General features: G+C 69.4%; 56 protein-coding genes, 3 tRNA genes and 2 pseudogenes (2 of these 61 running past the window's edge). 23 read left to right on the top strand and 38 right to left on the bottom strand.

The window, feature by feature from the left end:
- From ACFUN8_RS02695 to ACFUN8_RS02705, 3 genes are all read left to right on the top strand, one after another.
- A protein-coding gene (locus ACFUN8_RS02695) for an MFS transporter (protein WP_383630400.1) crosses the window boundary here: on the top strand, positions 1-509 show its 3' portion. The gene continues 2026 nt to the left of window position 1, outside the view; 509 of the gene's 2535 nt are visible here — the last part of the coding sequence; its start codon lies off the left edge, out of view; the stop codon is at positions 507-509.
- Between the two features lie 256 nt (positions 510-765).
- Positions 766-1593, top strand: coding sequence for a YceI family protein (locus ACFUN8_RS02700; protein ID WP_383630402.1), 828 nt, complete (start codon positions 766-768; stop codon positions 1591-1593).
- Between the two features lie 10 nt (positions 1594-1603).
- The gene (locus ACFUN8_RS02705) at positions 1604-2074 is read left to right on the top strand and encodes a PPOX class F420-dependent oxidoreductase (protein ID WP_383630404.1); all 471 of its coding nucleotides are present in this window, start codon (positions 1604-1606) and stop codon (positions 2072-2074) included.
- Positions 2075-2107: 33 nt separating this feature from the next.
- On the opposite strand, the gene ACFUN8_RS02710 is transcribed toward ACFUN8_RS02705, so the two are convergent.
- From ACFUN8_RS02710 to ACFUN8_RS02765, 12 genes are all read right to left on the bottom strand, one after another.
- Positions 2108-2995 (bottom strand): TetR/AcrR family transcriptional regulator, encoded by an 888-nt coding sequence (locus ACFUN8_RS02710; protein ID WP_383630406.1) that lies wholly within the window; start codon positions 2993-2995, stop codon positions 2108-2110.
- 203 nt (positions 2996-3198) lie between these two features.
- On the bottom strand, positions 3199-5379 hold the full coding sequence (locus tag ACFUN8_RS02715) for a glycosyltransferase family 39 protein (RefSeq protein ID WP_383630408.1): 2181 nt from the start codon (positions 5377-5379) through the stop codon (positions 3199-3201).
- Positions 5376-6743, bottom strand: coding sequence for a glycosyltransferase (locus ACFUN8_RS02720; protein WP_383630410.1), 1368 nt, complete (start codon positions 6741-6743; stop codon positions 5376-5378). Before ACFUN8_RS02720 ends, ACFUN8_RS02715 begins: the two co-directional genes overlap by 4 nt.
- 26 nt (positions 6744-6769) lie before the next feature.
- Positions 6770-8329: a sensor histidine kinase gene (locus ACFUN8_RS02725; RefSeq protein ID WP_383630412.1), complete on the bottom strand. Its 1560-nt coding sequence runs from the start codon at positions 8327-8329 to the stop codon at positions 6770-6772.
- A 239-nt stretch (positions 8330-8568) separates the two neighbouring features.
- Positions 8569-9306 (bottom strand): response regulator transcription factor, encoded by a 738-nt coding sequence (locus ACFUN8_RS02730; RefSeq protein WP_383630414.1) that lies wholly within the window; start codon positions 9304-9306, stop codon positions 8569-8571.
- A 108-nt stretch (positions 9307-9414) separates the two neighbouring features.
- Positions 9415-9792, bottom strand: coding sequence for a hypothetical protein (locus tag ACFUN8_RS02735; RefSeq protein ID WP_383630416.1), 378 nt, complete (start codon positions 9790-9792; stop codon positions 9415-9417).
- A gap of 79 nt (positions 9793-9871) precedes the next feature.
- A complete protein-coding gene (locus tag ACFUN8_RS02740; RefSeq protein ID WP_383630418.1) occupies positions 9872-10789 on the bottom strand; it encodes an amidohydrolase family protein in 918 nt (305 codons plus the stop codon).
- A gap of 85 nt (positions 10790-10874) precedes the next feature.
- A complete protein-coding gene (locus ACFUN8_RS02745; RefSeq protein WP_383630420.1) occupies positions 10875-11789 on the bottom strand; it encodes a DUF2797 domain-containing protein in 915 nt (304 codons plus the stop codon).
- Positions 11790-11915: 126 nt separating this feature from the next.
- Positions 11916-12488: an isochorismatase family protein gene (locus tag ACFUN8_RS02750; protein WP_383630422.1), complete on the bottom strand. Its 573-nt coding sequence runs from the start codon at positions 12486-12488 to the stop codon at positions 11916-11918.
- 58 nt (positions 12489-12546) lie between these two features.
- Positions 12547-13143 carry a DUF6461 domain-containing protein gene (locus ACFUN8_RS02755; RefSeq protein WP_383630424.1) on the bottom strand — a complete coding sequence of 199 codons (597 nt, stop codon included), beginning with the start codon at positions 13141-13143 and terminating at the stop codon, positions 12547-12549.
- A gap of 80 nt (positions 13144-13223) precedes the next feature.
- Complete coding sequence (locus ACFUN8_RS02760; protein WP_383630426.1) at positions 13224-13805, bottom strand: dihydrofolate reductase family protein; 582 nt, start codon at positions 13803-13805, stop codon at positions 13224-13226.
- A gap of 69 nt (positions 13806-13874) precedes the next feature.
- Positions 13875-14333 (bottom strand): hypothetical protein, encoded by a 459-nt coding sequence (locus ACFUN8_RS02765; protein WP_383630428.1) that lies wholly within the window; start codon positions 14331-14333, stop codon positions 13875-13877.
- A gap of 236 nt (positions 14334-14569) precedes the next feature.
- Between ACFUN8_RS02765 and ACFUN8_RS02770 the strand changes: the two genes are divergently transcribed.
- Positions 14570-15007, top strand: coding sequence for a VOC family protein (locus ACFUN8_RS02770; RefSeq protein WP_383630430.1), 438 nt, complete (start codon positions 14570-14572; stop codon positions 15005-15007).
- Positions 15008-15055: 48 nt separating this feature from the next.
- Positions 15056-15412: a hypothetical protein gene (locus ACFUN8_RS02775; protein WP_383630432.1), complete on the top strand. Its 357-nt coding sequence runs from the start codon at positions 15056-15058 to the stop codon at positions 15410-15412.
- 311 nt (positions 15413-15723) lie between these two features.
- On the opposite strand, the gene ACFUN8_RS02780 is transcribed toward ACFUN8_RS02775, so the two are convergent.
- Positions 15724-16257 (bottom strand): hypothetical protein, encoded by a 534-nt coding sequence (locus ACFUN8_RS02780; protein ID WP_383630434.1) that lies wholly within the window; start codon positions 16255-16257, stop codon positions 15724-15726.
- Positions 16258-16951: 694 nt separating this feature from the next.
- On the opposite strand from ACFUN8_RS02780, the gene ACFUN8_RS02785 reads away from it, so the two are divergent.
- From ACFUN8_RS02785 to ACFUN8_RS02800, 4 genes are all read left to right on the top strand, one after another.
- Positions 16952-18172: a helix-turn-helix domain-containing protein gene (locus ACFUN8_RS02785; RefSeq protein ID WP_383630436.1), complete on the top strand. Its 1221-nt coding sequence runs from the start codon at positions 16952-16954 to the stop codon at positions 18170-18172.
- Positions 18173-18301: 129 nt separating this feature from the next.
- Positions 18302-18631 (top strand): hypothetical protein, encoded by a 330-nt coding sequence (locus ACFUN8_RS02790; protein WP_383630438.1) that lies wholly within the window; start codon positions 18302-18304, stop codon positions 18629-18631.
- Positions 18628-18816 (top strand): hypothetical protein, encoded by a 189-nt coding sequence (locus ACFUN8_RS02795; RefSeq protein ID WP_383630440.1) that lies wholly within the window; start codon positions 18628-18630, stop codon positions 18814-18816. The genes ACFUN8_RS02790 and ACFUN8_RS02795 overlap by 4 nt, the downstream gene beginning before the upstream one ends.
- A gap of 1592 nt (positions 18817-20408) precedes the next feature.
- Complete coding sequence (locus ACFUN8_RS02800) at positions 20409-20786, top strand: hypothetical protein (RefSeq protein WP_383630442.1); 378 nt, start codon at positions 20409-20411, stop codon at positions 20784-20786.
- A gap of 123 nt (positions 20787-20909) precedes the next feature.
- On the opposite strand, the gene ACFUN8_RS02805 is transcribed toward ACFUN8_RS02800, so the two are convergent.
- The 6 genes from ACFUN8_RS02805 to ACFUN8_RS02830 all read right to left on the bottom strand — a co-directional run bounded on the left by ACFUN8_RS02805 (position 20910) and on the right by ACFUN8_RS02830 (position 24536).
- Positions 20910-21398 carry a hypothetical protein gene (locus ACFUN8_RS02805; RefSeq protein ID WP_383630444.1) on the bottom strand — a complete coding sequence of 163 codons (489 nt, stop codon included), beginning with the start codon at positions 21396-21398 and terminating at the stop codon, positions 20910-20912.
- A gap of 237 nt (positions 21399-21635) precedes the next feature.
- Positions 21636-22265, bottom strand: coding sequence for a hypothetical protein (locus tag ACFUN8_RS02810; protein ID WP_383630446.1), 630 nt, complete (start codon positions 22263-22265; stop codon positions 21636-21638).
- Positions 22266-22945: 680 nt separating this feature from the next.
- Positions 22946-23278, bottom strand: coding sequence for a hypothetical protein (locus ACFUN8_RS02815; protein ID WP_383630448.1), 333 nt, complete (start codon positions 23276-23278; stop codon positions 22946-22948).
- Between the two features lie 59 nt (positions 23279-23337).
- Positions 23338-23541: a hypothetical protein gene (locus ACFUN8_RS02820; RefSeq protein ID WP_383630450.1), complete on the bottom strand. Its 204-nt coding sequence runs from the start codon at positions 23539-23541 to the stop codon at positions 23338-23340.
- 112 nt (positions 23542-23653) lie between these two features.
- On the bottom strand, positions 23654-24082 hold the full coding sequence (locus tag ACFUN8_RS02825) for an ATP-binding protein (RefSeq protein ID WP_383630452.1): 429 nt from the start codon (positions 24080-24082) through the stop codon (positions 23654-23656).
- 46 nt (positions 24083-24128) lie between these two features.
- Positions 24129-24536, bottom strand: coding sequence for an NUDIX hydrolase (locus ACFUN8_RS02830; protein WP_383630560.1), 408 nt, complete (start codon positions 24534-24536; stop codon positions 24129-24131).
- A 115-nt stretch (positions 24537-24651) separates the two neighbouring features.
- Between ACFUN8_RS02830 and ACFUN8_RS02835 the strand changes: the two genes are divergently transcribed.
- Positions 24652-25440: a GntR family transcriptional regulator gene (locus tag ACFUN8_RS02835; RefSeq protein ID WP_383630455.1), complete on the top strand. Its 789-nt coding sequence runs from the start codon at positions 24652-24654 to the stop codon at positions 25438-25440.
- A 227-nt stretch (positions 25441-25667) separates the two neighbouring features.
- On the opposite strand, the gene ACFUN8_RS02840 is transcribed toward ACFUN8_RS02835, so the two are convergent.
- Positions 25668-25740, bottom strand: a tRNA-Arg gene (locus ACFUN8_RS02840).
- A gap of 175 nt (positions 25741-25915) precedes the next feature.
- Positions 25916-26006 (bottom strand) — tRNA-Ser (locus tag ACFUN8_RS02845).
- A 216-nt stretch (positions 26007-26222) separates the two neighbouring features.
- On the opposite strand from ACFUN8_RS02845, the gene ACFUN8_RS02850 reads away from it, so the two are divergent.
- Complete coding sequence (locus ACFUN8_RS02850; RefSeq protein WP_383630457.1) at positions 26223-26693, top strand: SSI family serine proteinase inhibitor; 471 nt, start codon at positions 26223-26225, stop codon at positions 26691-26693.
- 195 nt (positions 26694-26888) lie between these two features.
- Positions 26889-30980: a PAS domain-containing protein gene (locus ACFUN8_RS02855; RefSeq protein WP_383630459.1), complete on the top strand. Its 4092-nt coding sequence runs from the start codon at positions 26889-26891 to the stop codon at positions 30978-30980.
- A 48-nt stretch (positions 30981-31028) separates the two neighbouring features.
- Here ACFUN8_RS02855 and ACFUN8_RS02860 read toward each other — a convergent pair whose 3' ends face one another.
- The 3 genes from ACFUN8_RS02860 to ACFUN8_RS02870 form a co-directional block, all read right to left on the bottom strand.
- Positions 31029-32693, bottom strand: coding sequence for a long-chain fatty acid--CoA ligase (locus ACFUN8_RS02860; RefSeq protein ID WP_383630562.1), 1665 nt, complete (start codon positions 32691-32693; stop codon positions 31029-31031).
- A gap of 256 nt (positions 32694-32949) precedes the next feature.
- Positions 32950-33561 (bottom strand): SigE family RNA polymerase sigma factor, encoded by a 612-nt coding sequence (locus tag ACFUN8_RS02865; protein ID WP_383630461.1) that lies wholly within the window; start codon positions 33559-33561, stop codon positions 32950-32952.
- A 508-nt stretch (positions 33562-34069) separates the two neighbouring features.
- Positions 34070-34375, bottom strand: a complete 306-nt coding sequence (locus ACFUN8_RS02870; protein ID WP_382563553.1) for a hypothetical protein — start codon at positions 34373-34375, stop codon at positions 34070-34072.
- 329 nt (positions 34376-34704) lie between these two features.
- Between ACFUN8_RS02870 and ACFUN8_RS02875 the strand changes: the two genes are divergently transcribed.
- Positions 34705-35715 (top strand): bifunctional DNA primase/polymerase, encoded by a 1011-nt coding sequence (locus ACFUN8_RS02875; RefSeq protein WP_383630463.1) that lies wholly within the window; start codon positions 34705-34707, stop codon positions 35713-35715.
- 67 nt (positions 35716-35782) lie between these two features.
- Here ACFUN8_RS02875 and ACFUN8_RS02880 read toward each other — a convergent pair whose 3' ends face one another.
- Both ACFUN8_RS02880 and ACFUN8_RS02885 read right to left on the bottom strand, forming a co-directional pair.
- Positions 35783-36709: a hypothetical protein gene (locus ACFUN8_RS02880; protein ID WP_383630465.1), complete on the bottom strand. Its 927-nt coding sequence runs from the start codon at positions 36707-36709 to the stop codon at positions 35783-35785.
- 263 nt (positions 36710-36972) lie between these two features.
- On the bottom strand, positions 36973-37428 hold the full coding sequence (locus ACFUN8_RS02885; RefSeq protein WP_383630467.1) for a lamin tail domain-containing protein: 456 nt from the start codon (positions 37426-37428) through the stop codon (positions 36973-36975).
- 361 nt (positions 37429-37789) lie between these two features.
- Between ACFUN8_RS02885 and ACFUN8_RS02890 the strand changes: the two are divergent.
- Positions 37790-38089 (top strand): annotated as a pseudogene (locus ACFUN8_RS02890) (putative quinol monooxygenase); the annotation flags it as partial.
- A 1051-nt stretch (positions 38090-39140) separates the two neighbouring features.
- Positions 39141-39479, top strand: a complete 339-nt coding sequence (locus ACFUN8_RS02895; protein ID WP_383630469.1) for a helix-turn-helix domain-containing protein — start codon at positions 39141-39143, stop codon at positions 39477-39479.
- Between the two features lie 292 nt (positions 39480-39771).
- Here the strand turns inward: ACFUN8_RS02895 and ACFUN8_RS02900 are convergent, their stop codons facing one another.
- The 6 genes from ACFUN8_RS02900 to ACFUN8_RS02925 all read right to left on the bottom strand — a co-directional run bounded on the left by ACFUN8_RS02900 (position 39772) and on the right by ACFUN8_RS02925 (position 43776).
- Positions 39772-40068 (bottom strand): DUF4235 domain-containing protein, encoded by a 297-nt coding sequence (locus ACFUN8_RS02900; protein ID WP_383630471.1) that lies wholly within the window; start codon positions 40066-40068, stop codon positions 39772-39774.
- A 200-nt stretch (positions 40069-40268) separates the two neighbouring features.
- Positions 40269-41588 carry a PP2C family protein-serine/threonine phosphatase gene (locus tag ACFUN8_RS02905; RefSeq protein ID WP_383630473.1) on the bottom strand — a complete coding sequence of 440 codons (1320 nt, stop codon included), beginning with the start codon at positions 41586-41588 and terminating at the stop codon, positions 40269-40271.
- Positions 41588-42391 (bottom strand): alpha/beta fold hydrolase, encoded by an 804-nt coding sequence (locus tag ACFUN8_RS02910; RefSeq protein WP_383630475.1) that lies wholly within the window; start codon positions 42389-42391, stop codon positions 41588-41590. The genes ACFUN8_RS02905 and ACFUN8_RS02910 overlap by 1 nt, the downstream gene beginning before the upstream one ends.
- A 93-nt stretch (positions 42392-42484) precedes the next feature.
- The gene (locus tag ACFUN8_RS02915) at positions 42485-42688 is read right to left on the bottom strand and encodes a cold-shock protein (protein WP_383630477.1); all 204 of its coding nucleotides are present in this window, start codon (positions 42686-42688) and stop codon (positions 42485-42487) included.
- 169 nt (positions 42689-42857) lie between these two features.
- Positions 42858-43061: a cold-shock protein gene (locus tag ACFUN8_RS02920; protein ID WP_330176942.1), complete on the bottom strand. Its 204-nt coding sequence runs from the start codon at positions 43059-43061 to the stop codon at positions 42858-42860.
- A gap of 376 nt (positions 43062-43437) precedes the next feature.
- Entirely contained in the window at positions 43438-43776 is a 339-nt protein-coding gene (locus ACFUN8_RS02925) for a MerR family transcriptional regulator (protein ID WP_383630480.1), read from the bottom strand.
- A gap of 497 nt (positions 43777-44273) precedes the next feature.
- On the opposite strand from ACFUN8_RS02925, the gene ACFUN8_RS02930 reads away from it, so the two are divergent.
- The 6 genes from ACFUN8_RS02930 (at position 44274) to ACFUN8_RS02955 (ending at position 49244) form a co-directional block, all read left to right on the top strand.
- Positions 44274-44801 carry an ATP-binding protein gene (locus ACFUN8_RS02930; RefSeq protein WP_383630482.1) on the top strand — a complete coding sequence of 176 codons (528 nt, stop codon included), beginning with the start codon at positions 44274-44276 and terminating at the stop codon, positions 44799-44801.
- Positions 44801-45256, top strand: coding sequence for an SRPBCC family protein (locus ACFUN8_RS02935; protein WP_383630483.1), 456 nt, complete (start codon positions 44801-44803; stop codon positions 45254-45256). The genes ACFUN8_RS02930 and ACFUN8_RS02935 overlap by 1 nt, the downstream gene beginning before the upstream one ends.
- 142 nt (positions 45257-45398) lie before the next feature.
- The gene (locus tag ACFUN8_RS02940) at positions 45399-47060 is read left to right on the top strand and encodes a phytoene desaturase family protein (protein WP_383630485.1); all 1662 of its coding nucleotides are present in this window, start codon (positions 45399-45401) and stop codon (positions 47058-47060) included.
- Between the two features lie 228 nt (positions 47061-47288).
- Positions 47289-47975: a HemK2/MTQ2 family protein methyltransferase gene (locus ACFUN8_RS02945; protein WP_383630488.1), complete on the top strand. Its 687-nt coding sequence runs from the start codon at positions 47289-47291 to the stop codon at positions 47973-47975.
- On the top strand, positions 47956-48225 hold the full coding sequence (locus ACFUN8_RS02950) for a CDGSH iron-sulfur domain-containing protein (protein ID WP_383630490.1): 270 nt from the start codon (positions 47956-47958) through the stop codon (positions 48223-48225). Before ACFUN8_RS02945 ends, ACFUN8_RS02950 begins: the two co-directional genes overlap by 20 nt.
- Positions 48222-49244 carry an iron-containing redox enzyme family protein gene (locus ACFUN8_RS02955; RefSeq protein WP_383630492.1) on the top strand — a complete coding sequence of 341 codons (1023 nt, stop codon included), beginning with the start codon at positions 48222-48224 and terminating at the stop codon, positions 49242-49244. The genes ACFUN8_RS02950 and ACFUN8_RS02955 overlap by 4 nt, the downstream gene beginning before the upstream one ends.
- A gap of 290 nt (positions 49245-49534) precedes the next feature.
- Here ACFUN8_RS02955 and ACFUN8_RS02960 read toward each other — a convergent pair.
- Positions 49535-49753 (bottom strand): annotated as a pseudogene (locus ACFUN8_RS02960) (leucine zipper domain-containing protein); the annotation flags it as partial.
- Positions 49754-50051: 298 nt separating this feature from the next.
- Here ACFUN8_RS02960 and ACFUN8_RS02965 point away from each other — a divergent pair.
- Complete coding sequence (locus ACFUN8_RS02965) at positions 50052-50516, top strand: PH domain-containing protein (RefSeq protein WP_383630494.1); 465 nt, start codon at positions 50052-50054, stop codon at positions 50514-50516.
- Here ACFUN8_RS02965 and ACFUN8_RS02970 read toward each other — a convergent pair.
- Both ACFUN8_RS02970 and ACFUN8_RS02975 read right to left on the bottom strand, forming a co-directional pair.
- Positions 50399-51172, bottom strand: a complete 774-nt coding sequence (locus ACFUN8_RS02970; protein ID WP_383630564.1) for a DUF2945 domain-containing protein — start codon at positions 51170-51172, stop codon at positions 50399-50401. The two genes, ACFUN8_RS02965 and ACFUN8_RS02970, sit on opposite strands and share 118 nt — an antisense overlap.
- Positions 51140-51226 (bottom strand) — tRNA-Ser (locus ACFUN8_RS02975). The genes ACFUN8_RS02970 and ACFUN8_RS02975 overlap by 33 nt, the downstream gene beginning before the upstream one ends.
- A gap of 512 nt (positions 51227-51738) precedes the next feature.
- On the opposite strand from ACFUN8_RS02975, the gene ACFUN8_RS02980 reads away from it, so the two are divergent.
- Positions 51739-53184 (top strand): FG-GAP and VCBS repeat-containing protein, encoded by a 1446-nt coding sequence (locus ACFUN8_RS02980; RefSeq protein WP_383630496.1) that lies wholly within the window; start codon positions 51739-51741, stop codon positions 53182-53184.
- 244 nt (positions 53185-53428) lie between these two features.
- Here ACFUN8_RS02980 and ACFUN8_RS02985 read toward each other — a convergent pair whose 3' ends face one another.
- The 3 genes from ACFUN8_RS02985 to ACFUN8_RS02995 form a co-directional block, all read right to left on the bottom strand.
- Positions 53429-54979: a pentapeptide repeat-containing protein gene (locus tag ACFUN8_RS02985; RefSeq protein ID WP_383630498.1), complete on the bottom strand. Its 1551-nt coding sequence runs from the start codon at positions 54977-54979 to the stop codon at positions 53429-53431.
- 280 nt (positions 54980-55259) lie between these two features.
- On the bottom strand, positions 55260-55793 hold the full coding sequence (locus ACFUN8_RS02990; RefSeq protein WP_383630566.1) for a TetR/AcrR family transcriptional regulator: 534 nt from the start codon (positions 55791-55793) through the stop codon (positions 55260-55262).
- A 22-nt stretch (positions 55794-55815) separates the two neighbouring features.
- Positions 55816-55895, bottom strand: partial view of an alpha/beta fold hydrolase gene (locus ACFUN8_RS02995; RefSeq protein ID WP_383630500.1) — the 3' end only. 757 nt of this gene lie beyond the right edge of the window; the window shows 80 of its 837 coding nt (coding positions 758-837); its start codon lies beyond the right edge, outside the window — the gene reads right to left on this strand; it ends in the stop codon at positions 55816-55818.

Genomic DNA, 55895 nt, shown 5'->3' on the forward strand with positions numbered 1-55895 from the left:
GCTCCGTACGGAGCGCGGAGGGCGACACACCCGTCGAGGGCGCGATGGTCATCGTGGCCGACGCGCGCGGCGACGTGCTGGCGACCGGCAAGTCCGCCGAGGGCGGCGAGTTCGTCTTCACGGAGCTGCTGCCCGGCGCGGTGACCGTCGCCGTGAACGCCGCCGGCTTTCGGCCGCTGGCCCTGCCGGTGGACATCGGCGCCCAGGGCGTGACCCGCGTCGAGGCCGTGCTGCGGTCGGGCGCGCTCGTCCAGGGCACGGTCCGGGCGGGTGCCGACCGGCGTCCGCTGCCGGACGCGCGCGTCACGCTGATCGACGCGGCCGGGAACGTGGTAGCCACGGCGACGACCGGGGACGACGGGGCGTACGGCTTCGCGGACCTGGACGCGGGCGAGTACACGGTGATGGCGACCGGCTACCCGCCGGTGGCCGGCGCCCTGACGGTGGCCGGGCACGGCGTCGACGGCCATGACATCGAGCTCACGCACGCGGACGAGCAGCCCGCGTAGTCCACGCGCGAGCGAGCCGAAGCCCCCGGACGGGGCGCGTCCCCCAGCGGAGGCGCGCCCGGTCCGGTGGAAAGGGGTCCCGGTGATGGTGGCGGCAGCCTGGGGACGGTGCGCCGCCACCGCGCCGGGGCCCACCCCTTGGCCCGTGGGGCGGCCGGACCTGACGGGCCGCACGGGTCTGACGGGCCGCACGAGCCTGAGGGGCCGCACGAGTCTGACGGGCCGCACGGGAACTGCGAACGAGGAGAGAAACGGGATGGGACTTCGCGCACAGGTACGGACACCGGACGGCTGGGCCGTCCAGCACGCCGCCGTGACCCTGACCGACAGAACCGGCGCCCAGGTGGTGCGCGCCGACGCGGACGCCGACGGGGCGGTGGCCACCGACGTGACGCTGGCGCCGGGGCCGTACACCGTGATCGTGACGGCCGTCGGCTACGCGCCCGCCGCCTCGACCGCGTTCGTCACCTCCAGCGGTGTCGCCGACGCCGGGACGGTCGTCCTGACCCGGCAGGGCGGCGTCCGGCTCCCGCCGCCCGGTGTGTGGAACCTCGACCCCGCGCACTCGTCGGTGGCCACCGTCGCCCAGCACCTCGGGATCTCCAGCGTGCGGGGGCGCTTCACCGAGTTCGGCGGCCGGATCGAGATCGCGGCGGTCCCGGAGCACTCGCGCGTGGACGCCGTCATCGACGCGACGAGCATCGACACCGGCAACGGCATGCGGGACAAGCACCTTCGGTCGCCGGACTTCCTGGACGTGGAGCGATTCCCGGAGATCACGTACCACAGCACGGGGATCAGCCAGTCGGGGCCGGACCGCTGGTCGGTACGGGGTGAGCTGTCGCTGCACGGAGTCGTACGGAAGGTGGCGCTGGACCTGTCGTACCTCGGGACCGGACCCGACCCGTGGGGCGGTGTGCGGGCGGCCTTCCGGGCGACGACGGAGCTGCGGCGCGACGACTTCGCCATGAACTACAACCAGGTGGTGCAGGCGGGGATGTCCGCGATCGGCACGACGCTGCGGGTGGAACTCGACATCCAGGCGGTGCTGGAGGCCGCTCCGCGGGACACGGCCGGGTCGTAGGCTGCGCGTCATGGCACCCAACATCGCGACCAACATCACCGTGGCGCTCGAAGAGTTGCTGGAGTTCGTCCGGCCCAGGCACCACGCGATCCTGCTGACCACCCGTTCCGACGGCCGCCCCCAGGGCTCGCCGCTGACCTGCGGTGTCGACGACTCGGGGCGGATCGTCGTCTCCACCTACCCGGAGCGCGCCAAGACGCGGAACGCGAAGCGTGACCCGCGCGCGAGCGTGATCGTCCTGTCGGACAGCTGGGACGGGCCGTGGGTGCAGGTCGACGGTACGGCGGAGGTGCTGGACGTCCCGGAGTCGGTGGAGCCGCTGGTCGAGTACTTCCGCAACATCTCGGGGGAGCACCCGGACTGGGACGAGTACCGCGAGGCGATGGTGCGGCAGGGCAAGTCGATCATCCGCATCACGCCGGAGCGCTGGAGCCCGATCGCGACGGGCGGCTTCCCGGCACGGCTGGCTCCGCCGGAGTAGCCGGGCGGCCGTCGGGGGTTCGGCCGGAGGGAGTCAACCGCGTGCGCGCATCTCCTCGATGCCCGCGATGAGGACTTCGAGCGCGAACGTGAAGTCCCGTTCGCGCATCTCCTCGACCGTCTGACCGCCGCGCGCCGCCATCAGCTCCGCGGCCTGGTCGAAGCGGCCCCGGTACTCCGGCTGTTCGTGGATCGTCCCCATGGCGTGCCGGTAGTACTGATCCTGGGTCATTCCCGCCTCGTCGCACCGCTGGACGAAGTGGCCCTCGATCGTGCCGAAGCCGTACACGAACTGGAAGACGGCCGACAGCGCGCCCATCTGGCCGTGCGCGAGCAGGCCCGTGCGGCGCATGACCCGCTGTACGGCGGCGGAGAACTCCATCGAGTTCGGACCGATGTTGAGGAACTTGCCGACGAGCGGCGAGACCCAGGGGTGACGCACGAGCAGGGCGCGGTAGCTGACGGCGAGCGCGCGCAGCTCGTCGCGCCAGTCGGCCTCCGGGGCCGGAGCCGGAGCCGACACCGGCTCCGAGTCGGTGCCGGTGTCGATGTCCGCGTCGGCGTCGGCGTCGGCGTCGGCGTCGGTGTCCGCGTCGGTGTCCGCGTCGGTGTCCGCCGATTCGAGGGCGCCGATCTCCGGGTAGACGGAGTCCAGGGCGAGTTCGAGGAGGTCGTCCTTGGTGTCCACGTACCAGTAGAGGGACATCGCCGTGACGCCCAGTTCGGTGGCCAGCCGCCGCATCGAGAACTTGGCCGGGCCCTCCGCGTCGAGCAGCCGTACCGAGACCGCGATGATCCGCTCCCGGTCGAGCCCGGTGGGATGGTCGGAACGCTCGCTCTTACGGCCGCGGGCGGCGGGCTTCCCCTCCAGCCACACACTGGTCCGCAGGGGCTGCTTGGCCTTGTCGGCTGTCGACTCCATGGTTGAGCCTCCTCGGTTCCTCGCCCCGTTCGTGGCGGTCTGATGCTATGCCGCGGGCAACTCCGGACGGTCCGTCCGTGACGGCCGCGAGCGCGGCGGGCAGCGAGGAGGCGCCGGCGAGCCTTCGTACGGAAACGCCTGTACGGTGCACCGGACCCGGCAGGCCCCGTGCACCGTACAAGAAACTCCCTTGTGCCATATGCCTACTTGGTGGCGGTCAGGTCGTACAGGGTCGTGTCACCCACGGTCACCTCCTTGAAAGTGGCCTGCACCCAGGTGGAGATGGACGAGGCCGTACCGTTCTGGCCGCCGCCTCCGCCTCCGCCTCCGAACCCGCCGCCTCCGAAGAAGTAGTGGATCTCGCCGTCGGCGACGTACTTCTTGAACTGGTCGAGCGTCGGGGACGGGTCGCTGCCGTTGAAGCCGCCGATCGCCATCACCGGTTCCCCGGTGGCGAGTTGGTTGGTCGCGGCGTTCTGGGAGCCGGTCGTCGCTGCGGCCCAGGTGTAGTCGCCGGCGTCCTTCCGCAGCGCCTCGACGACCTCGGAGCTGACGGCCTGGCCGTCGAGCAGACCAGCCATACCGCCGCCACCGCCACCACCTCGGCCACCGCCTCCACCTGCGCCGCCTTGCTGCGCCGGGTTCTCCTGTGCGGCGCCACCGGGCTGCCGCGCCTGACCGGGCGGCTGCTGGCCCCCGCCCTGGGGAGCCCCACCGCCCTGCGGAGCCTGGCCGCCACCGGGACGCTGACCTCGTGCGCCGTCGTCTCCGGCGCCGCCGGCGCCACCGGCCGCAGCGCCGCCACCGCCGCCGGGACCGCCCGGGCCGCCACCGCCGCCGAATCCGCCGCGCGCCGCCGCCGGACCCGCCGTCACGATCGACCCCGCGTGCGGGGTGTTGACCGTGGACAGCGTGTACGCGAGCGGCGCCGCCAGTGACGCGGCGATCGCCAGGACGACGGCACCGACGGCCAGCCGGGGCGCGAGGGTACGGAACCGCCCGTCCCGTCCCATCCGGCCCACGACCGCCAGCGCCACGGCAGCGATCAGCCCGCCGACCAGTACGGCCCAGCGCAGCCACGGCACATAGTCCGGCGTCCGGCCGAGCAGCACGAACGCCCAGACCGCCGTCCCGGCCACCGTCACACCGAGCGCGGCCGACGCGACGGCCCTGGCGCGCTCCTCCCACAGCAGCGTCACACCCATGCCGACCAGGGCGGCGATGTACGGCGCGAGCGCCACCGTGTAGTACTCGTGGAAGATCCCCGCCATGAAGGTGAAGACCCCCGCCGTCATCAGCAGCGCGCCGCCCCAGACCAGGAACGCGGCCCGCGCGGTGTCCGTGCGCCTGGCCCGCCAGGTCAGCACCAGGCCGACGACGAGCAGGAACAGCGCGGCGGGCAGCAGCCAGGAGATCTGACCGCCGATGCTGTCGCTGAACATCCGGCCGATACCGGTCTCGCCGCCACGGCGACCGCCTCCCCCGCCACCGCCACCACCGACGCTGCCGACCTCGTCACCGCTGATGCGGCCAAGTCCGTTGTAGCCAAAGGTGAGTTCGAGGAAGGAGTTGTTCTGCGAGCCGCCGATGTACGGGCGGGACGCGGCCGGCCACAGTTCGACGATCGCCACCCACCAACCGCCGCTGACGATCAACGCCAGCCCGGCGGCGGCCAGTTGGCCGAACCTGCGCCGTACGGTCGTGGGCGCGCACACCGCGTACACGAGCGCGAGCGGCGGCAGGATCAGGAACGCCTGGAGCGTCTTCGTCAGGAACGCGAACCCCAGCGCGACACCCGCCCACACCAGCCAGCGCGTCCGCGCGCCTTCCAGCGCGCGCAGCACGCAGTAGACGGAGACGGTCATCAGCAACGCGAGCAGCGCGTCGGGGTTGTTGAAGCGGAACATCAGCGCGGCGACGGGCGTGAGCGCCAGCACCCCGGCGGCGATGAGCCCGGCCGACGCGCTGAAGCGACGGCGTACGGCCGCGTACAGCACGGCGATCGTGCCGACGCCCATCAACGCCTCGGGCACCAGGATCTGCCACGAGCCGAGGCCGAAGAGGCGCACGGACAGGGCCATCGGCCACAGCGCGGCCGGGGGCTTGTCGACGGTGATGGAGTTCCCCGCGTCGGACGAGCCGAAGAAGAGGGCCTTCCAGCTCTCGCCGCCGGCCTGAACGGCCGCGGAGTAGAAGGAGTTGGCGTAGCCGGAGTCGCCGAGACTCCAGAGGTTGACGACCAGGGCCGCGAGCAGGAGGGCGAGGAAGGCGGGGCGTACCCAGGGCGCGTCCTCCGGCCTGCCGCGGCGCAGCCGTGTGAGAAGGGGTACGGCGGGGTGGACAGGTCCGGCGGTCGGTGCGCCGGTGGCGAGGGCGTGGGTCATCGGGCGCTCCGTTCCTGGGCGTTCTCGGTGTTCTGCGCGTCGCTCCGGGTGTTCCGGCTGTTCTGGATGGCTCCCTGCGCCGTGGGCTGTTCGTCGCCGCCGCGCCGGTCGGGGAAGACCCACGCGCGGAAGAGGAGGAATCGCAGCACCGTCGCCGCGAGGTTGGCGGAGATCAGTACGGCCAGTTCCGTGGCATGGGCCGGGCTTCCCGAGGCGGCGTCGAGCGCGGCCAGCGAGCCGCTGGTCAGCGCGAGGCCGATGCCGAAGACGACAAGACCCTGTGCCTGGTGGCGTACGGCGCGTTCCCGGCCCCGTACGCCGAACGTCAGCCGGCGATTGGCCGCGGTGTTCGCGACCGCCGAGACCAGCAGCGCGGCAGCGTTGGCCGCCTGAGGCCCGGAGGCCGTACGGAAAAGGGAGTAGAGCAGCAGATAGAAGAGGGTCGACAGCGCGCCGACGACGCAGAAGCCGACGAGTTGACGGGCGAGTCCGCGGGGGACGCCGCTGATCGCGCGGTCGCGCGGGTCGTCGCCGAACGGGCGGGCGAGCCGGTCCAGCGGCAGCGCGCCGACGGCGAGCGCGCGGCCCACCCGCCAGACGCCCTTGAGGTCGTCGACCGCCGTACTGACGATGTGCACACGGCTGTCCGGGTCGTCGACCCAGTCGACCGGCACCTCGTGGATGCGCAGCCCGGCCCGTTCGGCGAGCACCAGCATCTCGGTGTCGAAGAACCAACCGGTGTCCTCGACCATCGGCAGCAGGCGCTCGGCGACCTCGCGCCGTATCGCCTTGAAGCCGCACTGCGCGTCGCTGAAGCGCGCGGAGAGCGAGGACCTGAGAATCAGGTTGTACGCGCGCGAGATGAACTCCCGCTTGGGGCCGCGTACGACGCGCGACGAGCGCGCGAGGCGCGAGCCGATCGCCAGGTCCGAGTGGCCCGAGATCAGCGGCGCGACGAGCGGCAGCAGCGCGTTGAGGTCGGTGGACAGGTCGACGTCCATGTAGGCGAGGACGGGCGAGTCGGAGTGCGACCAGACGGTACGCAGCGCCCGCCCGCGCCCCTTCTCCTCCAGCCGGTACGCGGTGACCTCGGGGATCGTCGCCGCGAGACGCGCCGCCACGGCGGGCGTGCGGTCGGTGCTGGCGTTGTCGGCGACGGTGATGCGGAAGCCGTACGGGAAGGTGCGGGCGAGGTGGTGGTGGAGTCGGTGTACGCACGACTCCAGGTCTCGCTCCTCGTTGTGGACGGGGATCGTGACGTCGAGCACGGGGACGCCGGTGGGGGCCCTGGCGTCGAGCGCTTCGACCGGGAGATGTTCCCTGGCCGGGAGGCTGCCCCACGGGGTGTCGGTGTCGGTTCTCATGCGACCGACACTCGGCGGTCAGGCTGTCACGGCAGTGTGGTGAGCCTGTGCCGCGGCTGTGAGTCCGGGCCGGGGGCGTCGGGGGCGTTGACGTCGTCGCGGATCGCGGGTAGGCGCACCGTAAAGACGGTGCGGCGACCGGGCTCGCTCCGTACGCCGACGTCGCCGCCGTGCGCGGTGACGACGGCCTGCACGATGGCGAGGCCGAGACCGGTGGAGTCGCCCGCCGGGCCCGGTGCGCGGGTGCGGGACGCGTCGCCGCGCGCGAAGCGCTCGAAGACGTGCGGGAGGAGGTCGGGCGGGATGCCGGGCCCGTCGTCCGCGATGTCGACGAGGACGCACGGGTCGGGGGCGCCCGTGGTGCGCACGGTCGCCGTGACGGTCGTCCCCGGTGGGGTGTGTTCGCGGGCGTTGGCGAGGAGGTTGACGAGCACCTGGTGGAGCCGGGGGCCGTCGCCGTACACGTATCCGGGCTCGTCCGGCAGCTCCAGCCGCCAGTGGTGGTCCTGCCCGGCGGCCCGCGCGTCGCTGAGCGCGTCCACGACGAGCGGGGAGAGGTCGGTCGTCTCGTACGCGAGCGGCCGTCCCGCGTCGAGCCGCGCCAGCAGCAGCAGATCGTCGACCAGCCCGCTCATCCGCTCCGCCTCGGCCTCGATCCGGCCGAGCGCGTGCCGGGTGTCGGGGCCGATGTCCTCCCGGCCGCGCCGGGTGAGTTCGGCGTAACCGCGGATGGAGGCGAGCGGTGTCCGCAGTTCGTGGCTCGCGTCGGCGACGAAACGGCGTACGCGCGTCTCGCTCTCCTGCCGGGCGGCCAGTGCCGAACCGACGTGCCCCAGCATCCGGTTGAGCGCGGCGCCGACCTGGCCGACCTCGGTACGCGGATCGGCCTCGGTGTCCGGCAGCCGCGTCAGAGGTGCCACCTCGCCGCTGTGCAGGGGGAGTTCGGAGACAACGGTGGCGGTCGTGGCGACGCGGCGCAGCGGCCGCAGGGCCACGCCGACGAGCACCCCGCCCGCGATGCCGGCGGCGACGAGACCGGCGACCGTGACGAAGACCTCGACCATGATCAGGGTGGCGAGGGTCTCCTGGACGTCACTGAGCGGGACGCCGACGAGGAAGGAGCCATTGACGCCGTCGACGTACTCGACGCGGTAGTCGCCCAGGTCCGCGAGGGTCACGGTGTGCGAATCGCCGTCGCGCGGGACCGAGGCCAGGGCGGCCGTCTCGGAGTCGGTGAGCGCGTGCCCGGTGACCTGCTGGCCCGGGTCGTCGCCGCTGGTCTGGGCGCTGATCATGCCGGTGCCGACGTCGCTCGGGCCGGTGCCGGTCAGCTCGACGCCGACCGTGCCGATCGGGGCGCCGCCGCCGGTGATGGTCCTGAGCGGCTCCGGTTTCTTCTCCCCCGACATCCGGGGCGGCGGGACGGAGTCCGGCGGCCGGTCGGCGCGCTGGTGCGGCCCGGCGGCCCGCTGGGCGACCGCGTGGACCTGGGCGTCGAGCTGGTCGTACTGGTACGAGCGGAACGCGATCGTCGTCACGGCGCCGATGACCGCCGCGACGACCGCGATCAGCGAGACCGCGGACACGACGAGGCGGGTGCGCAGCGACCAGCGCTTCGGGGGCCGCTTGGAGGCGCGTTTCGGGGGGCGTTTCGGGGATCGCTTCGAGGCCGGGGCTCGGTCCGAGGTCCGCTCCGGGTCGGGGGCGCGGTCCGAGGTCCGCTCGGAGTCCTGCCGCAAGGTCTCCGGGGCCGGGGCTCCGTCCGGGGCCCGCTCCGGTCCTGTCCGTGCGCCCCGTCGCCGTACTCGCTCCCATACCGTCACGGCTACTCTCCCGGCTTGATCAGATACCCCGCTCCACGCCGCGTGTGGATCATCGGCGGCCGGCCGGCGTCGATCTTCCGTCGCAGATACGAGATGTACAGCTCCACGACGTTCGCCTGGCCGCCGAAGTCGTACGACCACACGCGGTCGAGGATCTGGGCCTTGCTCAGCACACGACGCGGGTTGCGCATCAGGAAGCGCAGCAGCTCGAACTCCGTCGCCGTGAGGTGGATGGACCGCCCCGCCCGGGTGACGTCGTGGCTGTCCTCGTCGAGGGTCAGGTCGCCGACGACCAGCACCGATTCGCTGCGTACGGAGGCGGTGCCGGAGCGTCGTATGAGCCCGCGGAGCCGTGCCACGACCTCCTCCAGGCTGAAGGGCTTGGTGACGTAGTCGTCGCCGCCCGCGGTGAGCCCGGCGATCCGGTCCTCCACAGCGTCCTTCGCGGTGAGGAAGAGGACGGGCACCTGCGGCAGCTCCTGGCGGAGCCGCCCGAGAACGGCGATGCCGTCCATGTCGGGCAGCATCACGTCCAGCACCACCGCGTCGGGCCGGAACTCCCGCGCCGAGCGCACGGCCCCCGCGCCGTCACCGGCGCTGCGGACCTCCCACCCCTCGTAGCGCAGGGTCATGGACATCAGCTCGGCGAGCGAGGCTTCGTCGTCCACGACAAGGACCCGGACGGGGCTGCCGTCCGGCTTGATCATCTCGGTGCGCCCCCGGGGCGAGGTGACGGTCATGGTGCCCACACTGGGGAGCCCGCGTGAGAACGACCTTGCCGCTTCCTGTGAATTCCCTGAGAACGCGGCCGACTCGGCCAAATCGGCAGAAAGGGTTCATACGGCCGTTCATTCGGCGTCCTCCCCGACGATGACGGTGAGGCGGCGCGTTTCGCGTCGGCCCGCGTAACGCTCCTTGCGGTTGCCGGTCCTGGCCCACTCCTGGCGCTCCTTGATGTGGGAGCGCACCTTGCAGCCGGCGCAGCAGGGCCGGCCGATGAGCGACGCGAGGGTCCGGACCCACCGGCAGCGGGTGTCCGTGTCCTCCCGCGTGGGGCGGGGCGGCAGGTCGCAGGGGCCGTGACGGTGGTCGTGGACGGGCAGGGGGTCGTGCTCCGCGTGGCGGACCCACGGCGGCTTCGTCTTGTCCGTACGGGACATCTCGTTCCTCTCGGAACCCGCCGCCCGTGCTCCCGGGGTTTCCGGGCGGGCGGCTAGCTCGTCCACGTCACGGCGTCACGCTCCTTCACTGTCTTGCGGGGGCCTGCCCACATAGGTGAACAGCCTTTCAATCTAGGGGGAACGGTCACCCCTGTGCCACACCTTTGGGATCCAGCCCGAAGAGGCGGACCCCGTTCCCGTAACAGACCGCGCGCGTCCAGGTGTCGCCCAGTCCGAGCCCTTCGAGGACCTCCAGTTGGTGGAGGTACGGGTACGGGATGTTGGGAAAGTCCGACCCGAGCAGAATCCGGTCCCCCAGGTCCGCGAGCCGGGCCTTGGCGTCCGCGCCCGCCGGGAAGGGCGCGAAGCCCTCGCTGAAGTCGGTGAACGCCATCGTCGTGTCGAGCAGCACCCCGTCGTACCGGTCGGCCAGGTCCAGGAAGTCCGTGTACTCCGGCATCCCCATGTGCGCGACGACGAGCCGAAGCCGCGGATGGCGCGCGAGCAGCCGCCCGACGGGCTCGGGCCCGGTGAACTTGCCGGGCTGCGGCCCCGATCCGCAGTGCATGACGACCGGCACGCCGGCGTCGGAGAGCAACCCCCAGACCCGGTCGAGGAGTTCGTCGTTGGGGTCGTAACCCCCCACCTGCAGATGCGACTTGAAGATCCGCGCGCCGGACTCGACGGCCTCGCGTACGTACGTCTCCACGCCCTCCTCCGGGAAGAGGGTCGCGGTCTGGAGGCAGTCGGGCGTCCGCGCGGCGAATCCGGCGGCCCAGCCGTTGAGCCAGTCGGCCATGCCGGGCTTGTGGGGGTAGAGCATCGAGGTGTACGCGCGGACGCCGAACGCGCGCAGCAGCGCCACGCGTTGGTCCTCCTCGTGCCGGTAGGCGATGGGCCACTCCATGCCGGTGAGGGGGCCGGCGCTGTCGAAGTACGCCCACACCTTCCGCAGGACGCGATCGGGCATGAAGTGCGTGTGTACGTCGATGAGTCCGGGCAGCGAGAGCCGTTCCCGGAACTCCCTCACGGCCTGGATCTCCGCGGCTGCTTGATCATCCATCCCTCTACCCTCCGATCCGGGGGCCGTGCTGTCCAGGGGCCGTGCTGTCCAGGGGCACCCGGAGGTGCGGCCGGTCCGGTCCCGGTCAGAACAGCCCGTCCTGTACGGAAGCGCTCGCGCTCGTACTCGTGCTCGTACCCGCGCTCGTACTCGCCAGGTCGCGCACGGGCACGGTCACGCCACTTCCGGTGGTCGGCGTGACTCCGGTGAGTTCCCACCCCCGCACGAGCCGGGTGTCGAGCACGAGCACCCCGCTGTCCCCGCACTCCAGGTGCAGATCGGGCCCGGCGGCGGCCACCAGCCGCCCGGCGACGTGCCCTCCGTCGACCAGTTCGCCGATCACGCCGGTCGCGGGCGGGGTCCCGGCCAGCCCGAACACGTCCAGATGATCGACCGGTTCGAGATCGGCCCGCTCCAACGACTCGGGCCACCCGGCGAGCGCGACGGCCCGCCCGTACAACTCCCGTACCTCCTCAGCCCGTTCGGACTCGTCGGTCGGCAACGTGGCGCGTACGGCGCGCTTCGCGGCGTACGGGACGCGGTCCGGCACACCCAGCGCCGTACGCAGCAACTCCTCGGTCCGCCGCGCCGCCATCAGCGGCCCGCGCCCGAGCCGGGTGAAGACCACGGCCCCCTGTTCGAGCAGCCGGGCGGGCCCGCGCGCCTCGGCGGTGATCCCGACCTTGACCATGCCGGGCCCGAACCACGCCAGATAGACGGTGTACGGCTGGGGGTCGTCGGCGACGGTGTCGGCGGCCACCGACCGCGACCGGTCGAGCCGCGCGCAGTCCGGGCACTGCCCACCGGTACTCCGCCCGCCCACGACGGCGCCGAGGGGACACGGCTGCCCCCGGACCCCGGCGCAGTGCCGCTCCCCGACGGCCCGGAACCCGAGTTCCCGCCCGTACACGAGCGCGCTGCGCCGCTCGCGCCCGCCGTCCCGCCAGACCAGCTCGCCCCTGTCGGGACTCCAGCGAAGCCCGCCGCACCGCCACCCCATACGTACTCCCGCCGATCTGCCGGAACCGTCCCGGTGCCTCCGCCTACTCCCCGCTCCCCCCACCTTCCACCCCCACCTTCCACTACGTCCGCTTCCCGATCGTGGTGGTCCTCCCGACCTGATCGCTCACTCGTCGCCCGCCTCGAAGCGCACGTCGGCGGCCCGTGCGACGACCTCGACCTCGTCCCCGAGTGCCCACTCGGCGACGCGCGACACGGTCGCGGCCGGGACGGTGCCGGCGATGCCCTCGGCGGCGGGAGCGTCGTACGTGGCGTGGGCGTCGTGCGGCAGTACGACGCGGTACCCGCGTGCCAGCGCGGTCCGCGCGGTGGCCGACACGCACATCTCGGACATCACCCCGCACACGGCGATCCCCCGCACCCCGGCGCCCACCAGCAGCCGGCCGAGGGACGTCCCCGCGAACCCGTCGTCGTGCTTCTTCCGTACGACCACCTCGCGGTCGCCCTCCACGACGGGCAGGGCAAGCTCCCACCCGGCGGTCCCGACCTCGTCGTCGGCCCCTTCGGGCCCGTCGTTCTGCAGATGCACGACGAGCACCCCACTCTCCCGCGCCCGCCGCAGCATCCCCTCGACGGCCTCCCGCACCGGCCCGGCTCCGGGCACGGCGCCGTCCCCGGTGAAGAAGGCGGTCTGCACATCGACGACAACCAGTGCCTGCACGTCAGCAACGTCACTCATCCCGCGATGATCGCCGCCTGCCGCCCGCCCCGACAAACGCTTAAGCTCCCGACCAGGTTCACTGGAGCCACGTGCTCTCCGGCCCGCCGAAGAGTGCGCCGGGCGCGGCGAGCAGCACCGTACGGAGCGGGGTGTCGATCCAGGCAGGATCGACGGCGACGCCCATCGTGCGTTCCATGAGCGCGAAGGATTCCGCGCAGAGGGTGTCCGTGGCGAAGACGACGCCTTCCGCCCAGGTGGGCACCTCGTCCTCGGGGTCCTCCAACTCGCAGGGGTCGAAGGCCCCGTCGACCCGACCGTCCACGGCGCGCATGACCTGCTGCCGGCCGTTTACGTCCCGATGGACGCTGAAGAACTCACCGCCGCCCGCCGAAGCCCGCCGCCCGATCTCGGGAAGGCTGCCGTGGTACCCCCACTCGATGGCGACGACATGCTCCTTGGTGGTGACCACCCGCAGCAGCTCGTAGTCCTCGTACAGATGATCCGCCTGCTCGTCGGCGGCTTCGGAGAACGTCATGAGCCGCGACTCCCCGGGATCACCGCCGAACGCCCGGATCACGTCGTCCTCGGACCTCCCGGCGACCACGGAGAAGGTGTACGCCTCCGGCGCGTCCGCATCGGCCCACGCGTACCGAGCAACGAGGTCGTCCCACACCGTGGCGTCTCCCTGGGTTCAAGCGCTCTCGCCAAGGTGACGGCGCGTGGCGGCGCACTCTACAGACCGCCCGGGCGTGCTCAGGCCCGCGGAATGTCCCGCGGAATGTCCCGCCCGGTCGGCCGGTACTCGATCAACAGCACCCGCCCATCCAGGGCTCGCTGATCGACCAGCTCCAGATCGGCGGCCGCCACACCCGCGAAGAACGGTTCACGGCCCGACGCCCCCACGAGCAGCGGAAACGTCATCAGCCGCAGCCGGTCGACAAGCCCCGCGTCGAGAAGCTGCCTGGCCACGGAGAGACTGCCCATGGTCCGCAGCGGAACATCACTCACGCCCTTGAGCCGCGCGACCTCGCCAACGAGGTCGTCACGGCAGACGCGGGTGTTCGGCCACGAGACCGTCTCCAACGTCGTCGAGAACACGACCGCGTCCAACTCACTCATCCGCCGCCACGCGTCGTCCCGCGCCTCGTCGGGCAGCCCCGCCAGCGCCTCGTAGGTCCGCCGCCCGAGCACGACAAGCTGCGGCCGGGCTGACTCGACGGCGATCCACTCCTCCAACTCGGGCCCGAAGTACCCGAAATATCCCGGCGAGTTCTCCCCGCCGGCCCACCCGTCGGCCGAGATGAACACATCGACGGTCAATGTCTGCGCCTGCATGGCTACCCCTTCCTATCCACAGGAGACGTCGAAGCCACGCGGTCTTTCTCGACATCGCCCTGAGAGCCGTCAGTGCGGTGGGTAGGGGCTGTAGATCGTCCGGGGCCTGTCGGGACGGGGCGAGTCCATGTCGAGCTGCGGCAGTTGATACTCCGGAACAAGAAAACTGCGGTAACTCTCCGCAGCCGAGGACTCCCCCCAGTACACGGCGCCGGCGACAACAAACCCACCCAGCAACCGCTCCCCCAGCGCAAAGGCGCGATCCCCACGCCAAGGCCCCGGGACGGCCTCGCGCAGTTCCCGCTCCTCCTCATCGGACGCCAGGCGGATGGTCAACGCCGGGTAGCCGTCCAACACGGACAGGGCACGGACGTCCTTGAAGACCACTTCCAGCGTTGTCGGGTACCCCTGCCCACTGTCCTGCCGCCCTCTGAGCAGCAACTGACTGTGCCCGATGATGTACGCGAACAACTCGACCGGCCGCGCGAAGCTCACCGGCAGATCGACCAGGCGGTGCTGCGAGGCCACGACATCACTCCATCAACACGTTCAGGACCGGACTCGCCGCCGGGCTCACTATGGTCACGCGCGTGAAGATACGGCACCGCTTCCGCGCCGACGTACCGACCATGATTCCAACCTGACGGGCATCGCCAGATTCTTCGAAGTTCGGAGTCTGCGGATGTCGAGAACGTGTCACCGGCTCCGTCCCAGGGACAACAGCGGCCACCACCGGCCGGGACGAAGAAGAAGGAGAAACCACCATGGCGATTCAGCGGATGGACAACGTCGGCATCGTCGTCGAGGACCTGGACGCCGCCATCGCGTTCTTCGTGGAACTCGGTATGGAGCTGGAGGGCAGGGCGGAGGTCAAGGGCCCCGTCGCCGACCAGTGCACCGGGCTCGACGGCGTCCACTGCGACATCGCGATGGTCCGGACCCCGGACGGCCACAGCCGGCTCGAACTGGCGAAGTACCGCAGCCCCACCCCGACCAGCGGCCCGCACAACCCGCCGCACAACATCCTGGGCACACACCGCGTCATGTTCGCCGTCGACGACATCAAGGACACGGTGGCCCGCCTGCGCCCTCTCGGCGCCGAACTCCTCGGCGAGATCGCCCGTTTCGAGGACAGCTACCTGCTCTGCTACGTCCGCGGCCCGGAGGGCATCATCGTCGGCCTGGCCGAACAACTGCACTGATTCAACCGGCCGCGGGCGCCGCACCGCGGGATCCGAACGGGGATGACCATGGAACGGCACGAGCTGGAATCGCTGCTGACCGGTGACGACGAGGCGTCCGTAACAGCTCTGGCCACCCTCCGCAGCGGCGCCACCTACTGGGTGGGAGACCGGGCACAACCCGCGGGCCAGCATGCCGGAGTCTTCAACCACCGACTCCAGCGCATGCGGATGCACGGACTCGAACCTCTTGGCCTGGACCGAGCCGTACAGCTCCTCCGCGACCATGACGGCCTCATCCGCACAGGCCTGATCGATTCCCCCGACCGGACATGGACCACCCTCCTCTTCCTCACCGAGGACACCAACACACTGCTGGCCTGCGCCGGCTGGCCACTACCGCTGATCGCCAAACCCCCGCTCTAGAGGCTCGGCAGCGTGGCCCTCGCTGAGCCTGACTGCATCTGGACGGGTACAACCCCTGCCATCTGCCGCCGCCGACGCGCCCGCTGGGCAGTGCACGACACGAGGGCCAAGGCGGCAGCCGGATATCAATGCCTCTGGCGGGGGGCGCTCAGACTCCCGGATGAGGTTCGGGCGCCGTTCGCGAGTGCCGGCCGGAGCGTGGCGCGCATCTCAGGCTCCCATCCCGACCACCTTCGCCCCAGGCAAAGCCGAGCAGTCGCAGCCCAGGGTGGACGGAATAGGATGGGAGCTGAGGTAAGAGGTGGGCAGGATCAACGACGGTCGCTAGCATGCGGTGAGGTTGTGGTAGTTACGTGCTGTACCGCACTGCCGTCGACGGCTGCATCCGGAGTTCCTTCAGCCAGAGCGGTCTCATCGCCGCTCGTCGCAGACCTCTCCCCCGCCAACGAGGCGAAGAAGCCTGGAACCCCGACCACAATCGCGGGCAAGGCCAGCACCCACCACCACAGATAGGCACCACCTTGAAGTGCGGCCCCCGTACCAAGGGCGATGCCGCCACCGCCCAGGACGATGCCTAGTCCGATCCCCAATCCATCCCGTTTGAACGAATCCTCACGTGCGCACGTTTCCTTGTACTTACGCGCTGTTGCCTCAACCTGAGAAATAAGTAGAGATCTGACATCCAGCTCCTCGGGCAGCGAGTCGAGCGCTGCGATCTCTGAGCTCAAGCGGATCATGATCTTTTCCGAACTCGACTGACGGCGCTCCCGAGCCGCGAAGAAGCCTGCGAGTAGGGCAATGGCCAACGGCGAGAACGCCGTGATTCCTTCCGTGACAGCGCTCATCTGGCGATGCTCCGATCCGTGGCAGGCAGCATGAACCAAGCTACAGAGTGGAGTCGGGACATGTCAGCCGTTGATATCACGTCGCCATCGCGGCTCAGCATCCCCGAAATCATCCGGCTCGCGCGACTCCCCCCGCCGGGGATCAGACTCTCGGGCCTCTTCGACGGCTGCGACTGCATCGGGGCTGACGCAAACGGCGACGTGCGCGGGTCGGACCAACTCGCCCGGCAGTGGATGTGTCTCAGCGATCCGGACGGCGATGTGCGAGTACAGGCGGCATCCGTACTGGTAGCCGTGCATAAGCATGGCCTTGGCCCGTTCATCGCGTCCGTCCTGCGTGTAGCACGTCGTAGACCTCTGAAGGTGGGCAACTCGCCCTGGTCAGGCGTGGATTGGGGCTGTCTACGACCCAGTGACGTCCGGTAGCTGCGTATCCCGGTCCCATTGGACAGTGAGCCGTGGACCGCTCCGTCCGACGGCCGCCAAGATGGAGGACGGGACAGTCGGCGGTTGCGTGCGCGACGGTGCCGCATCAGCAACCGGTCTTACGAAGCCGTTCATCGCCACGGATGGCTGACGGCTCTCGGTTGGGCCAGCGGCCATGATGGCAATTCGCTTCTGGACAGTGCCGCGCCTCCTTCCTCCCTACGGGAGAAGGAGGATTTCCCTCACCATCGCGGCGTAGCGTGGCCGCGTGGTAGCGAGCGAGCAGAACCTTGGGAAGACACTTCGGCGACTGCGCCGGCTGGCCGATCTCACGCAGGAAGATCTCGCGGAGCGTTCCGGTGTCTCCGTGGACGTGGTCCGGCAGCTCGAACAGGGGCGGAAGCACTCAGCCCGCCTCCCCACGCTGCATGCCCTCGCGAACGGGCTTGGGGTGGAGCTGACCACGCTCCTGGGAGACCCGCCCGCGGTCGCCACGACCGGTGAGGCCAACGGTCCCCGTCTTGTCGCGGTACGCCGCGCGATCATGCCCCCGCTGTGGGGGCCGCCGCCGTCACCGGTAGGCCCGGACTTCTCCCTGGAACGCCTGCGCGAGCAGATCGCGGACGGCTGGTCGCAGTACCACGCGGCGGAGTTCGACGTCGTGATGAAGGCGCTTCCCGACCTGATCCAAGAAGCACGTTCCGCTTCGGTCTCCGGCACCGACGACGACCGCGCGGCCGGGTTCGCGGCCTTGGGCAAGGTGCTCCAGCTCGGTGGTCACGTCGCTATCCGCATGGGAACGACCGACCTCGCCCTCACGAGCCTGGAGCGGGCGATAGACGCGGCGGGCCAGTCCTCCGACCCGCTGCTCCTACCGATGATCGTCAACTCCACCGCGTGGGCGTACCAGCGCCAAGGGCGGCTGGACGACGCCCTGTACGTCGCCAACCGTGCTGCGGACGACATGAAGGCGGCCGGCCACACCGATACCGCGGACGGGCTGAAAGTATGGGGCGCCCTCACCATGAGCGCCGCCACCTCAGCGGCACGGAGCCGCGACTACGACCGCGCGGCATCGATGATGGAGACGGCGGAAAAGGAAGCCGCACGCGTCTCCAAGCTCCCCGCCGGAGACGACAACCGCATGGTCAGCGTCTTCAGTCCGTCGTCGGTCCGTATCGAGCGCGTCCGCTTGGCCGTTCAGTACGGGCACCCCGAAGACGCCCTCACGCTGGCCAAGGGCATGCGTCTGAGCAAGGACACACCACCGTCATGGCGAACGTGGCTGCTGCTCGACGTAGCACGGGCGCACACGGACATCGGGGACGCCGCCGGCGCGGTGAAGACTCTGGAGTCCTTGAAGCGCGTGGCTCCTGAGTGGGTACGCCACCACACCCTTGCGGTGGCCATCGTGCGCGACCTCTGGTCGCTGCCCAACCACCCTCCGGGACTACGGCCGTTGGCCGAATTTCTGGGAGTCACCGAATAGCGTCGTGAAAGTGGGACGTGGCGTCCCTGTCTCTGCCGTCGGCATGTTGAAAGCCTGGTCAAGCAAACCTCCCCGAACCGCGCTACACGGTCCGGGGTGTGCCTACCGCTCGACCAGGGAGCAATCGACATGCGGAGACTCAACCGCACGGGACGTGCGGAAACCGTGCTCGGCAGAAGAACGAAAGCGGAGATCGGCAGAGCGCTGGAGCGCAGCGAGGGCTTCCAGAAGCAGGGGCTGCCGGCGATGGCGCAGGGTGCGTTGGACGCCCGGATCACGGTCGTCGTGAAGATGAGCGTGGCCGACTTCCTGGAGTACGCGGCGAACGAGGCCCACGGCCGGTACACGGCGCACTTGGAGGTCTGCGGATGCCGGGCGGTCGGAGTCTTCTGCGGGCGCGGTGACGAGCTGGCCAAAGAGTGGCGCGAAGCTCGCGAGTTGGCTGGGGCGGGCGCGTGACCGCCCCAGAGATCGGGCCTGCGGAGCGGGCGGCGCTTGAGGACACCATGGAACGGTCGGCTCGCGATCTGGAGACCCACCAGATGAAGTGCGTCCCGTGCCGGACACCAGGCGTCAGCTGCGGTACGGGGGCCGTCATCGCGTGGACCCACGAGGACGCGAAGCGCGCCCTGGGGCTCGAATGACCCTCGTCCAGGAACTCGAAGTTCAGGAAGAGAAGGCGTGGAACGCCTACCTCGATCACTCCCGGAACTGCTCCTCTTGCGCGACTCTCCACGTGTACTGCGCCGTCACCGCCGGGCTTCTCAAGACCGTCCGCGACCTCCGCGACGCGATCGGATGGGTCCACGATGACCGCCATCGGCCGCACATTCGGGTCACTGTTCGTGCTCGCTGCCGTGCCTGAGGGGTGCATTGCGGTGTAAGGCCGGTCGCCTCCGTGATGCAGAGGGCTCTCAGGCCGAGCGGAATCGCCGGGGCCACGCCGGAACGGTTGCCGTCAGCTGCTGCCGTCAAGGCATACGCCAGAGGCCCCATCGATTCCTCGATGGGGCCTCTGGCCTGCTGTGCACTCGGCAGGATTCGAACCTGCAACCTTCTGATCCGTAGCTCTATGCAGAGCGGTCGGCGAGAGGCAAACAGATCAAACGGAGGTCTTACGGCGGCACCACTGGACGCTAAAGGCTGCTGCGGTTGCGGTACTTCGCTGCTGTACCGCAACCGCTCAAGCGATCAGCGAAGTGTCGAGCTGTGCGGGCGTCAGCCGAGCCACATGCGAATGCTGAACGCCCCCAAGGCGCTGCAGGCACCGGTCAAGAAGCCTGCGGCTGCGTGACGACCTACGAATTTGCCGAGTTGCTTCCGGCGCTCCCTGAGTCGCTGCCAGGCGGTCGCCGGGCTGGGCGGTACGGGAACGGGTCGCCTACTCTTACGGGTCATTCGGGTCTCCCAAGTCGAGCGATGGACGGTGACTCGTACGAGGGCTCCCAGACCGTCTGCTGTAGGAGGCGCCGGTCTAGGGAGCCCTCGGTGTTTCTGCTGCGAGTCTAGGCATCCCGAAAAGCCGCAAATCGTTCTCCCACAACCTGAGTTGGCGCCCGCTTGAGCTCCTGGTTGCGCCCGGGCGCGCACGCGCGCGTACCATATTTCCCAGTCATGAAATTGTGGCCTACATCACATGCAGTCGCCGAGCCATTGATCATCAGCGGGCAGAGTTCGCCTGCGCCATACGTCGCGAGCGCACCGGCGAATGAGACGCCGTCGCCGGGCCTCTCGGCGGGCTTCCTTTCGACTGCGCCCCTCCTCGGCTCTGCCCCACCGGGAATCGTGCGTTGCAGACGGGAGCTCGGGAGGTGGCAGCTTTTGCCAGCGGGTTACTGCCTTAATGCCGTACCCAAGTCGCGCAGCAACCAGCTCGGGAGACATGCCGAGAGCGAAAGCCTGCGAGGCAGCGGAACGTGCTCGTTCCGTCAACGCATACTCAGCTTCTCGGAGTTGCCTGCGCTGGGTCTTGATGTAGGCCATTTCTGCCGTCAGTTCATCCACTGATACACAGTAGGTTCGTCTGGCTCCTCAGCCGGAGCCACCTCAAGCATCCGCACGCCCTCGACGAGGTCGATAGCGATAGCACCGGTTGTCAGCGTTGGTCGTCGTTGAGCACCCTTCGACGGCCCAGAGACGGCCCCTGGAACTGAGCTGGAGCCGTCTGCGTCTTTCAAGCTCGGATCACGAAAGTGGGGGTGCGATGAGCGTTTGGTTGGCGCCTGTGCTTGGCCTCGTGGGATCGTTCCTGGGCGCGTCGCTGGCGCCGTGGCTGACTGCTCACCTGGGATGGCGGCGTACTCGTCGGGAGGCTTTCAACGCGGCGATTTCTGCCCTCCGCACTGCCCAGGTGGCTCGCCACTTTGCGAACGGAGTTCCTGCTCACTACGTCGGCGGCGACACAGCCACGGTTGAGGCATTCAATCAACGCATGAGGGAACGAGGCATTGACCGCTTCGTCGATTCCATGCATGAGGCAAAAGTGGCTCTGGCGGCCCTTGAGCCCTTCTACAAGGTCAGTGGTGACCTTGACAGGTGGGAGATCACGGACCCGGATGCCGACCGCATGCTGACTGAACTGTTGCGGCAACGAAGCCGTCTACGCTTGGGGTAGCGGAAGACTGCACAAGCGAGGCTCTATCAAACCAGCACTCACCCCAGGCTCAGGTCGATCATGTGACGCTTCCGGACCTGTCATAGAGTCGGTGCCGGTTTACAGACATCGCTCTTGCTTGGCCTAGTCACGCGCCCCCAAGCTTGTACTGATGGCTGGCGGTGGTGCTGTCTCCTGTGCGTCATCAGAGCTGGACACACGCCGGCGGAATGCTGACGCTCTTCGGCTCCACCAGCCTCTTGGGGGAAGTGCTGCCTCACGCATGCACTCGCTTCGCCCTTGACTCAAGAGCCGGATCGCTATGCCCACTCCCACTGGGTCCCAAAGCTTGATCAGGTCATTGTTGCTCTCAGGCACCGCCGCGATCTTCTCCAGGGTCTTAATGGCCGCCTTCACCTCATCAATCCCTTGAAAGTGCGGCAGCGCGGCAACCTCCACTCTGGCTCTCCCGATCGGGTCCAAGATACGGAACACGTGTAGCTCGCGCTGCTGGAAGTCGGTTGCGTCAATCTCGCCAAGGGAGACGATGTAGCGGTTCGCTGCGTCAGCCGCTTCGATGAGATGGTTAAGCGCGGTCTCAAAACGAGCGACGTCAAACTTGGCAACCTCCATGCGACCTTCCCAGAGGATGCGGTCTCGCGACACCCCTCGCTGAGTCCACCTGGTCACGGTGCCCACGACCAGGACTGCCCCGGCTGTGATTACGGGTCCAACTGTCACTATCGACTCAAGTTGCATGCGTGCCATAGTCGTTCACGGGGCAGGCAAGGTGTATCGAAATGATCAAAACTACGCCATTTCTAGTGCTTGACGCGATCCCTCCGAGGTCCGTGGATGAGCAGTCGGACCTCAGGAGTCGAGCGGTGGATTTACGTGGTACGTGCAAATTCGCTCATCGTCATAACTTCCCCACCGCTGAAAACCACCGTGGTGTTCGACGGAAATCCTCACCCAGCACTTCTCGCCGACGTGGGTGACTCCGACTTCCCATACGAGTTCCGCAGGAACTCCGGTCGCAGTGGCTATTTCCGTTTTGTCGATACTGGTTCCTACTTCGAGTCGCCAAGTGAGTTCGCGCCCGCGTGGATCAATTCCCACACATTGAAATGCGATCCTGTCGCCAACGTTGAGCCTGGTTGGGCGGACGTGCATGTCCGCATCATAGAAATCACCGGCAGAGTGGCCGAAGCTGTCGGTGACAGATTCGATCGAAGAGTAGTACCTGTGAGGTCCGTCGTCTCGCGAAAGGAAAAGTGAAACTTGGTTGCGCAATTGTCCCGATGCTCCGCTAAGCAGCTCCCGCTCGAAGGGAAGTAGCTCGCGGCTATGAGCGACGGGATTGCGAAAATCCGCCAGTATGCCAAGGAATACTTTAGTTCGAGCAAGATCGCCAAATGCAGGCTTGAAGATGTCCCAGTTCTTCTCAATGAGCTGGGACAACGAGTAAAGCTCGGTGTATGCCAGCAGATCATCGCTCACGATCGCTCCGTCGCGACGCTTTCGATCCTCCTCTTGTCTTTCTCTCAATCGCTCAAGGTCCGGGGCTCCGCGCTGGGTAGTCCAGCCCGGACCGAAGACTCTGCGTATGAGTTCACGGAGCGCTGACTCCACCGTTTGAACAGCAAGTGTTGGCTCGGTAATGGACACGTAGCACCTCTGCTCTCTAGGCGCCATGTACCTTACCGAGGTCTCGTGAGGATTATCCGCGATTTTCCTGTTGGAGGTGAGCGGGTTCCCGGGCGTCGAGTCGTAGGTCTCGGGTCGCCCCTCAGCCCACGTCCGTCCCTAGCTCCCATCCCGTCCGCCTTCGACCCACACACCGTGGAGCGGGCGTGGTTCAGGGCGTCAAGGTGGAGCGCGCCACTGTCGAACGACCTTGACGCCCTGGGCCGCGACTGCTCGGCTCTGCCTGGGTCGGAGGCGGTCGGGATGGGAGCCCCCGCAACGCTCACCGCGTTCCGGCCAGCAGTCGCGTATGACGCCCCGACCATCTCGGAGTCTGAGCGCCCCCGCCGGAGGCATGCCTCGCTCAATCTGGTCGCGCGACCGGCGTAGGCGGGGCCCGGAGCGGGGCGGAGACAGGAGCGGCGGGACCCGGCGGGGAGCCGGGGAGCGCGCGACGAGTGGAACGAAGCGCCTTGAAAACGTAGAGAAAGTTGTTACTCACGCTGTCGGGCGGTGCCGGTGTACTCCTGTGTGCAGGCTGGTGAGTTGATGCCGTGGCGGGTGGTGAGTTTGAGGAACTGGGCCGGGCGGGCTGTCCATTGGATGGTCGTGAGGCCCTGCTGGAGCGTGAGAGTGATGGGCTCGCCCTGGGCGAGGGCCTGGAGGGCATCGTGGTGGTCCTCCGACAGCCATTGCCATGCTTCCTCGAACGCTTCGGAGTTGAGGGCCGGCGAGAGAGTACGTAGGGCAACTCTGATCCAGCGGACCGCTTGGAGCGCGGTCTCCACGTCGACCGAGGCGAGAAGCGTGGTGGCGTCGCCGTTCATGGGATGGCTCGTGCGGCATTCGCATCGGTAGCCGCGTAGGAGCACAGGCGTTGGGCGGGTCATCGTGTCCGTCCCGTGGGGCGGGCCGAGAGCATGTAGCACGTCGTGGTGTCGTAGAGCCTGAAGACGTACGCCTCGCCCTGGGCGAGTGCTGACCGGGCTCGCTCGTGTTCGGGCTCGTCCAGGAACCAGTGGCGTCCGGGGGCGGCGTAGTGCCGGTCGAGTTGGTCCGTGACGTTCCGGACCCTGTCCCGTATCTCCATCGGACAGCGAGTCGTGGACTGCTCGTGAAACGGCCGCCGAGGTGGAGAACGGGGCGATCGGCTGTCGTGTGTGCGGTGGCCTCGCACCAGTAGCCGGCCTCACGCGCGTCGGTCATCGCCACGGCCAGCTGCCGGGGTGGTGGGAGATGAGTTCCGCGGTGACGGTGAAGCCCCGGCCGGTGCCGTGGATGCTGACGTTCTGGGCCAGCGAGCTGACGATGTCGAGGCCCCGGCCGCGCAGTGCTTCCTTCTCCGCGTGCTCCACCTCGGGGGCCGTGACGCTGCCGCTGGCGTCGGTGACGGACACCGTGATCACGTGGTCCGAAAGCGCCAGCGCGACCTGGAAGGCGCCGTTCTCCTCGCCGCTGGCCGTGTAGAGAAGTGCGTTGGTGACCAGCTCGGTGACGATCAGGGCGGCATCGTCCGCACGGGGATGTTCGGCAAGAACGTCGCGGATCCAGTGACGGGCACGGCCCACCTCTTCGGGGAGTCCCGGGCATGTCAGCCCCCAGACTCGCACTCTGCTCGTATACTCGTGCATACAAGTTCCTTTACGCTGGTGGGCGGCCATGGACCGTTGTTCTGTGCTAGATGAGTTTCACGCCGTCGTGCGCACGTACGGCGGCGGGGGACACCGCGTCCAGGGCGTCGAGTACGCGGATCGCGTACGCCTCGTCGGCCAGTTCGGCCGCTTCGTCGCGAGTGACCCAGCGTAGAGCCTTGGTCTCGTCGCCCGTAGTGGGCTGGCCCGCGATCGCCTGGCAGCGGAAGACGAGCGAGACGATCAGGCCCGTCATGTTCTTGTAGACGCCGGTCAGGGTCGCCGGAAGGGCGATCTTGATGCCGGTTTCCTCCAGGACTTCCCGCTGGAGCGCGTCGGGGAGGGTTTCGCCGGCCTCGACCACGCCGCCCGGCGGTTCCCAGTGCCCGTTGTCGCGTCGTTTGATCAGCAGGGCGCGACCGTGGTCGTCCACGATCACCCCGGCGACGCTCACGGAGTGGGGACGTTCGACGGTGGTCATGTTCGGCAGTCCTCGTCCGGTTGGCTGGCTAGGCTCTCACCGTAGCAACGGGACTCAGCTGCTTGTCTAGATATCTAAAGGAGTACACGTGGCCGCTCTTACTCCCGGTCTGCTCGGCTCGCTGGACCCGACCAGTGACCGAGCTGTCTTCCGGCAGATCGCCGACCAGCTGCGGGAAGCCATCGACAAGGGACGCTTCGCCGAGAGCTCCAAGCTGCCCTCGGAATCGGAGCTGGTCGAGCACTTCAGCGTGTCCCGTATGACCGTGCGCAACGCGCTTTCCATGCTCCAGAGCGAGGGACTGGTCTCCTCCGAACACGGCAAGGGAGTCTTCGTCCGGCCCCGGCCCCCGGTACGCCGCCTGGCATCCGACCGGTTCGCACGGCGCCATCGCGAGCAAGGGAAGTCGGCCTTCATCGTGGAGGCCGACGCCGCCGGCAGCCGCCCGGAGGTGGACAACCTGGAGGTCAAGGAGGAGCGTCCGACCCCGGACATCTCCGCCCGGCTCGGTGCCCCTCGGCGCGTCCTGGCCAGGCGCCGCCGGTACCTGCTGGACGGCCGTCCCGTCGAGTTCGCCGTCTCCTACCTGCCGCTCGACCTGGCCCGTAACACCCCCATCGCCCAGCCCAACCCCGGCCCCGGCGGGATCTACGCCCGCCTCGAAGAACTGGGCCACACACTCGACCACTTCGAGGAAGAGATCCGGGCCCGCATGCCCTCCCCTCTCGAAGTGAAGACACTTCGACTCGCCTCCGGAGTCCCCGTGATCCATCTGATCCGCACCGCGTTCGACACCAAGGGCCGCGCCGTGGAGGTGTGCGACACGGTCATGGCCGCCGACGCCTACGTGCTGAACTACCAACTCCCCGCTACGTAACGGGAGCTGGATGTGCACGGGATGCTGACCGGGCCTCGGGCCAGGGCACTTCTTGAGACTCGGGTGCCCCACGCCCGTCCTACCGTTCGAGAACGAGGTGCCCAACTCAGCCGTCGGCCGGTGTCGCGGGCTTGTCTGCTCTCATGCGCGCAGTTGCTGTACTTCGCCGCTGTACAGCCCAACGCCAGAGGCCCCATCGATTCCTCGATGGGGCCTCTGGCCTGCTGTGCACTCGGCAGGATTCGAACCTGCAACCTTCTGATCCGTAGTCAGATGCTCTATCCGTTAAGCTACGAGTGCTTGTCGTGCTGGGCTTTTCGGGCCCGTCCGCGTTGCGAGAACAACATTACATGACCTGCGGCGTCACGTGAAATCCATTAGCCGGACCCGGTCTGAGCTGCGGAAACTTCCCGAAACAGTGGTCGGCAACGGCCGAAGCCCCGGCCTGGTGGACGGGGCTTCGGTGGGTCGTGCGCGGAGGCGGAGGGATTTGAACCCTCGATGGGATTTAAGTCCCAAACCGCATTAGCAGTGCGGCGCCATAGACCGGACTAGGCGACGCCTCCAGCACACCCGCGCGGGCGCGGGTGGTGCGTGTCAGATGATGACACAGCCGAGCGCGGTGTCACCAATCGCCGCCCACGGTACTAGGCGGGAAGCCCGCAGGGCAAAGCGCTTCTTCGCGCCCCTCGCCGGTGCGCAACGACTGGGCCTCACGCGCGTTAGTGATGGCGGGCGCGCACCGTCGGGCCCTTCGGAATCGTCTGCCGTCAGGAGCTCCCATGTCGCGTCGTTTCTCCCTCGTCGCCCCCGCCACCCTTGCCGCCTCGCTCGTCGCCGTGGCCGCCTTCACGCCCACCGCCGTCGCCGGGCCGCTCGATCTCGCGCCGCTGCCGCTGTCGTCGCTGCTCCAGGAGCAGGAGCAGGACCGGCTCACCGTGACCGTCGTCGACACCAACATCACGCGCGCCGACGGCACATACGAGCTGAGCTGCGGGCCCGCCGGCGGTACGCACCCCGAGTCCGCGTCCGCGTGTGCGCGGCTGGACGAGCTGGCCGGCGAGGAGAAGGACCCCTTCGCGCCGGTGCCCAAGGGGCAGATGTGCACCATGCAGATGGGCGGGCCCGCCACCGCCCGGGTCACCGGGACGTGGCAGGGGCGGAGTGTGGACGCGACGTTCAGCCGTAAGAACGGATGCGAGATCTCCCGCTGGCAGAACCTGGTCCCCGTGCTCCCCGCCGCGCGGGGCTGAGCCGCGGGGGTGGCAGGGGCGCACGGAGGGGGTGCGTACGGGGTGTGCACACAACCTTGGTGAGAGCTCCCCCTCATCCGCCGCGCCGCCATGCCCCCAGCCCTTAGACTCCCTCCAGTGACAGGCTGAGACTCAGAGGGGCAAGATGGGACCGGCCGTCCGCAAGGTGCAGTGGGTCAGGGAGGAAGCGTCGTCGTGAGCAGCAGGCCATCCCGAGGCGCTGCTCGCCTCGCGGCGATACTTGACGCACTCCCCGACGGGTTGGTGCTCGTCAACAGCAACGGCACCGTCGTCAACGCCAACACCATCGCCCTCGAAACCTTCGAAACCCCCGGTACGGCCCTGGTCGGACGCGGTCTGCTCGATCTGCTGCCGGAGTTCGACCCGCGTCTGATCCCCGGTTCGATGCGCCGGCCGGAAGCCTCCGACGAGCGCGGCCGTACGAAGCCGACCCGGATGGTCGCGCGGCGTACGGACGGCAGCGAGTTCCCCGTCGAGGTCACCAGCGCCAACCTGGAGGACGGCCAGCAGGCCCAGGCCTACAACGACCTGCACAACTACACCGGCGACGAGCTGCTGATGCTCGTCGTCCGCGATCTCTCCGGAACGGTCGACACCGAGGCGGAGCTGGCGCGTTCGCAGCGGCAGACCGAGATGATCCTGCGGGCCGCCGCCGAGGGCGTGGTCGGTACGGACACCGACGGCCGCGTCGTACTCGTCAACCCCGCCGCCGCGCAGATCCTCGGCTTCCGGGCCAGCGATCTGGGCGGCCAGGAGCTGCACCCGCTGATCCTGCACTCGCGCGGTGACGGCGAGCCGTTCCCGTACGAGGACTCGCCCCTCGCCGACACCCTCAAGTCGGGGCGCAAGCACCGCGTCCGCGGGCAGGTGTTGTGGGCGAAGAACGGCAAGCAGGTGCCGGTCGACCTGACCACCGCTCCCGTACGGGACGGGGAGCAGCTCGTCGGCGCGGTGATGACGTTCACCGACCGGCGTCCGTACGAGGAACTGGTCGAGGCGCACGCGACCGAGGCCAGCGAGGCGGCCGAGCGGCACGCGACGGAGCTGGCGGAGACGATCGAGCGCCACGAGACGGAACTCGCCGCGGCCGTCGAGCGGCACACCGCCGAGCTCGCCGACCGCAGCGACCGGTACGCGGCCGAGATCGAGGAGCTCGCGGAGCGGTACGACAACACGGCCCGCCGCCATCACCAGTTGGCGGCCGTGCTGGGCGGCGCGCTGCGCGGCCCGCTGGAGGAGCTGCGCGGCGAGCTGTCGACGCTCGCCGCCGACCCGGCCGGCCAACTGTGGCCCGAGGCCAACCAGATGCTGCACCATCTGTCGGCCGGCTACGCCCGGATGACGACGCTCGTGGACAACGTCCTCGGCTACCAGCGGCTCGACGAGGGTCTGGAGCAGCTGACCAAGGTCAAGGTGCTGCTCGACGGAGTCGTGGCGGCCGGTGTCGAGGGCGCGATCGAGCTGATCGGCCCCGGCCGGGCGCAGTTCGCGGTGCACGCGCCGCCCATCGAGGCGGAGGTCGACCCCGTACGGCTGGCGACGGCGCTCGCGCATCTCACGGCCGACGTGGCGGGCGTCGACTCGACCGGCAGGACGCGGGCGGTGCCGGGCGGCGCCTACGTCGACTCGACGATCGTGGTCGCGGCGGCGCAGCGCGGGGATGTCGTACGGATCGAGGTGCGCGGACCGTTCGCGGGCGGGGATCCGGTGCACGAGCCGATCGTGCGGGGGATCGTACGGGCGCACGGCGGGGTGTTGCAGACGCACGAGATGCCGGGCATGGGTGGCAGCGCGTACGTGCTCGAAGTGCCGCTCGGGGACGGGTCGGGGACCTTCCATCCGCCCACGGCCGAGGAGAGCCGGGCGCCGGTTCAGCAGGAGGAGACGCCGGGGTCGACCGGTGGCTCCGGGCGCCCCGGCGGCGGTGGGCGCCGGCGCGCGCGGCGCGCGTCCACGGACGCGTTCCTCGGGGCTCCGGTCGAGGAGCCCGGGGAGCCCACGGGACGGCGCAGGGCGCGTACGGATGCGGCCCCGGGTCCGGATGCGCAGCCGTCCGGTCAGCGGGAACTCATCCCGGCGCAGGACTCGGGCGGGAGCAGCGGCGGCGCCCCCGGTGGGGGTACGGGCCGCAGGCGCGGCCGGCCGAGCCCGGCGGAGAACGCGGCCGGGGTCGTACCGGGCGCCGAACTCGCGGTCTCCGGCCCCCCGGCTCCGTCCCCTCCCTCCGCTCCGCAGGCCGTGGCATCCGCCGCTTCCGAGGGGTCGGTCGTGACGGCTGCCGAGGGCTCCCACCCGACCGGGCGCGCGGCGCTCGGCCAGGCCGTACCGCCGCAGGGCGTACCGCACGGCGCACAGCAGGAAGCCGCGGCGGCCGGTACGGGGCGGCGTGCCCGGCACGGTGGCCAGAACGCCCTCCCGGCCCTGCCCGCCGGCCCGTCGTCGCCCACACCCACAGCCGCGCCGCAGCAGGTTTCACAGCAGGCTCCGCAGCAACAGGCGACGGCACAGGCCACAGCACCGCAGCAACCGGCCGTCCGCCGCACCCGGCGCGCGCTGGCGCCCGCCCAGCAGCGGCCCGCGCCCGCGCCCGCCGGCGATGCCGCGCCCCCCCGCGCACAGTTCGCGCTCCCGCCGGCCGACGCCGACCGGGCGCCCACGCCCGACGCGTCGGTGCCGGGGCGCCACGACTCCGCGCGGTCGGACCCGCGCGCGGACCACACACCCCTGAGGCCGCACCCGGTCACAGCTCCGGCTCCGGCTCCGGCTCCGACTCCGGTCACGGCTCCGACGGACCAACGGCGTCGTCGTACGAACGCTCCCGCGCCGGAGACCGGCGCCGACGTCGCCCCGCCCGTGGGCCCCGACACGGACGCGGACCTGGACCTGGATCCCAACAGCTGGGCGCCGGGGATGCCCACCGCCTCCGGCGTCGGCGTGATGCCCGGCGGGCAACCCTCGTGGCCCGTCCCCGGAGCCGTACCGGCGACCGAGCACGCACACGCCCACGCGGACGACGACGTCGATGCCGATGCGGATGCCGACGCCGACGACACCGGCGGCAGCGAGGGCCGCGGCAGGCCCGGCGGAACGGCTGACGGCACGGCTGACGGCAGGACTCACCAGGACCCCCGCGCCGCCCAGCCACTGCCCCCCGCCCAGCCGTTGCCCGAGGAGGAGCCGATGTCGGCGGACTCCACGCAGGGGCGGGCGTTCAGCGTCCGTACGCTCGGCCAGGGCGTGCCCTTCTCGCAGCAGATCACCAAGCAGCAGAACCAGACCCTCGGCGCCGGCCGCCGCCGCAGGCTGTCCGCCCCGCACGAGCCTGAGGACCCCCGTACCGGCAACGGCACCGGGTCGTCCCCCTCCGGCCCCTCCCACGGCGGCCAGGGCGGCCCGCTCGGCCACGGCCCCCACTCGGAGGGCCGCGCGTACGCCATAGGTGCCCCGGACGAGGGCGCCGAGGGCCCCCAGCCCCTGGACGGCCCCGGCGGCGCGGTCGAGGTCGCCAACCGCCCCCAGCCCCGGCCCGTCGACGACGAACTGCCGCCCGAGCCGCTGGACAACCCGCGCCGGCTGCTGGTCTGGCCCGCCCCCGACGTCTCCACCCAGCAGGCCCTGAGCGACCGGGGCTACCGCCCGGTGATCGTGCACTCCCGCGAGGAGGTCGACGCGCAGATCGCGGCCTTCCCCGCGGCGCTGTTCGTGGACCCGCTGACCGGCCCCATCACCCGTACCGCGCTCCAGTCGCTGCGCCAGGCCGCCGTCGCCGCCGAGGTCCCGGTGCTGGTGACGGCCGGGCTCGGGCAGGCGACGCGCGAGGCGGCGTACGGCGCCGACCCCGCCGTACTGCTCAAGGCCCTGGCGCCGCGCGACAGTGAACAGCACCCGCCACGCGTGCTGTTGATCGAGGAGAGCGAAGAGATCGCGCTCGCGCTGACGGCGACGCTGGAGCGCCGCGGCATGCAGGTGGCGCGCGCGGGGACGGACAGCGACGCGGTCACGCTCGCGGGCCAGATGCGGCCGAACCTGGTGGTCATGGACCTGATGCAGGTACGGCGCCGGCGCGCGGGCATCATCGACTGGCTGCGCGCGAACGGCCAGTTGAACCGTACGCCGCTGGTCGTCTACACCTCCACCGGCATCGACCGCGCGGAACTGCCGCAGCTCTCCGCCGGGGAGACCGTGCTCTTCCTCGCCGAGCGGTCCACGAGCGAGGACGTACAGGCGCGGATCGTGGACCTGCTCGCGAAGATCGGCACCAACTGACCCTCGGGGAGGGCCGGTTGGTGCCGTCGGAAACGCGCCGGGAATGATCTAGAGGCGCGTGACGTCCAGCTCCCCGTCCGCGTACTGCTTCCGGATCACCTTCTTGTCGAACTTGCCGACGCTCGTCTTCGGTACCGAGTCCACCACCGACCAGCGTTCCGGCAACTGCCACTTGGCGATCTTCCCGGCGAGGAAGGTCTTCAGCGACGCGTAGTCGGCGCTCGCGCCCTCCTTCAACACGACTGTCGCGAGAGGCCGTTCGCCCCACTTCTCGTCGGGCACGGCGACCACGGCGGCCTCGGCGATGTCCGGGTGCGCCATGAGCGCGTTCTCCAGCTCCACGCTGGAGATCCACTCGCCGCCGGACTTGATGACGTCCTTCGCGCGGTCGGTGAGGGTGAGATAGCCGTCGGGGCTGATGACGCCGACGTCACCCGTCTTCAGCCAGCCGTCCTCGCTGAACTTGTCCTCGGGCTTGAGCGGTTCGGCGCCGGCGCCGCCGTAGTAGGCGGCGGCGATCCAGGGCCCGCGTACCTCCAGCTCACCGGCCGACTCGTTGTCCCACGGCAGCGTGTCGCCGCCGGGACCGGTCAGCCGCGCCTCGACGCCGGCCGGGAAACGGCCCTGCGTGACGCGGTACGGCCACTCCTCCTCGGCGGTGAGACCGGCGGGCGGGTTGGACATCGTGCCGAGCGGCGAGGTCTCCGTCATGCCCCAGGCGTGACAGAGCCGTACACCGAGCTTGTCGTACGCCTCCATCAGCGCGGGCGGGCAGGCCGAGCCGCCGATCGTGACGCGGACCATGGACGTCAGATCGCGGGGCTTGGCGGTGACCTCGGCGAGCATCGCCTGCCAGATCGTCGGCACGGCGGCGGCGTGCGAGGGCTTCTCGCTCTCGATCATGTCGGCCAGCGGGGCGGCCTGCAGGAACCGGTCGGGCATCAGCATGCCGACACCGGTCATGAACGTGGCATGCGGCAGGCCCCAGGCGTTGACGTGGAACTGCGGTACGACGACGAGAGTCGTGTCCTTGTCCGTCAGGCCCATCGACTCGGCCATGTTGATCTGCATCGAGTGCAGATAGATCGAACGGTGCGAGTAGACGACACCCTTGGGCTCGCCGGTGGTGCCGGAGGTGTAACACATGGCGGCTGCGGTGCGTTCGTCCAGCTCGGGCCAGTCGTACGTGGTGGGCCGGCCGGCGATCAGGTCCTCGTACTCGTGCACCTGGACACGGCCCTCGGTCCCGGCGACGGCTTCGGCGAGCGGCCCCCGGTCACCGGGGCCGGAGACGACGACGTGCTCGACGGTCGGCAGGTGGGGGAGGAGCGGCGCGATCAGCGGGACCAGGGAGCCGTTCACGAGGACGACGCGGTCGGCGGCGTGGTTGACGACCCAGATCAACTGCTGGGGCGGGAGCCGGAGGTTGAGCGTGTGGAGGACGGACCCCATGGAGGGAATCGCGAAGTATGCCTCGACATGATCTGAGTTGTTCCACATGAGAGTGGCGACCCGCTCGTCGCGCGTCACACCGAGTTCGTCGCGCAGCGCGCCGGCGAGCTGTGCCGCGCGCGCGCCGATCTCGGCGAAGCTGCGGCGCTGCGGCTCACTCTCCCCGGTCCAGGTGGTGACCTGCGACTTCGCGTGGATGGTCATCCCGTGGAGCAGGATGCGGGTCACAGTCAGCGGTACGTCCTGCATGGTGCTCAGCACGGCGTCCTCCCGGTGGGCGCTGGCGCTACGCGACAGCGGCGCAGCATGGCGTGGCATGGCAGAAAGGTTTGCGGAGATTCTGCGCACATACCACGCGGTATGTCACTACCCGGGAGTAGAAAACACTGGATGTGGAGCGGGAGGGTCCGCCGGTTTCGCTGGCGGGCTGCCGGCTTGTGGGCGGCTCACCGGCGTGCTTTTCGCCGGCGGGCTGTTGGTCGGCGGGCACCCGCACCGGCGCCGGCACCGGGACGGGTCAGCGGACGGGCACCAGCTCCGGGTCCTCGCGGAGTTTCCCGAGCGCGCGCGACACCGCGCTCTTGACCGTACCGACGGAGACCCCGAGCACCTCGGCGGTCTGGACCTCGCTCAGGTCCTCGTAGTAACGCAGCACCACCATCGCGCGCTGCCGGTCGGGCAGCTTCATCACGGCGCGCCACATGGCGTCGTGGAGCACCTGCTCCTCGGCGGGGTCGGGCGCGGGAAGACCGGCCGGCTCGGGCAGCTCCTCGCAGGCGAACTCGTCGACCTTGCGCTTGCGCCACTGCGAGGTACGGGTGTTGACGAGAGCCCGGCGGACGTACCCGTCGAGGGCACGGTGGTCCTCGATCCGGTCCCAGGCGACGTACGTCTTGGTGAGCGCGGTCTGCAGCAGGTCCTCGGCGTCACTCGGATTCGCGGTGAGCGAGCGAGCGGTCCGCAGCAGCACGGGCCCCCGCGCCCGTACGTACGACGAGAAGGACTTGTAGGGCGGCGCGTGCGCATGGGACTGCTGATGCGGGTGGACATGAGCGGGTGGATGTGAGTTCGGGTGGTACGGCGAGTACGAGGCCGCCTTGGGGGCGCTCGCGCAGAGGGGCGTGGTCATGACTCCACGCTAGGAGCGGGCCCATCTCAGGGGATCGGCCCCAGGTCCCGAAGCTTCGTCCGCCTCAGGGAGTAGGAGTGGTGCTTGGTCCACCTCCTGAAGATGGAGGAGGCGAGGACACTCGTCAGGGTCCACCCCGGAGGCGGAGGGCCGCTGTTGATCTTCGGCGCCTTGTCGCGTGGTGGCCGTGAGGCCTTGCGGGAACGGCGCTCCGGACGTCTCCGCAGGTGGGAGCGGTGCGGGCCGCGCACGCGAGGGCGGGGGTGTCGGAGCCGTACACCTCAGTGAGGAGGGAAAGGCGACCACCGGCGGGTGGTACGGGGGTGTCGGACGTCCACCCGGGGTTAGAGGGGGTGGGGCGGCGAGGGCGCCGGGTGGGCCTGGCTTGGGGCCCGGCGGGCGCGCCCCGGCGCAGAACGAGGACGGTCTGCGCAACGGCACCGAAGTACCGTCACGCAGACCGCCGCTCACCCCTCAGCCCTCAGCAGGCCCCCCGTCGGGCCGCGTATCACCAGAGGTTGACGAAGTTCACCGCGATGTTCTCGTTGGACTGGTCGATCACCGTGAACCCGGAGCCGTTCACATTGGCGGTGTTGTTCTGATTCGACGCGCCGGCGCCGGTCGCCACCTGCTGGGTCGTCGTCGAGTTGCCCGAGTTGTCGTCGCCCACACCACTGCCCACGATCGTGGCCACGCTGGCGTTCGATCCGTCGTCCGCGAAGTCATCGGCCGACGCCGAGCCGGTGAAGAGAGCCGCAGCGAGGGGGAGAGCGGCGACAGCGGCGAAGACGCGGGCGGTACGGAAGCTTGCCATGTCAGTTCCTCCAGGAACGAGATCTTCTGAACGAGAAGTACGGCTTTTGCCGGGGCAGTTGGCCGACCGCCTCGACGTTGTGCTCGACGTCGCGGACTCAGAATTGCCCACCGAATCCCCTCCGAACCAGCCCTGAGCGGGTTATTCCCTCGCAAGCGTGAGGACATGTCGATAAACCCCCTTCGCGACATCAACAGGCCAGTTCGGTAGGTATGCACGCGTACGGAGCGCGGCACGACCCTGCTCCCGCAAGGGGTGAAGCGTTTCGGCACACTTTCGGCCAATCTTTCCCACTCCCCTTCTTCGAACAACAGTGCGAACATAGACCCATGGCCATCACCGCCCCGCACACGACCACCCTGGCCCTCGCATACGCCCTCTCCGCAGCGGAGAGCGGGTTTCCCGTCATCCCGCTGTCCCCCAGCAAGCTCCCCGCCCTGCGCTCGCCCCATCGGGACGAGCCGGGCGGAGGTCCCGGCGGAAGCCCCGGCGGAAGCCCCGGCGGGAGTCCCGGCGGAAGTGTCGGCCGGGGCGCCCATCCGTGCCGAGGTGAATGCGGCCGCCTCGGTCACGGCGTGCACGACGCCACGACCGATCCGGCGGGCGTGCGGGCGCTGTTCGCCGCCGCGCCCTGGGCGACGGGGTACGGCATCGCCTGCGGACGGGCGCCGCACCACCTGGTCGGCATCGACCTGGACGTCACGCCGACGACTGCGGATACGAGTACGAGTACCGGTACGGCTACGGGAACGGCTACGGCTACGGCGGAGCCCACGCCGGACTCGGTGGCCGCGCTCCAGCAACTTGCCTTCCAGCACCTGTTCACGCTGCCGGAGACCGTGGTCGTGCTCACCCCCAGCGGCGGCCGGCACATCTGGCTGTCGGGCCCGGCGGGCATCACGGTCCCCAACTCGGCGGGCCGCCTGGCGCCCGGCATCGACGTACGGGGCGCGGGCGGCTATCTCGTCGGACCGGGCTCCGTCACCGCCCGTGGCGCGTACCGGCTCGCCCCCGGCTCGGCCGGCCTCACCCCGGCGCCCTGCCCACGCGCCCTGCTGCGCCTGCTCACGCCCCCCGAGCGCGGTCGCCACGCGGGACCGGGAGGCCATCGGGGCGGCCGGCCGCAGCAGGGCCACGGTCTGGTGCAGTTCGTACTCGCCGCGCACGCGGGCCAGCGCAACACCCGGCTGTTCTGGGCGGCCTGCCGGGCGTACGAGCACGGCTTCGGCGACTCACTGGTGGAGAAGCTGGTCGACGCCGCCGTACGGACGGGCCTGACCGAACACGAGGCGCGCGCGACGATCGCCTCGGCGTCACGCCTGACGGCGGGCCCCGCGTAGCGTCGTACACAGCGAGCGGGGGCGCCCACCGCCTCGAACCGCGGTGAACGCCCCCGTCATCGGTCGCCTACAGCACGTCGATGCTCAACGTGGCTTTGTTGTTCGCCTTGTTGGTGTCGTACACGGGGTCGATGTCGTAGTTCGACGTGGCCTTGACCACGCCGGACGTGTCGGCCCGCCGACTCTTGTCGATCTTCAGGACAATGGCGAACGCCTCGATCTCCCCGACCTCCAGGGTGTAGTCGTCCTCCTGGCAGACGTACTTCGGGTGCCCCGGCTCCGAGGGGCCGGTCGGTCCGTCGATCCCGAACGGCAGGCAGTTCTCGGGGACTTCGACGGCCGTCGTGCCCTTGGGGATGTTCACGAGGAGCGCCGGGTGGTCGTCGCTCTCGTTGTTCTGGATCCAGCCCGGTCCGTCGTTGCGGATCGAGGGCGTGACGACGACCTTGGCGCCGGGCTTCCCCTTGGCCTCGTCCCCCGTCGCGACGAGATCGGCCGAGCTGTCCGTGTCCAGCGCGAGCCGGCGGTTGGCCTGGTCGTAGCCCTCCCCCGGGTCTTCGCCGGTGCGGCTCGTGCCGTACTCGACGACCTCCATCAGCGCCTTCTTCAGCACCTTGAACTTCACCGGCACCGTGTAGCTCTCGCCGGGCGCGATGCCGACATCCAGCTCGCACACGGCCTGCTTGATCTTGTCCCCGACCGTCGAGTACGTACAGCCGTCGACGGGCGCGGTGAAGGCCAGCCCGCGGGTGAGCCGCAGCCGGAAGGTGACACCGTCGGTGGCGGCGGTGCCGTTGTTGGTGAGGGTGACGGAGTCGTTGCGGACCTCGCCCGGGCTGAGCTGATTCCCCGACAGCTCAGACACGGTCAGATCCGGCGTGATGGGCTCGTCCGCGTACGCGCCCGGCGCGAAGGCGAGCGGCAGGGCGGCGGCAACCGCGGCCGCTGCCACGGTTGTTGAGGTGAGGCGCGAGAGGCGCTTGTGGTGGCGCACGGTGGGTCTCCTCGAACGTACTCGAACGCACAGAACAGGACGGTGTGTCCAGTTGGTCACCTGCTAGACACCAGAATTCCACCGCTGGTTGTGCGCGGAGATGTGGAGGAACGATGACCGGGCCGCGTGACGGCGCGCCTTGTCGGCGACGTAACGGTGTCGGCGCCCGTCCCCTCCCCCGAGGACGAGCGCCGACGCACATCACGACAAGCTGCTCGGTGAGCTGTTGGGTGGATCGCTCAGCGAGCCGTTGAGTGAGCCGTTCAGCAGACCTTGTAGTCGACGCGGGTCGAGTTGTACGAGCAGGTGTCCACCAGGGCCCCTGTCGACTTCTTGAGCGTGGCCTTGTCCCGGTCGTTGTTCCAGACGTACGCGGCCCGCCCCTGATAGCGGTTGGCCGCGGTGTTCGTGCCCCTACCCGTGCGCACGGTCACGGTCTTGCCCCGGGCGAGGGAGTAACTGCCGAACGTGTACTTGTGACTTGACGCGTCGACGACCGTCCAGCCCGTCAGGCTGACGGCCCTGGTGGTGGTGTTGCGGATCTGTACGTACTCGGCGTTGAGACTGGCGTTGGTACGAAGGTCAGTGCCGGGGCTGTCGTAGTAGACCTTGTACAGATGAACCGAACCGACGGCCTGAGCCTGCGTCGGCAACAGAACCGTTCCGGCGACCACCGCGGCCGTGGCGGCGACGGTGGAAAGCGTGCGGGAATAGCGCATGTGCGTCCTCTGATCGAGGCCGGGCACCCCCCAAAGGGCCCGGCAGGCGCCCAGAGTATGACCAAGCGTCCACAACCGTTTCTCTTTTCAAGAACAAGGACATACCGGCCGGTAGAGCGACCAACTCCCGTACAGTGAGCCCCATTTCGCGCCGAACGGACGCGGCGTACCGGCGGGGCCGGATCAACCCCTTCAATCCCTTCAGCGCCTTCAGCGCCTTCGGCCCGGCGCCCGGCGGAGGGCCGGATCGGCATCGGGCGCGTGTCCTCTCCGCGGGTCACCGACGCGTGCGCGACGATCAGCCTCGCCCCGTACCCGACCAAGGAGGCACCCGACCGCGAGCGTCCAGGCCACCAACACCTTCCACACCGAACCGGGCCGTGCCACCGAACTCATCGCCACCCTGCGACGGGTCCTGCCCGACACGCTCACCCACGGCGGCTGCGAGGAGATCCGCCTGTGGCGCGACCAGGACCACGAGGACAAGGTGGTGTCGGTGACCCGCTGGACCACCCGAGGCCACTACGAGGACTACCTCGACTGGCGGGGCGGACAAGGCGACACCGCGATGTTCCGGGAGATGCTCATCAAGGACATGGAGATCAGCTACTACGACGAGGTCTTCACCGTCGACCAGGGCACGCAGACCCCGCCCGCGTAAAAGCCCGCTCCGGGACCGGAGATCCCCGATGAAACCGGTGACCCGGGCCGTCAGCATGCGCGCGGCCTCAAGTGCCTCCTGCTCGCCGACGAGTTCCCCGGCGATGCGCAACACCGGGCCGGCCAGGCGGGCGAGGGCCTCGGGCGGTGCGTGCGGCGAGTACATGGGCCCCACGCCGCGCTTCTTCGGCTACCTGGTGAGCAAGGCGGATTGCACGAAGAAGACGCTCTCTGACCTGAGCAGAGAGGCGGCCATCCCCCGAGGCGCCGTCCGGCTCCGGCGACAGCGACCTCGCGCCTGCCGACGTCGCTGTTCGAGGCCGACTATCTCCTCGTCGAACGCGCGAAAATCTGCGTCGGCCGGAGTAGACATTGGGCGGTGGTGTGGTTATGGTTTCTCTCGTAGCCCAGAGAGACAGCAGGGCCTGGCAGAGACGAACTGCCGGGCAGCAGCACGAAAGTCGCAGTTCGCAGGTCGGTGCGGCGGTGGAGTTCCGAAGCCAGAGCGGTTGCAGGACGGTGACGGGACTGACGGCCGGACCGGGTGGCCCGCAGATTCAGGGGCCGCCACAGCGGTATCGCAGTACACGCAGATAGCAGTGCAGTACCAGCGGTTCCTCGGTAAAGGCGTCGGCTGCGGGCGCGCGTGCCGGGAGGTTCGGCAGTGGGGTTCCAAGCCAGAGCAGACGCACGACGGGCGACGGGGCTGGCTGCCGGAGAGTGGTGCTTACACAGACCACCAGTAGTACAGAGCAGTGCGCAGTACCAGCAGTAGGTAAGTGATTGATCCCAGAGGGAAGAAACGGAGGAGGCGAGCGCCATCAGGATCGCCCGGGCGGAGTCAATGAGCCCGGGTACCGCAGGACATCGATAGTGAGGTGGTCTCCGGTCAAGCAACCGCGATCCCCGCATTCCCCGTCCTCTCCCGGACGGTCGTGCGGACACAGAAGGCCGGCGCAGGAACAGGGCCGGCAGATGGTGTAGTAGTCCCTTCGGGGCCCTGGTGCCACTTGGCACCAGGGCCCCTCCAGCGCGTTCCACAGAGAGGTGCGATGACAGCAGACGACTCGTTCGGCCGTCTAGATGACGACGACTACCCCGCCTACACGATGGGCCGGGCCGCCGAGATGCTCGGCACCACCCAGAGTTTTCTCCGCGCCGTCGGCGAAGCCCGCCTCATCACCCCACTGCGCTCCGAGGGCGGACACCGCCGCTACTCCCGCTACCAGCTGCGCATCGCCGCGCGTGCACGCGAACTCGTCGACCAGGGCACCCCCATCGAGGCCGCCTGCCGCATCGTCATCCTCGAAGACCAGCTTGAGGAAGCCCAGCGCATCAACGCCGAACACCGCCGCAGCGCCGCACCGCCGGACCCGACGGCCACAACCTGAGACCCGCGACTTCCCCACGATCCTCGCGGGCCGTCGCCCGCGCATGCTGCCCGGAACTCAAAGCGTTCCGGGCAACTTCGTCTTCACAGCCATTGGATCAGAGGGAATCGAGGGGGTAGTTCCCAGGAGTCCGGGAGTAGCGTCACGCCGACGGAGAGCGGCCTCCCGTCTCCCCATCTCCCGGTTCGGACGGCACGTTGCCACCCCGTCAGCCGGCGGGTGCGCGCAGGAGTCTGTCCGGTGCTCTCGGGCAGCGCCCGGCGCGCTAGACGAGCGAGACGGCGTGGCCTCGTCAGTCGCGGCCGCCCTTGTCCGCCGTCGGCCAGGTGCCGGTGGCCCGTTCGATGGCCTTGGCGCCCGAGCGGTCCACGGCACTGCGTACCACGGCGAAGAGGGCGCCCTGCACGGCCGCGGCGAACAGCACCTCGCCCCACCCGCGGTCGCGGTCCAGCGCGTCGGGTGCGTCGTCCTCGTGCCGGATCGCCTTCCACGTCTTCTGGAAGACGAGCCCGGCCAGTGTTCCGCCCACCCAGCCGAGGGCGAATCCGACGGGCTTGTAGGCGAGCGGCAGCTTCTGCTTCTTCTTCACCGGTGTCTCCCTCTCTGATACCGACCCCTTACGCGCGGGCTCGTGGGACACCTCACGGGTGCCCTCCGACGGCAACCCCACACCGGGGACCGCGGTCCCGCCGCCGCTGCCGGCCGTCCCGCCGGGGCGGCATCCCGTCGGGGCGGCATCCCGTCGGTGGTCACGCCGGGCGGGAGCGTTCGTGACGGTGAGCCGATGGGTCATGCGGTCGTACGCGTGGTGGGAACTCCCAGTGCGAGCAGGGCGGTGTCGTCTTCGAGTCCGTTGCCGAAGCTCTTCAGCAGCCCGGTCAGCGCGGTGATCATCTCGCCGGCTGTGGCGGGGGCGCGATCAGCGGCGAAGGCGCGCAGAGCGTCGTCGCCGAACAGTCGGTTGCGGGCGGGGCCGGTCCGGGCCTCGGTCAGGCCGTCGGTGTAGAGCAGGAGTGTGTCGCCGGGGGCGAGTGTGGTTTCCGCGGTGCTGAACGAGGCGGCCGGCAACGCGCCGACGAGCAGCCCGCCGGGGGTGGGAAGGTAGTCCGTGTCCCCGTCGGCCCGTATGACCAGTGCCGGGGGGTGTCCGCCGGAGGCGAGGCGGACAGTGGTGCGGCCGTTGTCGGCGCCGGAGCCAGAGTCGGGGGCGGGGGTGATGATGCCGAAGATGGCGGTGCAGTAGCGAGGGTCTCCGCTGTTGGTGTACTGCTCGTGCAGGACGGCGTTCAGCGTGGTCAGGGCTTCGGCCGGCTCGGGGTTGTGGAGAGCTGCGCCTCGCAGTGTGTAGCGAGTCAGTGACGTGAGGGACGCCGCGGCGGGTCCCTTTCCGCATACGTCGCCGAGGAAGAACGCCCACCGGCCGCGGTCGATGGGGAACAGGTCGTAGAAGTCGCCGCCGAGACGGTCGGGGGACGCGGTGTGGTAGTAGACGGCCGCCTCCATCCCCGGCACCGCGGGCAGGGTGGCGGGCACGAGCGATCGTTGCAGGACACCGAGCGCGTCAGCGAGTCGTTCCCGGTCCGTCTCGGCCCGCCGACGGGCTTGCTCGGCCTCGGCACGTGCCTGTTCGGCTTCCTGGCGCCGGCGCAGGAGTTCCTCTTCGTAGGCACGCCGGTCGGAAGCGTCGAAGACAGTGGTACGGATCAGCAGTGGCTCGCCCGCACTGCCGTGTTTGACCACGGAGGAGACCAGCACCGGCAGACGGCGCCCGTCGGCGGTCTTCATCTCCAGTGCGATGCCGCGCAGTTGGCCCTGCATGCGAAGCAGCGGCGCGAAGTGCGTCTCGTGATAGAGCTTCCCGCCGACGGTGAGAAGATCGGCGAAGCGGACCCGGCCCACCACGGTTGCGCGCTCCAGGCCGAGCCAGTCCAGCAGCGTGGCGTTGATCCTGGCGATGGTGCCGTCCATGAGCGTCGACAGATAGCCGCACGGGGCCGACTCGTACAGGTCCTCGGCGCTGTCCTCCAGCAACGAGGTGAACGCGGCGTCCGTACCCATCGTGCTCCCGGCCTCCGCCCTGGGCTCCGGCTCCTCGCCCGTGGAGCACATCACCGTTGGGCGGCCAGAAAGCGGAGAATCGCTTCGTTGGTGGCCTCCGGTGCGCTCAACTGCGGGCAGTGGCCGGTGGCGTCCAGGGTGATCAGGCTGGAGGCGGGAACCGCGGCGTGCACGTACGCGCCGACCTCGCGGGGTGCGATCGCGTCCTGCGAGCACTCCAGGATCAAGGTCGGGACCGTCACGCTCTTCAAGTCCTCGCGACTGTCGGACAGGAAGGTGGTGCGGGCGAAGACCCGGGCCATGTCGGGGTCGGTGGCACAGAAGCTGTTGGTCAACTCCTGCCCCAACTCCGGCCGCTCCGGATTGCCCATGATCACCGGCGCCATCGCGGAGGACCACCCCAGATAGTTCGATTCCAGCGAGTCCAGCAGCTCGTCGATGTCCTGTGCGCTGAAGCCGCCCCGGTAGCCGTCGTCGTCGATGTAGCAGGGCGAGGGCGCCACCATCACCAACGCCCCGATACGCTCCGGGGCCGTGCGCGCGGCCAGGACCCCGACCATGGAGCTGACCGAATGCCCGACGAACACCGCCCGCTCCAGGTCCAGCTCCTCGCAGACGTCCACCACATCCTGGGCGTAGCCCCGCAATGAGGAGTACCGCTCCGGGTCCCAGGCCGACAGATCCGACCCACCGGAGCCGACGTAGTCGAACAACACCACGCGGTACCGCTTCGCCAGGACCGGCACGGCCAGCCGCCACATGTTCTGATCACAGCCGAACCCGTGTGCCAGCACCACCACCGGGCCGTCAACCGGGCCCGTGAGGCTCACGTTGTTCCTATGGCGAACATCCATGCCAGCCCATCCTTTCATTCAGCCAAAGAGATCCCGAAATCGGTGTCAGTCACTGACCGCTTGGCCTATTACGAAAAAAGGCAACCCGGGTGGTCAGGCAGGAGTGATATTCTCCGCATACGGCCCTTTCCGCCCATTCGCGAGGCTGAAAGTCACTTCCTGTCCCTGCTGCAGCCCAGAAATGCTTTCGGTGGCGATATGCGCGTAGTGAGCGAATACATCGGCGCCGCCATCAGCCGGTTCGATGAATCCGAAACCCTTCGCCATGTTGAACCACTTGACGGTGCCACTGGCCATTGCGGACTCCTCCCGAGTACTGAGTGACGACCGGCGTGACACGCAGGCCCCGAAGCTCAGGCGCTTACCGGCCGGAGAGCCGGTTCGATGAGCACCACGGCGTCCACGGTGAACGCCAGTGGGGCCCGCCTCCCGAAGGGCGGGCCCCAACACGTCGCGATGTCAGCGATCAGGCGGGAGTGATGTTCTCCGCCTGCGGGCCCTTCTGGCCCTGGGTGACGTCGAAGTTCACCTTCTGGCCCTCCTGCAGCTCACGGAAACCGGAGGCAGAAATGTTCGAGTAGTGGGCGAACACGTCAGCGCCGCCACCGTCCTGCTCGATGAAGCCGAAACCCTTTTCCGCGTTGAACCACTTGACAGTGCCACTGGCCATTTTGAATCTCCTTCGGGGCAAAGCCCTGAATTACACACCGTGTGCAACTCGCATCGCTGCGATGATCACCCGCCCGGAAACTGACCGGAAATACATAAGCGCAATCCGCCGACAAAGAGCCGGGAAGCACACTTGAAGTCTTTGGGATCCACAACTGCAACTGAGCTTGACACTAGCACGGGCAGAAGAGCCCCACGGAGATATCGAATATCACTCTCCGGCCACCTTATAAACACTCGCCGCGGGACGGGTTGATATCTGCATCTGCCAGAACAGATTCACGTCAGCGGCCGGCGCAGTACCTCGAATTCGTTCTGCACCCCAGGCTGCCCGGCAGCCGCGGCCGTGCCCACCTGCGGCATGAGCCCATGAGATGTCAGGCGCCCGTCGTGCGGGGGCGCGCGTGACTCGATCCACGCAGCTGTTCGTTGATGCGCTGTGCCTCATCGAGTTGGTCTTCGAGGATGACGATGCGGCAGGCGGCCTCGACGGGGGTGCCCTGGTCGACGAGTTCGCGTGCACGGGCGGCGATTTTCAGCTGGTAGCGGGAGTACCGGCGGTGGCCGCCGTCCGAGCGCAGCGGGGTGATGAGGCGGGCCTCGCCGATGGCCCGGAGGAAGGCGGGGGTGGTGCCGAGTATCTCGGCGGCGCGGCCCATCGTGTACGCGGGGTAGTCGTCGTCGTCGAGTCGCTCACGGGAACTTTCTGCGGTCATTCGCACCTCGGTTCGGGAACGCGTTGAGAGGCCCCGATGCCAGGCGGCACCGGGGCCCGAAGGACTGCAACACCATCACCGGCTTACTGCTGTGCCGGCCTTCTGTATCCGCGTGGTCGCCCTGGGGGATGCGGGCGATCCGGGGATCGCGAAATGCGTGACCGTGGGACCACCTTCCATTCCGGGGCCTACGGCACCGGGACGACTACGTCCTCGCCCGGGAGATCCTGATGGCGTCTGCCTCCTTCTTTCCTCTTCGCTGCCTGTCAATCTGTCCTGCCTCTTGGCTACGAGGAAAACACTACCCACCGACAGCAGCAGATGTCTACTCTCGCCGTGACAGATTTTCTGTAAGGGATGCTATCGGGCTTCTGCTGTCCACACCCTGAGAAAAGGTGCGTGCGCTACACCAGATCTCTGATGTGAGGTCCGCAAGAGCGGGCATGGAGGCTGTCACGGCAGATCGGCACAACCAACGACAGGCGGGATGTGCGCGCATGATCCCCACGCAGGTCACCGTCACCTCCAATCCCCCACCGACCGTGGTGCGGGGAGCCGGCCGACAGAGCATCCACCGGGCCCGCGAGGCCACCCGCGCCTTCACCGATCTTCTCTGCCCGGCGCCGGACCCCAACGTGGCGGACACCCTCGTACTGGTGGTCTCCGAACTCGTCACCAACGCGGTGCGCCATGGCGGCGGCAAGTACACCCTCGAACTGTCCGCCGACCCCGGCGTCTTGACCGTCGCTGTCACCGACCCCACCCCGGCCCATCCGCGCGAGCGCACCCCCGACCTCAACGGCAGCGCCGGCGGTTTCGGCTGGCACATGGTCCGTGACCGGCACATACACGGAGGGCGCCCGGCGCTCGACCGCGTCCATCAGACGCACCGCCACGTGCTCGGCGGGGTGGACCAAGCGGCGGGGTTGCCGAACGCCTGGGAGAGTGAGAGGCATGTGGCCGGTCGCGCCGGGTACCTGGCGGCCGGCCCACTCGGGGCCCATGGACCAGGGCTGGAGGGCTGATGGCCGTACGACACCGATTGATCGAACGGTCCGTTTCGGACGTGTGGGCGGTGCTCGCCGACGGTTCGCGGTACGGCGACTGGGTGGTCGGTACGTCCGGGACACAGCCGAGAGAAGGCGTGTGGCCGCAGGTCGGTTCCAGCATCACGTACACGGTCCGGCTGGGGCGGTGGTCGGCGTCGGGCAGCACGATCGTCCGTCGGTGCGAAGAGCCCGGGGTGTTGGAGCTGGAGGCGGACAGCGGATGGCTCGGCACCGCGCGGATCGCCGTCGAGGTCCGGCCCTGGGGCGAGAACGCCCTGGTCGTCGTCGATGAGCATCCGCTGCGCGGACCGGGCGGGCTCCTTCACAACACGGCCGTGGACACTCTGATCCAGCTCCGTCACCGCAGCATGCTCGCCCGCCTGGCGGAGGTCGTGGAGAACACTCCTGGGCACGCGCGCACAAGGGGCTGAGGCAGAGCCCGAGGCCCGAGACAGGGCCCCCGAGGCAGAGGCCCTAGCAGGAGTCCGAAACAAGAACTTGAACCGGCCGCGCGGGCGCCTGCCCGTGGCCTTCTCGGCACAGCTGTGAAACGGAGAACACCAGGAGGCTGTCATGCCGGACGCGGTGGTCATCGGTGCGGGACCCAACGGTCTCGTCGCGGCGAATCTGCTCGCCGACGCCGGATGGAGCGTGGAGGTCCTTGAAGCGCAGCCCGAGCCGGGCGGGGCGGCCCGCAGCGACCGTGGAGTCCATCCCGACTATGTGAGCGACCTCTTCAGCTCCTTCTACCCGCTCGCCGCCGCTTCTCCGGTCCTCGCGGACCTGGATCTTCAACGGGAGGGCCTGCGCTGGGAGCACGCCCCGCGTGTCCTGGCACATCCGCTGCCGGACGGCCGGTGCGCGGTCCTCGCACGCGGGGCGGCGGACACCGCCGCGAACCTGGACACGTTCGCGGCGGGCGACGGGGCGGCCTGGCTCGATCTCGTCAACACCTGGAACCGCCTGGGCCCCGACCTGCTGGGCGCCCTCTTCACCCCCTTCCCGCCGGTTCGGTACGGGGCCCGGCTCGCCGCGCGGCTCCGGGGCGCCGGCGGTCTGCGGCTGGTCCGGAGCCTGGTGCTGCCCGTCCGGCGCCTGGGGGAGGAGCAGTTCGGGGGCGAAGGCGGCAGGCTCCTGCTCGCGGGCAACGCGCTGCACGCCGACCTCGGCCCCGAAGCGGCCGGCAGCGGGGGCTACGGCTGGCTGATGTCCATGCTCGGGCAGACCTACGGCTTTCCGGTGCCCGTCGGTGGCGCCGGAGCCCTTACGTCGTCGCTGGTGAGACGGCTGGAGCGGCGCGGCGGGACGGTCAGGTGCGGAGAGAAAGTGACGGAGGTCGTCGTACGGGGCGGCCGGGCCGTCGGCGTACGCACCGAACAGGGCGAGAGCGTGCCGGCGTCCCGTGCCGTGCTCGCCGACGTGTCCGCACCCGCCCTGTACGGCGAACTGGTCGACGCGGCCCATCTGCCCGGCCGGCTGCTGGACGATCTGCGCCGTTTCCAGTGGGACTTCGCGACCTTCAAGGTCGACTGGGCGCTGAGCGGACCGGTGCCCTGGACGGCACCGGAGGCCGCGAGGGCGGGCACGGTCCACCTGGCCGACGGTGTCGACGGCCTCACCCGCTTCGCCGCGCGGCTCGCCACCGGGCAGGTGCCGGACCGCCCCTTCCTTCTCTTCGGGCAGATGACCACCACTGATGCCACCCGCTCACCGGCCGGCACCGAATCGGCCTGGGCCTACACGCACGTGCCGCACCGGATCAAGGGCGACGCGGGTGCGGACGGCCTGACCGGGGCGTGGGACCGGTCGGAACAGGAGGCCATGGCCGACCGTATCGAAACCGAGGTGGAACGCTGGGCGCCCGGCTTCCGCTCCCGTATCAGGTCCCGCCGCATCCTCGCGCCTCCCACCCTTCAGGCGATGGACGCCAACCTGCACGGCGGCGCCATCAACGGGGGCACCGCCGCCATGCACCAGCAACTGGTGTTCCGCCCCAGCCCCGGAACCGGCCGGCCCGAGACTCCGGTCAAGGGGCTGTACCTCGCCTCCGCCTCCGCCCACCCGGGTGGCGGTGTCCACGGCGCCCCCGGCGCCAACGCGGCCCGCGCGGCGCTCCGCGGCCGGGCCGGCCTGCGTCTTCGCCCGCCGGCCCTTCCGTGGGTCGTACGGGCCGGACAGGACGCATCGGGAAATTCGCGGTCCGCAGACCGGCCCCAGGCGGGTTCGGGCGCGTGACCTGCGGCGGATGAGGGCCGCGCGGGTGAGAAGTGCGATTTCGGGGGCACTGGAGGGCGGTGACGGCTGTGACGTGTGCGCCCCGTGGTTGTGCGCTCCCCGTCCGGGACGGGACCGGAGCCTGGTTCCCACCACGGTCCGACCGGTGGTTCCCACGGGTCCGACCGGTGGTTTCCACGGCGCCGGAGGCTCGGACACCGCGGGACCGCAGAGGGATGAGGTGAGTCGATGATCGGTCTGATCAGTACCTACGGCCAGGGCGGTCGTGTGATGCTGCCCCGCGGCGTCTACGCCCCCCAGGGAGACTCACTGCTGCTGCGTGACGCCCTCGACAGGGAGGAGGTCGGCACGGGGACGGCCGTCCTGGACGTGGGGACCGGCTCGGGCTTCCTCGCCCTCGCCGCGGCGCGACGGGGCGCGCGGGTGACCGCTGTGGACCGTACCCGCCGTGCCGTTCTCACCACCCGCCTGAACGCGGCAGTCGCCGGGCTGCGGGTCGAGGCCGTCCGTGGCGATCTCCTGGCCCCCACCGTCGGCAGACGGTTCCATCTCATCCTCAGCAACCCGCCGTACGTACCCGCGCCCGACCCCGCCCTGCCGCTTCGAGGCGCCGCCAGGGCATGGGACGCGGGCCACGACGGACGCCTGCTCATCGACCGGCTCTGCGACACGGCGGCCGGGTCGCTCCACCCCGGCGGGGCACTGCTCCTCGTTCACTCGGCGCTGTGCGGGGTACCCGCGACCCTGGACCGCCTGAAGCGCGGGGGCCTGTCGGCCGAGGTGACGGATCGCCGCACCGTGCCCTTCGGCCCCGTACTGGCTTCCCGAAGAGAGTGGCTGTTGGACCATGGGCTGATCCTGCCCGGTGACGACAAGGAAGAGCTGGTGATCATCCGTGCCGAACGCAGCCGGTGACAGGCCCTGCCGCATCACCCCCACACGGGACGGGCCCCTCCTCGTCGAGGGCCCTGTCGAGGTGACCCTGGATGACGGAAGCACGGTGCGGTCGGACCGGTTCACCGTGGCCCTGTGCGCCTGCCGGCGCAGCCGGACCTACCCCTGGTGCGACACCAGCCACCGCCGCCGAGCCAGGGGATCCGGGGCGCGGGATGGGGTCGGGCCAGGCACACGTGTGAATGAAGCGAGCGAGGAGATCCCGGAGTGAAGCCGGCGGAGCTGACCGATGTCCGGCGGCGCGAGCCCGTCCTGCCCACAGGCCGCGGTGAACTCAGCGACGGGGCCCTGCGTGCGCTGCGCGGGCAACCCCCGGGGAAGAACCCCCTGGCGCTGTCCGACGCGGCGGGCCAGGCCGATCCGTACGGGGATGATCTGCATCTCGCGCTGTACCTCTGTTACGAACTGCACTACCGCGGTTTCCAGGGTGTGGACCCCGCCTGGGAGTGGGATCCGGAGCTGCTGAGGCTGCGGGCGGCTCTGGAAACCCGCTTCCTGGACGCGCTGCGCGCGGACACCGAAGACTGTCCCCGCAGCGCCGACGACGCGTTCGACGGGGTTCTGGCCGAGCCGGTGCACGGTACGGGGCTCTCGCACTTCCTCAAGGAAGAGGGGGAGGTGTGGCATCTGCGTGAGTACGCCGCCCAGCGTTCGCTCTATCACCTGAAGGAGGCCGATCCGCACGCGTGGGTGATTCCGCGGCTGCGGGGCAGGGCGAAGGCGGCGATGGTCGCGGTCGAGTTCGACGAATACGGTGGCGGCCACGCGGAGCGCATGCACTCGCGGCTCTTCGCGGATCTGATGACGGACCTCGGCCTGGACACGACGTACGGCCAGTACCTGGACGCGTCCACCGGAGAGATGCTGGCCGTCGTCAACCTGATGTCGATGTTCGGTCTGCACCGCTCGCTCCGGGGCGCTCTGGTGGGACACTTCGCCGCGGTCGAGGTGACCTCCTCCCCCGCCTCCCGTCGGCTGGCCGACGCCATGCGGCGGGCGGACGCCGGAGAGGCGGCCGTGCACTTCTACGCCGAGCACGTGGAGGCCGACGCCGTCCACGAACAGGTCGTGCGCCGCGATGTCGTCGGCGGACTGCTCGACGACGAGCCCTGGCTGGAGCCGGATGTCGCCTTCGGTGTCGCGGCGACCGATCTGCTGGACACCCGCATCGGGGACCGAACCCTTGCCGCCTGGCGCGACGGCCGTTCCAGCCTCCGCGTACCACTCTGACGGACTGCGGGGCCGGAAGCGGCGGGCCCGACACCCCACCCACGGCGCCGTGCTCCTGTCGTACTGATGCCGGTGCGGCCTGTCGGGCCGCCGCTTCCGCCCAGTGGACGGACGAATGGCGGCGAACCCGGCTCCGAAACGCGTTGCCCCAGGGCGGCAACCCGCCGACTGCCGCAGAGACGGTCACCACGCCGAGCCGTCGGCTACCACGGCCCGCGGGGGCGCCGGCCGGCGAATCCTCGGGCCCCGGAGCACGCCGCACCCCGGCCGGCCGCGGTGCGGTGCGGTGCGGTGCGGTGCGGTGATGAATACGGACGGCTGGAACGGTCGTGAAGACCCGCCTCGTCTTCCGCCCGTCAGCGGGCCGTCCACTTGCACGCCGTGGCCCGGGAGATCCCCATCTCGGCCGCCACCTGCGCGACCCGACGGCCCGAGCAGACGCGTTGAGCCAGCAGACGCCCGCCGTGCGCGGTCAGCCGGTCAGCCGGCCGGTCATTGCGGTGGGACACGAAGACCTCCTGGGCGGCGGTTCCTGAACAGCTCCACCACACCGGAGGTCTTCGCCATGATCAAGGCCCACCGGGCTTCCGCCCCCGGGAACACGCTGTTCGATGTGCCACCTCAAGGTGGGCTCGTCGTAAGTCCGTTCGTGGGCGTCGACCACACCGGCCGATGCGGCTCTCGACCGTTCGAGCCATCCCGAGTCTGATCGGATCATGTCTGTTCAGTCGGGCGCGGGGGCTTTACAGTCCCCAATTAGCCGCGGACGGGACCACCGGCGGCAGGGGGAATTACGGGGGCGCTGACATGGGCCGTGAAGTACTGCCGCGCGAGTACCGGTTGAAAGCGGGTCGCATGTGGTTCGCGCTGTTGTGGACAGGCGGGGCCTGCCTCGCCGTGCTCATCGCGCTGGCACAGGGCGGGTTCGCTCCGACCTGGCTGATGCTGCTGCTTACGGCGCTCTCCCTCAGCTTCATGGGCTGGCTGCGGTTCGCTTACCGTCGTGCGAGAACTGTCGTGGACGCCCGGGGGATCGAGATCCGGGGCCTCATCAGGCACGCCCGCTTTCCCTGGACGGACATCCGGGATATCCGAGCCCGCCCCAACCCCGCCGCCGCCCGCAATCGCCTGGCTCCCGCGTACTTCGCGGACATCTATGACCCGAACGGCAAGCGCACCCAACTGCCCTGGATCGACAGCGCGCACGTGGACGTCGTCCGGGAGGTCGATGTCCTGCGTACCGTCTGGGACCAGGCGCGTCGTACTCCCTGACCGCCAGACGACAGACCCTGGGAGTTGTCCTCGGATGTCACACCCACATCAGAAGTACGGTGAGGGTGAGACTGGTTGGCAGGACTCGGCGGCCTTGTCGCAGCGGGTGCGATGCGTCGCCACCAACTGCAAGCCGGTGAAGCAGCGTTCGACGGCGTTGTGCTCTCGACCTCGTACTGAGGATCGTCCTTGGAGGCGTCCACGGTGCGCCCTGCCTCCTCCGTACGCTCGGCGATCTTCTTCTTGACTCTTCCGGGGGCCCTCTGCCCGTGACTGCGCCAGGAGACGCTGTCCTCCTTCTTGCATTCACCGTCTTTCGTCATGAGCCACCAACCTCCTCGCCGCGAAAACGGAGCGCCCTGTTCACGCGCCCTTCCGGTCGACGCTGTACCTCCCGGCGGGTTCAGCCCGAAGAGGCGCAGGCACGCGCCAACTGGAGGCGCGTCCCTCCCCACTACCTTTTTGGCAGCCCAGCAATGGGGCTCCCGGCCAGTTCGAGGACCCCGATCCGGCCTGAATCTGGAGGCGGGATACAGGCGGAACAGAACGAGACGTACACAAACGGAAGGGGTGCCTCCGAATTCGGAGGCACCCCTTCTGATCTGCACAAACCCTGACCTACGCGGTGGGTGTGGGATTTGAACCCACGGTGACATCGCTGCCACGACGGTTTTCAAGACCGTTCCCTTAGGCCGCTCGGGCAACCCACCCACGCCCCGCCCACCAGCGACGGAGCGGGGACAGCCTACCGGCTGTAGCCGGTCCTCCGTGGCGTTGGGCCGTCCCTCGTCCGCGGGCTCAGGAAACGGTCCGTGCATAGGCCCGTTCAGGGCCACGTACGGGTGTCGCGTCGACGTCGAGTAGTGCCAGGGCCCGTCAGCCGCTCGGCTCGGACGTCTCCGTGTCGGGCCGTTCGGTCCGGCTGGTCGTCTCTGTTGCTGTCTCCGTTCAACGATGGGCACCCTCTGCGGGACGCGGGTCGCCGGCGGCCACGGTCAGTGGCTGGCGAGTTGATCACCCAGCCCGACCGACGGGGGCCGTCGGCCGTTCTGTGGGGCCGTACAACCACCGGGGTGCCTCAGCGGTCACACCTGCACCGGGCGACGCGTGTGTAACGGGGTCGGAGGCTTGGCAGGATCTGGTCCCCGCATGTCGTCGGTTCGGACTATCGACTCGGACAGCCGTCACGGCGTCCGGCGTGCCGTAGGAGAAGAAGACACGCATGCAGCAGAACCTTCGCACCATCCTCGCGATCACCGCCTCGGCCGCCCTCGTCAGCGGGCTGCTTCTCGCGGCCGGGGGCACTGCCGTCGCCGCGCCGTCCGGGATGCAGGGCGACTTCAACGGCGACGGTTACCGCGATCTCGCCATCGCCGCGCCCCTCGGGAAGATCAGCGGAAAGGCGAGGGCCGGGTACGTGGCCGTCGTCTACGGCACCAAGAACGGGCTCGACAAGTCCAAGCGCACCATCATCAGCCAGGCCACCACCGGTATTCCGGGAACGCCGGAGACGAGTGACTACTTCGGCGACCGCCTCACCACCGGTGACCTCGACGGGGACGGATACACCGACCTGGTGGTCGGCGTGCACGCCGAGCAGATCGGCGACACCGACTCCTTCGGCGTCCTCACCGTCGTCTGGGGCGGCGCGAGTGGGCTGAAGTCCGCCGTCGACATTTCGGCGCCGCTGCCCAAGTACCGGAACGAACTGGGCTGGGGCCTGGCTTCCGGTGACTTCGACGGGGACGGGCGCACCGACCTGGCCGCCGTCAACATCGCCGCACCCGAGCTGAACATCTTCAAGGGACCTGTCTCCCGGACCGGCAAGGCGGCGGGGCTCGTCGGTATCGACACGTACAGCCAGACCGGTATCAACGCCGACAGGATCGTCGCGGGGAATGTCAACGGCGACGGCGCGACCGACCTCCTGGTCATGGGTCAGGAGGAGAACGGCGACGCGTACCGGACCCGCAGCGTCCTCTACAAGGGAGGCAAGACCGGCCTCAAGGCGTCGAGCAAGGTCGCAGGGGGCTACGACGCCGTCATCTCCGATGTCGACAAGGACGGTTACGGCGACATCGTCACCGGCAACTTCATGGAGAAGTCCACCGACGAACCGAACGGCGGTCTCGGAGGCGCGATCACCGTGACGTACGGCAGCGCCGCCGGGCTGTCCACCCGTACGCCGGTCCGTATCACGCAGGACACCACCGGAGTTCCCGGTACCGCCAAGAAGGGTGACCGGTTCGGCTGGAGTCTGGCCGCGGGTGACACCAACGGCGACGGCTACGCGGACGTCGCGATCGGCGCGCCGAGCGAGGCCACGGGGAGCAAGCGGGCCACGGGGACGGTCACCGTGCTGCGGGGCTCCGCCAAGGGGCTGACCGGCACCGGTTCCAAGAGCTTCACGCAGGACACGACGAGCGTGCCCGGTGCCGCCGAGGCCGAGGATCAGTTCGGCGGCTCCGTCGAACTCACGGACAGCAACAAGGACGGCCGCGCGGACCTGGTGGCCGGCGCCTCCGCCGAGAACGAGGGCGCGGGCTCGGTCTGGCTCTTCAAGTCCGGTACGAGCGGTGTCACCGCGACCGGTTCGACGTCCTTCGGCGCCGCCTCGGTCGGCGGGCCCTCCGGTCTGTCGTACTTCGGCGAGGTCCTCGCCGGATAGTCGCCCCGGCGGCGCACTCGTCGCAGGGCCGGACCCGCCTGCGCGCTGTTGGTTGACACGGTTCCTCGCGTGACGTCGGCTCTCAAGACCTGATTGTGGTCTTGGGAGCCGATGTTGCTGTACGGGGTGGGTGTCGACGTGAATGTCGACGCAGCAGGCGCTCGCCGAGCGGCGAACGGCGAGCGGTGGACCCGCACATCGTTGAGGCCGCCGTCCTCTGCGAAGCCAGGGCCGGAGCGCCGGGTCAGCGTTTGACGCGGTTGCGGACGGCGAGGACCGCCAGGGCCAGGAGGACGGACTCGGTCACGCGGGACACCATCTCGATGTAGGTGCCGGTGGTGGTCAGGTCTTGGCCGGAGGAGCGGAACACCACTGAGTTGAGCGTGACGTTCAGGGCCTTCTCGAAGCGCTCGCCGGTGAACCTGTCCCCTGTGGGGTTGCGGGCATCAGCCTTCTCGATCTCGAAGGTGACCTTTCCTCCACCGGGCGCCACGGTTCCGGTGGCTTCCTGCTTCGGGGAGTCCTGGGGGAGTCCGAAGCCCATGAGCAGCACGATGGTCATGAACATCGCGGCAGTGAGCCAGCCAAGGGTCCGCGAGGCGCGCAGGCCGTAGCCGGACAGCATGCGGTAGCCGTGCAGCAGTCCGCGTTCGGCGCCGGAGGTGCCGGTGGGGTCGTGGCGACGCATCTCCATCTCGCCGTAGTAGAAATCCGCCGCTCCCGGCTCGTTCTTGCTGTCCTCGAACGCCTTGCGCAGCGCCCGGTAGACCGGCGCGAGTTGTGGCGGCCCGGCGTGTCCGGCGCCGAACACCGCCACGTTCCAGCCCCGAACCGCCGTCGGCAGGTTCGCGCGCCAGTGGTGTTCTTCGGCGAGGGCACGGCGCTGGGTGAACCGCACCGGGCGTCGGCGCCACCAGTGCGTGCCGGTTGGGACCTCGTCGAACAAGCAGGCGCCCTCCAGTCGTAACTGGTCCAGATGCACGGTCCCGGCGAACAGGCACCCGGACAGGTCAAGATCGGCCAGGACCAGATGGGCCGCGTCCACCCCGCGCAGCGAGACCAGCCGCACCGTCGCGTCGGGAGCGTCGGCGAAGGGCAGCTCTCGTACTGGCTGCCCGGAGGGGGTTACGAAGGGTTCGGCCTCTGCGGCGATCGTGAGGGGGTATTCGAAGACCGCGTGAGCGAAGTCCACCGTGGCGTAGCGCAGACGCAGTTCGGCGGTGGAAGTCCAGCGGGTCCGCCGGCATTCCACGCGACGCGCGGAGAAAGAGAGAGTTACCGGGCCGTTGAACGTTGCTCCGGATAAATGCACCCTCCCGGCACAGACGAAAGGCCCGAGGCCGGCTGCCCGTTCGAAGACCGCCTGCTCGAACCAGGCGCTGGTCTGGAAGTTCGCCAACTCGAACCAGGCGGCGTCCTCGAAAGTCGCCGACGTGAACCAGGCGTCGCCTTGGAAAGTCACGGACTCGAACCGCGCGGGCCCCTGGAAGGTCGCCGATTCGAACCGCGCGGCTCCGAAGCGGGGGCGTCCGGTGGCGGGGTCGAGGAGAGCGGCAAGGAGGGCGGTAAGGAGGGTTGGGGTGAAGGGGGTGCCGCGGTGGTCGATGTCGCTGCCGGCGGTCAGGGCCTCCAAGTAGACGTCGCGGTCGGTGTCGGCCAGGTGGGCGAGGCATGCGGTGCGGCCGGGGACGTGGACGCCGCGGCAGCCGACGGGCTCCTCCGGGGTGGCACCGCGGCCGCAGTACGACCAGTCAGGAGGAGTTGGGGACGGGGCGGAGTGTGGGGGGTGTGCCATACCCCGAAGACGATCGAGCACGGCCGAATAGTTGCCGACCCGGTCTCCCGAATTCCGCGTTGAATTCGGGAGCCGCGGCACTGAGATTCTTCCGACCGGTCGGAAAGTGAAGGAGGGTTGCGCGATTCGTGAAGGGTGAGTGGCCGCGCGCCACTGTCGCTTGACAGGCGCGTTTTTGTATTTGACCCGCTTCAGGATTGCTTTTGATCTTACGGTTCTCGTCGGGCCCGACTCGGCGCGGAGAAATAATGGAGTAGGCGACGCCAACACGCCGGTGGTCTCACATGGCGCGCAGGCCCCGGTCGGTGAAGGTGATCAGCCACTCGAAGCTCTCGTCGATGTCGGCGCTCCACTGGAAGCCGTTGGCCGCCTGCAATGTGGCGAAGCCGTGGCAGAGGCTGCGGAGCATGCGCAGGGCGTGGTCCACGTCGGGTTCGGCAATCTCGTAGCCGCGCAGGACCGCCACGAACGCGTCGAGGAGGCGCCGACTCGCCGTGGCCAGGGGGTCGTCCGGGCCGGACGGTTCCACGCCGATCGTCGCGGCGTACCGGCCGGGGTGGTCAACGACGAAGGCGCGGAAGGCGCGGGCCGCAGCCGCCAGGGCGTCGCGGCCCGCGTAGCCCTGGACCGCGACGCCGACCGCGTCGGCGGCCTCGCTCAAGGCCAGGGCCGCGATGCGCCGGTTGAGGTCTTCCTGGCCGCCCACGTGCTTGTACAGGGACGGAGTACGTACGCCCACCCGCTCGGCCAGCAGACCCATCGTCAGGTTGGCGAGGCCCACCTCGTCGGCGAGGGTGGCGCCGGCCGCGACCACGGCCGCCGGGTCCAGGCCAGCCCTAGGCACGGGCGGTGTCCGTGTGGAGGAAGGCGAGCATCAGCGAAACCACCTGGTCGGGGAACTGGTCGTGCGGGTAGT

This window comes from Streptomyces sp. NPDC057307 (assembly GCF_042667665.1).
Taxonomy (GTDB): Bacteria; Actinomycetota; Actinomycetes; order Streptomycetales; family Streptomycetaceae; genus Streptomyces.

Coding starts and splice junctions, on each gene's coding strand:
- ACFUN8_RS02925 (WP_383630480.1), bottom strand. CDS start 43,776: ATGACCGCAGAAAGTTCCCGTGAGCGACTCGACGACGACGACTACCCC.
- ACFUN8_RS02865 (WP_383630461.1), bottom strand. CDS start 33,561: ATGACCACGCCCCTCTGCGCGAGCGCCCCCAAGGCGGCCTCGTACTCG.
- ACFUN8_RS02915 (WP_383630477.1), bottom strand. CDS start 42,688: ATGGCCAGTGGCACCGTCAAGTGGTTCAACATGGCGAAGGGTTTCGGA.
- ACFUN8_RS02945 (WP_383630488.1), top strand. CDS start 47,289: ATGATCGGTCTGATCAGTACCTACGGCCAGGGCGGTCGTGTGATGCTG.
- ACFUN8_RS02965 (WP_383630494.1), top strand. CDS start 50,052: ATGGGCCGTGAAGTACTGCCGCGCGAGTACCGGTTGAAAGCGGGTCGC.
- ACFUN8_RS02715 (WP_383630408.1), bottom strand. CDS start 5,379: ATGACCCACGCCCTCGCCACCGGCGCACCGACCGCCGGACCTGTCCAC.
- ACFUN8_RS02885 (WP_383630467.1), bottom strand. CDS start 37,428: ATGCGCTATTCCCGCACGCTTTCCACCGTCGCCGCCACGGCCGCGGTG.
- ACFUN8_RS02970 (WP_383630564.1), bottom strand. CDS start 51,172: ATGTCACCGTGGGTTCAAATCCCACACCCACCGCGTAGGTCAGGGTTT.
- ACFUN8_RS02710 (WP_383630406.1), bottom strand. CDS start 2,995: ATGGAGTCGACAGCCGACAAGGCCAAGCAGCCCCTGCGGACCAGTGTG.
- ACFUN8_RS02730 (WP_383630414.1), bottom strand. CDS start 9,306: ATGACCGTCACCTCGCCCCGGGGGCGCACCGAGATGATCAAGCCGGAC.
- ACFUN8_RS02985 (WP_383630498.1), bottom strand. CDS start 54,979: ATGGCACACCCCCCACACTCCGCCCCGTCCCCAACTCCTCCTGACTGG.
- ACFUN8_RS02760 (WP_383630426.1), bottom strand. CDS start 13,805: ATGCAGGCGCAGACATTGACCGTCGATGTGTTCATCTCGGCCGACGGG.
- ACFUN8_RS02920 (WP_330176942.1), bottom strand. CDS start 43,061: ATGGCCAGTGGCACTGTCAAGTGGTTCAACGCGGAAAAGGGTTTCGGC.
- ACFUN8_RS02910 (WP_383630475.1), bottom strand. CDS start 42,391: ATGGATGTTCGCCATAGGAACAACGTGAGCCTCACGGGCCCGGTTGAC.
- ACFUN8_RS02700 (WP_383630402.1), top strand. CDS start 766: ATGGGACTTCGCGCACAGGTACGGACACCGGACGGCTGGGCCGTCCAG.
- ACFUN8_RS02940 (WP_383630485.1), top strand. CDS start 45,399: ATGCCGGACGCGGTGGTCATCGGTGCGGGACCCAACGGTCTCGTCGCG.
- ACFUN8_RS02815 (WP_383630448.1), bottom strand. CDS start 23,278: ATGAACGGCGACGCCACCACGCTTCTCGCCTCGGTCGACGTGGAGACC.
- ACFUN8_RS02935 (WP_383630483.1), top strand. CDS start 44,801: ATGGCCGTACGACACCGATTGATCGAACGGTCCGTTTCGGACGTGTGG.
- ACFUN8_RS02790 (WP_383630438.1), top strand. CDS start 18,302: ATGCGGAGACTCAACCGCACGGGACGTGCGGAAACCGTGCTCGGCAGA.
- ACFUN8_RS02895 (WP_383630469.1), top strand. CDS start 39,141: ATGACAGCAGACGACTCGTTCGGCCGTCTAGATGACGACGACTACCCC.
- ACFUN8_RS02825 (WP_383630452.1), bottom strand. CDS start 24,082: ATGCACGAGTATACGAGCAGAGTGCGAGTCTGGGGGCTGACATGCCCG.
- ACFUN8_RS02740 (WP_383630418.1), bottom strand. CDS start 10,789: ATGGATGATCAAGCAGCCGCGGAGATCCAGGCCGTGAGGGAGTTCCGG.
- ACFUN8_RS02905 (WP_383630473.1), bottom strand. CDS start 41,588: ATGTGCTCCACGGGCGAGGAGCCGGAGCCCAGGGCGGAGGCCGGGAGC.
- ACFUN8_RS02775 (WP_383630432.1), top strand. CDS start 15,056: ATGGAACGGCACGAGCTGGAATCGCTGCTGACCGGTGACGACGAGGCG.
- ACFUN8_RS02850 (WP_383630457.1), top strand. CDS start 26,223: ATGTCGCGTCGTTTCTCCCTCGTCGCCCCCGCCACCCTTGCCGCCTCG.
- ACFUN8_RS02980 (WP_383630496.1), top strand. CDS start 51,739: ATGCAGCAGAACCTTCGCACCATCCTCGCGATCACCGCCTCGGCCGCC.
- ACFUN8_RS02780 (WP_383630434.1), bottom strand. CDS start 16,257: ATGAGCGCTGTCACGGAAGGAATCACGGCGTTCTCGCCGTTGGCCATT.
- ACFUN8_RS02805 (WP_383630444.1), bottom strand. CDS start 21,398: ATGGAGGTTGCCAAGTTTGACGTCGCTCGTTTTGAGACCGCGCTTAAC.
- ACFUN8_RS02720 (WP_383630410.1), bottom strand. CDS start 6,743: ATGAGAACCGACACCGACACCCCGTGGGGCAGCCTCCCGGCCAGGGAA.
- ACFUN8_RS02820 (WP_383630450.1), bottom strand. CDS start 23,541: ATGGAGATACGGGACAGGGTCCGGAACGTCACGGACCAACTCGACCGG.
- ACFUN8_RS02770 (WP_383630430.1), top strand. CDS start 14,570: ATGGCGATTCAGCGGATGGACAACGTCGGCATCGTCGTCGAGGACCTG.
- ACFUN8_RS02875 (WP_383630463.1), top strand. CDS start 34,705: ATGGCCATCACCGCCCCGCACACGACCACCCTGGCCCTCGCATACGCC.
- ACFUN8_RS02930 (WP_383630482.1), top strand. CDS start 44,274: ATGATCCCCACGCAGGTCACCGTCACCTCCAATCCCCCACCGACCGTG.
- ACFUN8_RS02705 (WP_383630404.1), top strand. CDS start 1,604: ATGGCACCCAACATCGCGACCAACATCACCGTGGCGCTCGAAGAGTTG.
- ACFUN8_RS02745 (WP_383630420.1), bottom strand. CDS start 11,789: ATGGGGTGGCGGTGCGGCGGGCTTCGCTGGAGTCCCGACAGGGGCGAG.
- ACFUN8_RS02870 (WP_382563553.1), bottom strand. CDS start 34,375: ATGGCAAGCTTCCGTACCGCCCGCGTCTTCGCCGCTGTCGCCGCTCTC.
- ACFUN8_RS02750 (WP_383630422.1), bottom strand. CDS start 12,488: ATGAGTGACGTTGCTGACGTGCAGGCACTGGTTGTCGTCGATGTGCAG.